53 protein-coding genes and 1 pseudogene (1 of these 54 only partly in view) are annotated in these 56,106 nt (G+C 59.6%); 32 read left to right on the top strand and 22 right to left on the bottom strand.

What is annotated here, in order from left to right; all coding sequences use genetic code 11:
* The 5 genes from HK44_RS19925 to HK44_RS19905 all read left to right on the top strand — a co-directional run.
* Positions 1-431: the 3' end of a glutamine synthetase family protein gene (locus HK44_RS19925; protein WP_019692502.1), read on the top strand. It extends 946 nt beyond the left edge of the window; the window shows 431 of its 1,377 coding nt (coding positions 947-1,377); its start codon lies beyond the left edge, outside the window; its stop codon occupies positions 429-431.
* A 108-nt stretch (positions 432-539) separates the two neighbouring features.
* Positions 540-1,202, top strand: a complete 663-nt coding sequence (locus tag HK44_RS19920) for a class I SAM-dependent methyltransferase (protein ID WP_024265087.1) — start codon at positions 540-542, stop codon at positions 1,200-1,202.
* Positions 1,203-1,314: 112 nt separating this feature from the next.
* On the top strand, positions 1,315-2,448 hold the full coding sequence (rnd, locus tag HK44_RS19915) for a ribonuclease D (RefSeq protein WP_019692500.1): 1,134 nt from the start codon (positions 1,315-1,317) through the stop codon (positions 2,446-2,448).
* Complete coding sequence (locus HK44_RS19910; RefSeq protein WP_019692499.1) at positions 2,445-2,738, top strand: YcgL domain-containing protein; 294 nt, start codon at positions 2,445-2,447, stop codon at positions 2,736-2,738. Before rnd ends, HK44_RS19910 begins: the two co-directional genes overlap by 4 nt.
* A 127-nt stretch (positions 2,739-2,865) precedes the next feature.
* Positions 2,866-3,798, top strand: a complete 933-nt coding sequence (locus tag HK44_RS19905) for a D-2-hydroxyacid dehydrogenase (protein ID WP_019692498.1) — start codon at positions 2,866-2,868, stop codon at positions 3,796-3,798.
* Positions 3,799-3,978: 180 nt separating this feature from the next.
* Here HK44_RS19905 and HK44_RS19900 read toward each other — a convergent pair whose 3' ends face one another.
* Positions 3,979-4,572: a nitroreductase family protein gene (locus HK44_RS19900; protein ID WP_019692497.1), complete on the bottom strand. Its 594-nt coding sequence runs from the start codon at positions 4,570-4,572 to the stop codon at positions 3,979-3,981.
* 282 nt (positions 4,573-4,854) lie between these two features.
* Between HK44_RS19900 and HK44_RS19895 the strand changes: the two genes are divergently transcribed.
* Both HK44_RS19895 and HK44_RS19890 read left to right on the top strand, forming a co-directional pair.
* Positions 4,855-5,304: a YcgN family cysteine cluster protein gene (locus tag HK44_RS19895; protein ID WP_019692496.1), complete on the top strand. Its 450-nt coding sequence runs from the start codon at positions 4,855-4,857 to the stop codon at positions 5,302-5,304.
* A gap of 39 nt (positions 5,305-5,343) precedes the next feature.
* A complete protein-coding gene (locus HK44_RS19890) occupies positions 5,344-6,573 on the top strand; it encodes a hypothetical protein (protein ID WP_019692495.1) in 1,230 nt (409 codons plus the stop codon).
* A 75-nt stretch (positions 6,574-6,648) separates the two neighbouring features.
* On the opposite strand, the gene HK44_RS19885 is transcribed toward HK44_RS19890, so the two are convergent.
* From HK44_RS19885 to HK44_RS19870, 4 genes are all read right to left on the bottom strand, one after another.
* Positions 6,649-7,026: a YgaP family membrane protein gene (locus HK44_RS19885; RefSeq protein WP_019692494.1), complete on the bottom strand. Its 378-nt coding sequence runs from the start codon at positions 7,024-7,026 to the stop codon at positions 6,649-6,651.
* A gap of 77 nt (positions 7,027-7,103) precedes the next feature.
* Complete coding sequence (locus HK44_RS19880; protein WP_019692493.1) at positions 7,104-7,574, bottom strand: RNA methyltransferase; 471 nt, start codon at positions 7,572-7,574, stop codon at positions 7,104-7,106.
* A 208-nt stretch (positions 7,575-7,782) separates the two neighbouring features.
* Positions 7,783-8,157 (bottom strand): YajD family HNH nuclease, encoded by a 375-nt coding sequence (locus HK44_RS19875; protein WP_019692492.1) that lies wholly within the window; start codon positions 8,155-8,157, stop codon positions 7,783-7,785.
* A gap of 49 nt (positions 8,158-8,206) precedes the next feature.
* Entirely contained in the window at positions 8,207-8,893 is a 687-nt protein-coding gene (locus HK44_RS19870; protein ID WP_019692491.1) for a spermidine synthase, read from the bottom strand.
* A gap of 117 nt (positions 8,894-9,010) precedes the next feature.
* Between HK44_RS19870 and HK44_RS19865 the strand changes: the two genes are divergently transcribed.
* Positions 9,011-9,301: a hypothetical protein gene (locus tag HK44_RS19865; RefSeq protein WP_024265086.1), complete on the top strand. Its 291-nt coding sequence runs from the start codon at positions 9,011-9,013 to the stop codon at positions 9,299-9,301.
* On the opposite strand, the gene HK44_RS19860 is transcribed toward HK44_RS19865, so the two are convergent.
* Together HK44_RS19860 and HK44_RS19855 are read right to left on the bottom strand one after the other, a co-directional pair.
* The gene (locus HK44_RS19860; RefSeq protein ID WP_019692489.1) at positions 9,298-9,771 is read right to left on the bottom strand and encodes a cyclic nucleotide-binding domain-containing protein; all 474 of its coding nucleotides are present in this window, start codon (positions 9,769-9,771) and stop codon (positions 9,298-9,300) included. The genes HK44_RS19865 and HK44_RS19860 overlap by 4 nt on opposite strands.
* Before the next feature lie 106 nt (positions 9,772-9,877).
* A complete protein-coding gene (locus tag HK44_RS19855) occupies positions 9,878-11,932 on the bottom strand; it encodes a S9 family peptidase (protein WP_019692488.1) in 2,055 nt (684 codons plus the stop codon).
* 1,155 nt (positions 11,933-13,087) lie between these two features.
* Here HK44_RS19855 and ltrA point away from each other — a divergent pair.
* The 4 genes from ltrA (at position 13,088) to HK44_RS19835 (ending at position 16,743) form a co-directional block, all read left to right on the top strand.
* Positions 13,088-14,785 carry a group II intron reverse transcriptase/maturase gene (gene ltrA, locus HK44_RS19850; RefSeq protein ID WP_019692487.1) on the top strand — a complete coding sequence of 566 codons (1,698 nt, stop codon included), beginning with the start codon at positions 13,088-13,090 and terminating at the stop codon, positions 14,783-14,785.
* Between the two features lie 95 nt (positions 14,786-14,880).
* Positions 14,881-15,378: a hypothetical protein gene (locus tag HK44_RS19845; RefSeq protein ID WP_020723541.1), complete on the top strand. Its 498-nt coding sequence runs from the start codon at positions 14,881-14,883 to the stop codon at positions 15,376-15,378.
* A gap of 32 nt (positions 15,379-15,410) precedes the next feature.
* A complete protein-coding gene (locus HK44_RS19840; protein ID WP_019692485.1) occupies positions 15,411-16,187 on the top strand; it encodes a class II glutamine amidotransferase in 777 nt (258 codons plus the stop codon).
* Between the two features lie 13 nt (positions 16,188-16,200).
* Positions 16,201-16,743 carry a DUF2937 family protein gene (locus tag HK44_RS19835; protein ID WP_019692484.1) on the top strand — a complete coding sequence of 181 codons (543 nt, stop codon included), beginning with the start codon at positions 16,201-16,203 and terminating at the stop codon, positions 16,741-16,743.
* Between the two features lie 44 nt (positions 16,744-16,787).
* On the opposite strand, the gene HK44_RS19830 is transcribed toward HK44_RS19835, so the two are convergent.
* Genes HK44_RS19830 through HK44_RS19820 form a run of 3 tightly spaced genes read right to left on the bottom strand, consistent with a single transcriptional unit; the run spans position 16,788 to position 22,036 of the window.
* Complete coding sequence (locus HK44_RS19830) at positions 16,788-18,899, bottom strand: TonB-dependent receptor (protein WP_019692483.1); 2,112 nt, start codon at positions 18,897-18,899, stop codon at positions 16,788-16,790.
* Between the two features lie 13 nt (positions 18,900-18,912).
* The gene (locus HK44_RS19825; RefSeq protein WP_019692482.1) at positions 18,913-20,124 is read right to left on the bottom strand and encodes an MFS transporter; all 1,212 of its coding nucleotides are present in this window, start codon (positions 20,122-20,124) and stop codon (positions 18,913-18,915) included.
* A complete protein-coding gene (locus tag HK44_RS19820; protein ID WP_019692481.1) occupies positions 20,114-22,036 on the bottom strand; it encodes an IucA/IucC family protein in 1,923 nt (640 codons plus the stop codon). The genes HK44_RS19825 and HK44_RS19820 overlap by 11 nt, the downstream gene beginning before the upstream one ends.
* 276 nt (positions 22,037-22,312) lie before the next feature.
* Between HK44_RS19820 and HK44_RS19815 the strand changes: the two genes are divergently transcribed.
* The 3 genes from HK44_RS19815 to HK44_RS19805 are packed head-to-tail and all read left to right on the top strand — an operon-like array spanning position 22,313 to position 24,680.
* Positions 22,313-23,065, top strand: a complete 753-nt coding sequence (locus HK44_RS19815) for a 5-oxoprolinase subunit PxpA (protein ID WP_019692480.1) — start codon at positions 22,313-22,315, stop codon at positions 23,063-23,065.
* Positions 23,062-23,766 carry a 5-oxoprolinase subunit PxpB gene (pxpB, locus tag HK44_RS19810; protein WP_019692479.1) on the top strand — a complete coding sequence of 235 codons (705 nt, stop codon included), beginning with the start codon at positions 23,062-23,064 and terminating at the stop codon, positions 23,764-23,766. The genes HK44_RS19815 and pxpB overlap by 4 nt, the downstream gene beginning before the upstream one ends.
* A complete protein-coding gene (locus tag HK44_RS19805; protein ID WP_019692478.1) occupies positions 23,763-24,680 on the top strand; it encodes a biotin-dependent carboxyltransferase family protein in 918 nt (305 codons plus the stop codon). Before pxpB ends, HK44_RS19805 begins: the two co-directional genes overlap by 4 nt.
* A gap of 171 nt (positions 24,681-24,851) precedes the next feature.
* Here HK44_RS19805 and HK44_RS19800 read toward each other — a convergent pair whose 3' ends face one another.
* Complete coding sequence (locus HK44_RS19800) at positions 24,852-26,030, bottom strand: vWA domain-containing protein (RefSeq protein WP_019692477.1); 1,179 nt, start codon at positions 26,028-26,030, stop codon at positions 24,852-24,854.
* A gap of 31 nt (positions 26,031-26,061) precedes the next feature.
* Positions 26,062-26,907 carry an AAA family ATPase gene (locus HK44_RS19795; protein WP_024265085.1) on the bottom strand — a complete coding sequence of 282 codons (846 nt, stop codon included), beginning with the start codon at positions 26,905-26,907 and terminating at the stop codon, positions 26,062-26,064.
* A 254-nt stretch (positions 26,908-27,161) separates the two neighbouring features.
* Between HK44_RS19795 and cysK the strand changes: the two genes are divergently transcribed.
* From cysK to HK44_RS19780, 3 genes are all read left to right on the top strand, one after another.
* Complete coding sequence (cysK, locus tag HK44_RS19790) at positions 27,162-28,136, top strand: cysteine synthase A (protein ID WP_019692475.1); 975 nt, start codon at positions 27,162-27,164, stop codon at positions 28,134-28,136.
* A 315-nt stretch (positions 28,137-28,451) separates the two neighbouring features.
* Positions 28,452-29,390 (top strand): aspartyl/asparaginyl beta-hydroxylase domain-containing protein, encoded by a 939-nt coding sequence (locus HK44_RS19785; RefSeq protein ID WP_019692474.1) that lies wholly within the window; start codon positions 28,452-28,454, stop codon positions 29,388-29,390.
* A 287-nt stretch (positions 29,391-29,677) separates the two neighbouring features.
* A complete protein-coding gene (locus HK44_RS19780) occupies positions 29,678-30,058 on the top strand; it encodes a type 1 fimbrial protein (RefSeq protein WP_019692473.1) in 381 nt (126 codons plus the stop codon).
* A gap of 59 nt (positions 30,059-30,117) precedes the next feature.
* On the opposite strand, the gene HK44_RS19775 is transcribed toward HK44_RS19780, so the two are convergent.
* Positions 30,118-31,026, bottom strand: coding sequence for a DMT family transporter (locus tag HK44_RS19775; protein WP_019692472.1), 909 nt, complete (start codon positions 31,024-31,026; stop codon positions 30,118-30,120).
* Between the two features lie 129 nt (positions 31,027-31,155).
* Between HK44_RS19775 and aceK the strand changes: the two genes are divergently transcribed.
* The 6 genes from aceK to HK44_RS19745 all read left to right on the top strand — a co-directional run bounded on the left by aceK (position 31,156) and on the right by HK44_RS19745 (position 40,474).
* A complete protein-coding gene (aceK, locus tag HK44_RS19770; protein WP_019692471.1) occupies positions 31,156-32,877 on the top strand; it encodes a bifunctional isocitrate dehydrogenase kinase/phosphatase in 1,722 nt (573 codons plus the stop codon).
* Positions 32,878-33,067: 190 nt separating this feature from the next.
* Positions 33,068-36,979, top strand: coding sequence for an ATP-dependent RNA helicase HrpA (hrpA, locus tag HK44_RS19765; protein WP_019692470.1), 3,912 nt, complete (start codon positions 33,068-33,070; stop codon positions 36,977-36,979).
* A gap of 231 nt (positions 36,980-37,210) precedes the next feature.
* Entirely contained in the window at positions 37,211-38,332 is a 1,122-nt protein-coding gene (locus HK44_RS19760; RefSeq protein ID WP_019692469.1) for a beta-ketoacyl-ACP synthase III, read from the top strand.
* A 56-nt stretch (positions 38,333-38,388) separates the two neighbouring features.
* Positions 38,389-38,997: an RNA polymerase sigma factor gene (locus HK44_RS19755; protein WP_020723540.1), complete on the top strand. Its 609-nt coding sequence runs from the start codon at positions 38,389-38,391 to the stop codon at positions 38,995-38,997.
* Entirely contained in the window at positions 38,991-39,227 is a 237-nt protein-coding gene (locus HK44_RS19750) for an anti-sigma factor family protein (RefSeq protein ID WP_019692467.1), read from the top strand. Before HK44_RS19755 ends, HK44_RS19750 begins: the two co-directional genes overlap by 7 nt.
* 122 nt (positions 39,228-39,349) lie before the next feature.
* Positions 39,350-40,474, top strand: coding sequence for a GNAT family N-acetyltransferase (locus tag HK44_RS19745; protein ID WP_019692466.1), 1,125 nt, complete (start codon positions 39,350-39,352; stop codon positions 40,472-40,474).
* A 210-nt stretch (positions 40,475-40,684) separates the two neighbouring features.
* Here the strand turns inward: HK44_RS19745 and HK44_RS19740 are convergent, their stop codons facing one another.
* The 4 genes from HK44_RS19740 to HK44_RS19725 form a co-directional block, all read right to left on the bottom strand.
* Complete coding sequence (locus HK44_RS19740; RefSeq protein ID WP_019692465.1) at positions 40,685-42,517, bottom strand: ABC transporter ATP-binding protein; 1,833 nt, start codon at positions 42,515-42,517, stop codon at positions 40,685-40,687.
* Between the two features lie 88 nt (positions 42,518-42,605).
* Positions 42,606-43,169: a peptidylprolyl isomerase A gene (locus tag HK44_RS19735; RefSeq protein ID WP_019692464.1), complete on the bottom strand. Its 564-nt coding sequence runs from the start codon at positions 43,167-43,169 to the stop codon at positions 42,606-42,608.
* Between the two features lie 3 nt (positions 43,170-43,172).
* Complete coding sequence (locus tag HK44_RS19730; RefSeq protein WP_019692463.1) at positions 43,173-43,976, bottom strand: alpha/beta fold hydrolase; 804 nt, start codon at positions 43,974-43,976, stop codon at positions 43,173-43,175.
* Positions 43,977-43,990: 14 nt separating this feature from the next.
* Positions 43,991-44,914, bottom strand: a complete 924-nt coding sequence (locus HK44_RS19725; protein ID WP_019692462.1) for a LysR family transcriptional regulator — start codon at positions 44,912-44,914, stop codon at positions 43,991-43,993.
* Between the two features lie 49 nt (positions 44,915-44,963).
* Between HK44_RS19725 and HK44_RS19720 the strand changes: the two genes are divergently transcribed.
* From HK44_RS19720 to HK44_RS19710, 3 genes are all read left to right on the top strand, one after another.
* A complete protein-coding gene (locus HK44_RS19720; protein WP_019692461.1) occupies positions 44,964-45,278 on the top strand; it encodes a 3-phosphoglycerate kinase in 315 nt (104 codons plus the stop codon).
* A 149-nt stretch (positions 45,279-45,427) separates the two neighbouring features.
* The gene (locus HK44_RS19715; protein ID WP_019692460.1) at positions 45,428-46,027 is read left to right on the top strand and encodes an FMN-dependent NADH-azoreductase; all 600 of its coding nucleotides are present in this window, start codon (positions 45,428-45,430) and stop codon (positions 46,025-46,027) included.
* A 358-nt stretch (positions 46,028-46,385) separates the two neighbouring features.
* On the top strand, positions 46,386-47,252 hold the full coding sequence (locus tag HK44_RS19710; protein ID WP_019692459.1) for a carboxylate/amino acid/amine transporter: 867 nt from the start codon (positions 46,386-46,388) through the stop codon (positions 47,250-47,252).
* A 40-nt stretch (positions 47,253-47,292) separates the two neighbouring features.
* Here the strand turns inward: HK44_RS19710 and HK44_RS19705 are convergent.
* Positions 47,293-47,466 (bottom strand): annotated as a pseudogene (locus HK44_RS19705) (mechanosensitive ion channel family protein); the annotation flags it as partial.
* Between the two features lie 193 nt (positions 47,467-47,659).
* Here HK44_RS19705 and HK44_RS19700 point away from each other — a divergent pair.
* Positions 47,660-49,006, top strand: coding sequence for a DEAD/DEAH box helicase (locus HK44_RS19700; RefSeq protein ID WP_019692457.1), 1,347 nt, complete (start codon positions 47,660-47,662; stop codon positions 49,004-49,006).
* A 160-nt stretch (positions 49,007-49,166) separates the two neighbouring features.
* Here the strand turns inward: HK44_RS19700 and HK44_RS19695 are convergent, their stop codons facing one another.
* The gene (locus HK44_RS19695; protein WP_019692456.1) at positions 49,167-49,904 is read right to left on the bottom strand and encodes a DUF899 domain-containing protein; all 738 of its coding nucleotides are present in this window, start codon (positions 49,902-49,904) and stop codon (positions 49,167-49,169) included.
* Between the two features lie 192 nt (positions 49,905-50,096).
* Here HK44_RS19695 and HK44_RS19690 point away from each other — a divergent pair, with 192 nt between their 5' ends.
* On the top strand, positions 50,097-50,489 hold the full coding sequence (locus tag HK44_RS19690; RefSeq protein ID WP_019692455.1) for a hypothetical protein: 393 nt from the start codon (positions 50,097-50,099) through the stop codon (positions 50,487-50,489).
* On the opposite strand, the gene HK44_RS19685 is transcribed toward HK44_RS19690, so the two are convergent.
* Positions 50,486-51,355: a DUF6279 family lipoprotein gene (locus tag HK44_RS19685; RefSeq protein ID WP_019692454.1), complete on the bottom strand. Its 870-nt coding sequence runs from the start codon at positions 51,353-51,355 to the stop codon at positions 50,486-50,488. The genes HK44_RS19690 and HK44_RS19685 overlap by 4 nt on opposite strands.
* 176 nt (positions 51,356-51,531) lie before the next feature.
* Positions 51,532-51,720, bottom strand: coding sequence for a hypothetical protein (locus HK44_RS19680; RefSeq protein ID WP_017337097.1), 189 nt, complete (start codon positions 51,718-51,720; stop codon positions 51,532-51,534).
* Positions 51,721-52,072: 352 nt separating this feature from the next.
* On the opposite strand from HK44_RS19680, the gene HK44_RS19675 reads away from it, so the two are divergent.
* Positions 52,073-52,909 (top strand): CvfB family protein, encoded by an 837-nt coding sequence (locus tag HK44_RS19675; RefSeq protein ID WP_019692453.1) that lies wholly within the window; start codon positions 52,073-52,075, stop codon positions 52,907-52,909.
* A gap of 97 nt (positions 52,910-53,006) precedes the next feature.
* Positions 53,007-53,936, top strand: a complete 930-nt coding sequence (locus tag HK44_RS19670) for a DMT family transporter (RefSeq protein WP_019692452.1) — start codon at positions 53,007-53,009, stop codon at positions 53,934-53,936.
* Here the strand turns inward: HK44_RS19670 and HK44_RS19665 are convergent.
* Entirely contained in the window at positions 53,884-55,062 is a 1,179-nt protein-coding gene (locus HK44_RS19665; RefSeq protein ID WP_019692451.1) for an MFS transporter, read from the bottom strand. The two genes, HK44_RS19670 and HK44_RS19665, sit on opposite strands and share 53 nt — an antisense overlap.
* A 103-nt stretch (positions 55,063-55,165) precedes the next feature.
* Here HK44_RS19665 and ptrR point away from each other — a divergent pair, with 103 nt between their 5' ends.
* Positions 55,166-56,092 carry a putrescine utilization regulator PtrR gene (gene ptrR, locus HK44_RS19660; protein WP_019692450.1) on the top strand — a complete coding sequence of 309 codons (927 nt, stop codon included), beginning with the start codon at positions 55,166-55,168 and terminating at the stop codon, positions 56,090-56,092.
* Positions 56,093-56,106: the final 14 nt, after the last annotated feature.

Genomic DNA, 56,106 nt, shown 5'->3' with positions numbered 1-56,106 from the left:
ATTCCTATCGGCGTTTCCAGACCAACAGCTATGCACCGCTGGCCGCGACCTGGGGCGTGGACAACCGCACCGTGAGCCTGCGCGTGCCGGGCGGACCGGCGTTTTCCCGGCACATCGAGCACCGCATCTGTGGCGCTGACGCCAACCCGTACCTGGCGGCTGCGGCGATTCTGGCCGGTATTCATCGTGGGATTCGCGAACAGCGCGACCCCGGCGCCCCGGTCGAAGGCAATGGCTACGCGCAGGCCAGCGAGTTGCTGCCGACCGACTGGCTGACCACACTGCGCGCACTGGAAGGTTCGGCCTGGGCGCGCGAGGCGTTCGGCGGGGAATTCCTCGGGGTTTACCTGGCCGTGAAACGCGCTGAGTACCGTACGTTCATGGGGGAAGTCGGGGAGCAGGACTGGCGCTGGTATTTGCATCAGGCGTAATGCTGAAAGCGGCAGACTAGAGCCTGTATCGTCATTAAACCTTTTTTTCACGCGAAGCTTGATAACCTGTCGCCAGTCAGTTGTTCCCTTTACCAAGAGTCGCCAGTTATGTCTGCGCAACCCCCCTCTTCAGTCGAGCACGAATGTGCTCGACGCTACGATCAGGAGCACGCTCGAGTCTGCCTCCAGCCGCATCCCCGTGGGCTGGTGCAGCGGTTTTTGCAGTGGCGTGGCGAGCGACTGGTGCGGCGCGCACTCAAGGTGGCCGGCGAGCCGGGGCTGATTCTCGATGTGGCCTGCGGGGCAGGGGGCAACTGGCCGGTGCTGGCCGAGCACACCAACCGGGTGATTCTGGCCACTGACCCGTCCCAGGAAATGCTCGACCACGCCCAGACTCATCATCCGGCCGAGCTGCTCAAGCGGGTCAAAACCTTTCAGGGCTCGGCATTCACCATCGGTTTGCCGGAAAACGCCGTGGATTGCATTTTTTGCATGCGGTTGTTTCAGCACATCGAAAACAGTGAACATCGCTTGGCGATACTGCGTGAGTTTCACCGGGTCAGTCGCGACGCGCTGATCGTGTCGGTACAGCGAGACGGTTACTTCAAGCTGCGTGCGCGGTTCGGCGAGGATGCACAAGCGCGTCAGTTGGCGACCAAGGCCGAACTTGAGGCAGAGTTCCGGCAAGCGGGCTTCAAGACGCTCAAATACCTGGACACCCTGCCTGGCAGCGATCTGCCGCGTGTCTACGTGCTGCATAAAGCCGACTAGTTGTCCTATTCTTCTCGAGCCGCGGGAGTTTTGCTCAAGCGCTTGCTCAGTCAGTGCGCGGAAATCGCCGGGGCCGATATATACTGCGCGCCATTCTTCAAGGGAGAGCCGTGTGGCCATCGATATTCACTGGATTCGCGACAACGATAGCCTCGGTCAGTTTTGCGCCCAATGGCAGCAGTTGCCGTTCGTCGCCCTCGATACCGAATTCATGCGGGTCGACACTTTTTACCCGATCGCCGGCCTGTTGCAGATTGGCGATGGCGAGCGGGCTTTCCTGATTGATCCATTGACGATCGACAACTGGCAACCGCTGGCCCAATTGCTGGAAAACCCGGCAGTGGTCAAAGTGCTGCACGCCTGCAGCGAAGACCTCGAAGTCCTGTTGCGCTTGACCGGCAGCCTGCCTGCGCCATTGTTCGATACGCAACTGGCGGCTGCCTACCTGAACCTGGGCTTCTCCATGGGCTACTCGCGGCTGGTGTCGGAAGTGCTCGGCATCGACCTGCCCAAGGGTGAGACCCGTTCTGACTGGCTGCAACGTCCGCTCTCGGAAACCCAGATCAGCTACGCCGCCGAAGATGCCGTGCATCTGGCGGAGGTTTTCGTGCGTCTGCGGCCAAAATTGTCAGACGACAAGTACGCCTGGGTCCTGGAAGATGGCGCCGAACTGGTGGCCAACCTGCGCCGCGAAGTCGACCCTTACGAGGTGTATCGCGAGGCCAAGCTGGCCTGGAAACTGTCCCGCGCGCAACTCGCGGTACTGCGTGAACTCTGCGCCTGGCGCGAACACGAAGCCCGCGCCCGCGATCTGCCACGCAACCGCATCGTGCGCGAGCATTCGTTGTGGCCGCTGGCACGCACCCAGCCGGACAATCTCGGGGCATTGGCGAAAATCGAAGACATGCACCCGCGCACCGTGCGCCAGGACGGTGAGTTTCTGTTGGGCTTGATCAAGCAGGCGGGCAGTGTCCCGCCGGACCAGTGGCCGCCGGCGGTGCCCGAGCCCTTGCCGGTGGAAGCCGCGGCACTGATCAAGCGTCTGCGGGCGCTCGGTCAGGCCGAAGCTGAACGCTTGAACATTGCCCCGGAACTGATGCTGCGCAAGAAAACCCTCGAAGCCTTGCTCAAGAGCGGCTTCCCCGAGGGCCCTTACCAATTGCCTGATTCGCTGCGTGGCTGGCGCCGCGAATTGATGGGCCAGGCCCTGCTCGACTGCCTGGCCACTGTCGGAGAACAGCCTTGAAACGTATTTGCTCTATCTACCGAAGCCTGAAGAAAAACGAGATGTACCTCTACGTGCTCAAAAGCGATGCACTGGAGCGCGTCCCGGAAAACCTGCTGCTGGCGTTCGGCAAACCGCATCACGCCTTCGACCTGGTGTTGACCCCCGAGCGCAAGCTCTCGCGCGAAGACATCACGGTGGTCCTGGAAAATCTCGACAAGCAGGGTTATCACCTGCAAATGCCGCCGGCCGAAGACGAGTACATCGAGCACTTGCCGGAAGAGCTGCTACGACGCAATGATCCGGTTTGACGGATATCTGTAGGGGCTCTGTCCAGAGCCTCTGGAAACAATGGAATTGATTATTTTGGCGAGGGCCGCGGGCGAGGGAGAAACACTCCTTCGGCGGTCTTGTGCACTGTTTTTTAAGGTTTGAACCATGCGCGTTCTGATTGCCGAACACGACCACGCTGTATATGCCCAACTGTTGCGTCAGGCCGCGCCTGAACTGCAAGTACTGACCAGCGGCGACTCCGCTGAATTGGCCAGCCTGGCCGCCGACTGCCCGGTCTGGCTCGGCCAGCCAGACCTGTTGGCGACGCTGTTGCGTCAAGGTCATGAGCCTCAGTGGCTGCAATCGACCTGGGCCGGTATTACACCGTTGCTCGCCGACGGCTTGCCACGCCACTACCGGCTGACCCGTGCGGTCGGGATATTCGGTCAGATGATGGCTGAATATGTGCTGACCTACATGCTTGGCCATGAGCGCGAAGTGCTGGCGCGACTGGTCAGCCAGGTCGAGCGCAAGTGGGACAACCGTCTGGGCCAGAGTCTGGCGGGGCGCAAGGTGCTGATCGTCGGGACCGGCGATATCGGTCAGAGCGTGGCGCAGTTCCTGGTACCTTTTGGCGTCAAGCTGTACGGGATCGCCAGTACGCCACGCGAGCAGGCGCCGTTCATTGAAGTTGCGGGGCTGGAGGATCTGGGGCGCCTGGTCGGTGAAGTCGATTACGTGGTCAACCTGCTGCCGAATACGCCGAACACTCACGATCTGTACAACGCCGCGTTGTTCAAGCAGTTCAAGTCGACCGGTTTGTTCATCAACGTCGGGCGTGGCGTGGCGGTAGTCGATGCGGATCTGGTGGAGGCCCTGAAAGAAGGGCATCTGGCGGGGGCGGTGATCGATGTCTGCCGTCAGGAACCGTTGCCGCAGCGCCATCCATTCTGGACCGCCTGGGGCTTGCTGCTGACCGGCCACAGCTCGGCACCTACCTCACCGCCGATGATGGTGCAGTTGTTTATCGAGAATCTGCGCGCGTTCCAGGCCGGTGAAGCGTTGCGCGGCGAAGTGGATTTCACACGCGGGTATTGAAAACCCACAAACTACTGTGAGAGCGAACTTGTTGTGGCGAGGGAGCTTGCTCCCGCTCGGCCGCGTAGCGGTCGTAAACCGGCGGATGCGTTCTATCGGATAAAGCGCGGTTGCCAGTCTTGGGGTTGCTTCGCAACCCAGCGGGAGCAAGCTCCCTCGCCACAGGTTTTTCAGTGTGGCTTACAGGGTGAAATCACCCTCAGCCGCCAGCTCGCTCAATGGGCGACGCGGGCTTGGGACTTCCCGGGCTTGCAGATAATCGGCGAGCGTCGCCTTGTCACCCAGCTTGCCGATCGCGACTGCCGCGTGCAGCGCGTAGCCTTCAGGAATATTCAGCTCCTTGCGGGTCAGCTCCTGATCGAAACCGGCCATGCCGTGGGTGTGCCAGCCGCTGATAGAGGCTTGCAGGGCCAAATGGCCCCAGGCGGAGCCGGTGTCGAAGGTGTGCCACAGGGCGGCGGTTTCTTCGGTGGCGCCAGGCGCGGTGAAGGTGGTTTTCGAGATCACGATCACCAGGGCCGAGGCGTGTTGCGCCCAACTGCGGTTGAACTCGTTCAGCAGACCGAGGTAACGCTCCCAGTTCGGCGTATCGCGGCGCGCGTAGAGAAAACGCCATGGTTGCGAGTTGTAGGCCGACGGTGCCCAGCGAGCCGCTTCGAAAAAGCTCAGCAGGGTTTCTTCAGGGATACTTTCACCGGTGAAGGCGCGCGGCGACCAACGGTCAGTGAACTGTGGATGAATGGCATATTCGGCAACGCGGGGATTAGCGCTCATGGACGAGTTTCCTGACTACGTTTATGAAGGAAAAGCTGAGTAAAAACCGACGCGCACAGTTGAGCTGGGCAGTGAGGTTTTTCAGACCCGGGGCAATTGCCCTGAATGCAACGCGGTTGAGCGTTAATGGCACCTTGGCATGGGTCGTTGCGACTCGCAAAGCTACTTCGCGGCGTCATAACTGACAAGTTCTGTTCTACCGGCAGTCGCCAGCACTTGGCCCGCAGGGGCTGGGGCACTAGACTGGCGGCCTTTTCACCACCTGATGTTGATGCTTGAGCCATGGCTGCCAAAGTCGAACCTTTCTGGATACGCAAAACCCTCGAACAACTCGATCAAGAGGAGTGGGAGTCGTTGTGCGATGGGTGTGGCCTGTGCTGCCTGCAAAAGCTTGAGGACGAAGAAGACAACAGCGTCTACTACACGCGCATCGCCTGCAAACTGCTGGACCTGAAAACCTGTCAGTGCACCGACTACGTGAACCGTCGCGACTCGGTGCCGGACTGCATCCAGCTCACGCCGGGCAAGGCCGACCAGTTCAAGTGGCTGCCGCCGACCTGCGGTTACCGTTTGGTCAGTGAGGGCAAGGACTTGCCGCTTTGGCATCACCTGGTCTGCGGTGATCGGGATGCCGTGCACCACGAGCGCATTTCCCAGTCCGGGCGCATGCTCGCCGAAGGCAGCGTGGCTGAGGATGACTGGGAAGATCATCTGATTTTTCGGGCGGGTTAAGCACCTGTCGTAGTACGGGCAAGTCACGAAGGAGTGTGTATGGCTGTTGGGTTGAAGCTGCCGTTGGCTTTGTCGTTGCTGGTGCTGAGTTCACCGGTGTGGGCGGCTAAAAAAGTCGATCTGGATTACCACGTACGATTGTTACCGCAAAGCGATCAGGCCGAAGTGCGCTTGACCCTGGCACACGGCTCGGCGGTGCGCAGCCTGGATTTTGATCTGGGCGATGGCAGCCAGTACAGCGACTTCAAGGCCGATGGTCAGTGGCAACTCACGCCGGGCAACGCGGCGCGTGGCGTCTGGCATCCGGCCGCTGACAAGGCCAGCCTGACCTACCGGGTACGCATCAGTCACACCTTCAAGAATTCCAGTTTCGATACCCGCATGACGCCCAATTGGGCGTTGCTGCGTGGCGACGACCTGGTCCCGGCGGCGCGCCTGGATCAGCAGGACGGTGTCGAGCTGGTGTCGCGGCTGGAGTTCGAATTACCGGAAGGCTGGAAAAGCGTCGAGACTTCCTGGCCGCGGGTTGGCAAGAACCGCTTTCGCATCGACAACGTTGCTCGGCGGCTCGACCGGCCTACGGGCTGGATGCTTGCCGGCAACCTGGGCAGTCGTCGCACACGCCTGGGCGAAACCGAAGTCACGGTCGCCTCGCCGCAAGGGCAGGGCATGCACCGGATGGACGTGTTGACGCTGTTGACCTTCGTCTGGCCGCAAGTGCAAGCGCTGTACCCGCGTCATCCCGGCAAGCTGCTGATTGTGGGGGCCGCCGACCCGATGTGGCGCGGCAGCCTGGCCGGGCACGAATCGATTTATCTGCACAGTCATTTGCCGTTGGTCAGCGAAAGCGGCAGCAGCCCGTTGATCCGTGAGTTGGCCCAGGTATTGGGGCGAATCAAGGACAGTGATCGCAGTGACTGGATCAGCGAAGGCTTTGCCGAGTACTACGCGATTGAACTGCTGCGCCGTGCCGGCGGCATGAGCGATGATCGTTATCAGACGCTGGAAGACAAAATGGCCAAGCTCAGCCATCACGTCAGCACTCTGCGTGGCGATCAGCTCAGCGCGGCGCAGCTCGCCAAAGCGGTGTTGCTGCTACAGGAGCTGGACCGCGAAATTCGCCTGAAAACCCGTAACAAGCGTTCACTGGACGACATGTTGCGCGGCGCCATGGACCTCGGACGGGTCAGCACCAAAGAGTTTGTGGTGTTGGCCCAGAGCATTATCGGGGAGCCGTCGAAAGTGCTGGATACCGAGTTGCTTCGCTAAAACCGCCATCGTCGGATCGCCGCCCGGAGCGAGCCTGCTCGCGATGAGGCCTTCGGCCTCGACGCATTACTCGGATCAAACCCCGGCCTTGGGCGACTTCAGCGAATCATTGCCGGTCACCGTTGCGGTACGGGTAGCTGCATCGGCATTGGCTTTCAGGGTTTTGAGCTCTGCACCGGCCCGTTCGATTTTCGAACGAACGTTGTTCATGTCCTGACGACTTTTTTCGAAGAAGCTTTTTGCCGAACTGTGACCGGTGATACCTCGGGCCAGGGCTACACCGCCGAGCGCCACCTCAATCAGCCCGAACACGCCACCACGGCGCAGGCCTTTGCCGACCATCACTACACCGCCGGCCGTGCTCGCGATGCGTTCCCAGCCCTGGACGTTTTGCGTTGGCTGCGTCTGGAACGGCGTGGAGTCGATACGTTCTACGCGCTTGATGTCGTTCATGATCTGTCTCCTCAGGGGCAATCGCTATGCAGCTGACTGTGCAGTCGGCTGTCTTGTTCCATCCCGCGCTCAGCGTATCAGCGAAATTTTGGACCGGAACGGGTGTTATTGCCCTTGGCCATGCGGTCGTAAAGCACCACGTTGACGGTGGCGGCCAGATTCATGCAGCCGGTGGTCGGGATGTAGACCACGTCTTCGCACCACTCGCGAATCTCTTTATCGAGCGAACCGTCTTCCGGGCCGAAGATGTACAGCGCACGGTCCGGGTGGGTGTATTCGGGCAACGAACGGGCGCCATCGACCAGCTCGACCGCCACCGGGACGCAGCCCAGCGGGAGGATTTTTTTCAGGTCGTCGATGCCGATCAGCGGAATGTCGTGGTGGATTTTCTTGGTGTCGGTGACAAAGTCACGGGCGCGTTCATAACGCTTGCCGGTGTAGAACACCGACGCCACGCCGTAACAGCCGGCGGCGCGCATCACCGAACCGACGTTCTCCGGTGATTTGGGGTTATACAAACCAATGCAGCTGTACCGTTTGTTTGCCACGAGCGGGGTGCCCTTCGAGAAAAACCGCGATTATACGGGGATTGCTCGATGGCGGTCAGATTGTAGATTGGTGGTGTCGGGTCTATTGCTATCGCGAGCAGGCTCGCTCCCACAGGGGATCTTCTGTGAACACACTATTTGTGATCACCCAAAACCAATGTGGGAGCGAGCCTGCTCGCGAAGGGGGCGGCCGAGACGCTGAAGATCTTCAGTCGTCTTTTTTCATCAGCCCGGCTAACGCGGCAAACGGGTTGTGCGTTGCCTTGGCAATTTTCGGTGTGCTCAGCGAGCCGTCGTCGAAATACTGCTGGTCGGTGTAGCGCGAGTGTTCGTTGTCGTGGCAGTAAAGGCACAGCAGCTCCCAGTTGGAGCCGTCCTGCGGGTTGTTGTCGTGATTGTGGTCGCGGTGGTGCACGGTCAGCTCGCTCAGGCGCTTGCCGGAGAACTCGCGGGCGCAGCGTCCGCAGACGTGCGGGTACATCTTCAGGGCCTTGTCGCGGTAACCCATTTCACGGTCGCGCTGGGCGTCGGCGAGGATGCGGTCCAGTTTGGCCGTGTTGGAGGGAGGCGTTGACGAACTCATGGGTTCACCTTTGTAAAAAGACTAATGACGGTAATAACGAGAGTTTAGCTCAGCCCTTGAGCTTCTCGGCAATCCAGATCGTGTGTCGGGTGCCTTTGTTGCCGTGGGCGAAGACTTGCACTTCTTCGGCCTTGAAGCCGGCCTTTTTCAATTTGTCGGAAAACTGCCGGTCAGCGCTGGCCGACCACACCGCGAGCACGCCTTTGGGGCGCAGGGCCTTGGCGCAGGCGCTCAGGCCGCCGGCCGAGTACAACCAACTGTTGGCTTTCTGGGTCAGGCCTTCGGGGCCGTTGTCGACGTCGAGCATGATGGCGTCGAAACCTTGCGGTTCAGCCTGCAGGACCTTGGCCACGTCTTCCATGCGGATCACCGTGCGCGGGTCGAGCAGCGGTCGTCCGGACTTCTCGCCCAGCGGCCCGCGGTTCCACTCGACCACCCCCGGCACCAGTTCGGCAACCACCACTTCAGCGGTTTTGCCCAGGTGCTTGAGCGCCGAAGCGAGGGTGAACCCCATGCCGAGGCCGCCGATCAGCACCCGTGAATTCGGCCGGCCGGCGACCTTGCGGCAAGGAATCTCGGCCAGGGCGTCTTCGGAACCGTGCATGCGGGTGTTCATCAATTGTCCGCCGTCACCGCCCTGGATCTTGATGACGAAATCTTCGCCGTACTCGAACAGGCACAGGGCACCGCCGTTTTCGGGGATCGGGGTGGTGTCGAGTAGAACGAAACGTTTCATGGGGCTCTCTTTAAGGAGGGAAACTGGCATCAGGGAGGAGAAACCGGCATTGAGAAGGGCAATCTTGCGCGGTTGGGAGTAGCCTTAAGGCAACAAGCAAGGGCAACGGAGCCATTGATGAAGCGCACCATTCTAACGGTCATTGTGTTGGCCGCGCTCTCGATAAGTGCAGCGCAGGCGCAAGAGTTGCAAGCGGTCCCTGTGACACCGTCGGCGGCCCCGGGCTCACCCGGCACCGCAACCCCCACGCCATACCCGCAGATTACCCCGACCATTGTGCCCAAGGTCGGCAGCAGTAGCGGTGGTGAACCCTTGTTGCCACCGATCGAAATGCCCAATCCGCCCAAGGACCAGACCTTGCCAGGGCTTGAGCAGACCCAGCAGAAAGCCAAGTCTCCCGGCGGTTAAATCTGTTGCGAGAGCAATTGACCGTCGGCCATGCGCAGGCGTTTGGACAGCGACACGGCAATGGCGCGGATGATTTTTGCGGCGATTTTCGGTGCGTCGTTGAGCATTTTTTCCAGTGAGTCCTTGCCCAGGTTGAGCAGTTGGCAATTGCTCGCCGCCACGCAACTGGCCGAACGCCGTTCGCCGTCGAGGACGGCCATTTCACCGAATGCCCGGCCGCTGCGCAGCGTTGCGATCGTCACCGGCTTGCCGTCGCTATTGGTTTTCTGCACGGCCACCTGCCCCGAGTGAATGATGCACATGAAGCTGCCGGCATCACCTTCGTGGAAGATCTCTTGGCCCTCGGCGATGGTGCTGATGCTGAAGTAGCCGGCAGCCGCCGTGAAGTCGGCCAGTTGCAGCTGATCGAACAGGCCACAGTCCATCAGCCAGTCGCGAATTTCTTTGTTCAACAGGGTCGATTCTGACATGTCATCACAGTCTTTTTTTGTGTCTGTTGCGAGGGGATAACCATTTATTTCCTGTGGGAGCAAGCTCGCCCCCACATTTTAAGACCCATACGCCTTACAGAGTTCCTCAGGCGATACCCAATACCTTGAAAACAAATGCGTATTCGAGGGCTACGTCACGTAATCCCTGATAACGCCCGCTCATCCCGCCATGGCCGGCACCCAGCTCAGTCTTGAGCAGCAGCAGATTATTGTCGGATTTGGTCGCCCGCAACTTGGCCACCCACTTGGCCGCTTCCCAATATTGCACGCGGCTGTCGTTGTAGCCGGCGATCACCAGGGTTGCCGGATAAGCGTGAGCGCTGACGTTCTCGTACGGCGCGTACGCCTTGATCCGATCATAAACTGCCGGCTCTTCAGGATTGCCCCATTCGTCGTATTCGGTGACGGTCAGCGGCAGGTCCGGGTCGAGCATGGTGTTGAGCACGTCGACGAACGGCACCTCGGCAATCGCCGCCGCGAACAGTTCCGGCCGTTGGTTGAGCACCGCGCCGATCAGCAATCCGCCGGCACTGCCGCCGCTGATGGCCAGTTGTTTGGTGGTGGTGAAGCCGTTGGCGATCAGGTGCTCGGCGCAGGCGATGAAGTCATTGAAGGTGTTCTGCTTGTGTTCCTGCTTGCCGGCGCGATACCAGGCTTCGCCCAGTTCACCGCCGCCACGCACGTGGGCGATGGCGAAGGCCATGCCGCGATCGAGCAGGCTCAGGCGCGCATGGGAGAACCACGGGTCGAGGCTTTCGCCGTAGGCGCCATAGCCGTAAAGGTAAAGTGGCGTCGGCTTGCCGAGCATTTCACGTTTGACCACCAGGCTGATCGGCACCTGTGTGCCATCGGGCGCGGTCGCCCACAGGCGCTGACTGACGTAGGCGTCGGCGTCGAAGGGGCCAAGCACCTGGGTTTCCTTGAGCACTTTCTGTTCGCCGCCGGCAAGCTCAAGCTGACGAATCTGCGCTGGGCGATTCAGCGCCTCGTAGCGCAGACGGATCTTGTCGCTGGCGAATTCCAGGCTGTTTTGCACATGCAGGCTGTAGGCCGCGTCCGGCAGTTGCACGCGGTAAGCGGGCAGGCCTTGCGGGTGAACCTCGATGATCGGCAAACCGCCTTCGCGCAGGCTCAGGGTCATGGCCGAAGCATTCAGGCTCATGCCGTCAAGCATCACTGTGTCACTGTGAGGGATCAGGTTTTGCCAGTCGCTTTCGGTTGGCACAACCCCGGTGTCGGCAGCCTGATACAGCGCAAAGTTGATGCCGTCGCGGTTGCTGCGAATCAGCCAGGTCCATTGGTCGTCGAGCTTGCCGTGGTCAACGTCGTACTCGTGATCTTCAACCCGTGGTGCCAGGCAGGTGAAGGCCTGCTGTGGCTGCGACGCATCGAGCGCCCAGACTTCGCTGGTGGTTTTACTGCCCAGCGACAGCAGCAACTGGCGTTCGGAGCTTGAGCGGTAGCAGTGCAGGAAAAACCGCCCGTCCGGCTCAAAGAAGACTTCTTCGGCGGCGGTACCGTCAAGACGATAACGAAACAGCTTGTGCGGGCGATGGGTGTCATCCAGCTCGGCGAAAAACAGCGTCAGGCTGTCGTTGGCCCAGGTCATGCTGCCGTCGCAATTCTCGAACGCCAGTTCACTGACCTTGCCGTTGGACAGTTCCTTGACGAACAGCGTGTAAATCTCTTCACCGCTGGTATCGAGGCTGTAGGCCAGGCGCTGGTGGTCCGGGCTGATGCTGAAGGCACCCAGCGAGAAAAAACCGCCATTGGCCAGCTCATTGGGGTCGAGCAGCAGCTGTTCCTGGCTTTCGTCAACCAGCAGGCTGTCGTCGGCCGGGCGCGGGCAGCGGTAATGCCGGGCATATTCGTCACCGGCGACGGTGCGGGTGTAATACAGGTAGGGCCCCCATGGGGAGGGCAGCGACAGGTCGGTTTCGAGAATCCGGCTTTTTATTTCGTTGAACAGCGTTTCTCGCAGCTCGGTCTGGTCGGCCAGTTGTGCTTCCTGGTAGCTGTTTTCAGCCTTGAGGTAGTCGAGCACCTGTGCGCTGTCGCGCTCCTGCAGCCAGGCGTACGGGTCATCGCCGTCGGCCTTGTGGGCAATCGGGGCGCTGCTAACGTGGGCGGATAGGGGCATGAAGGACTCTCGGGCGTAATGTAAAAATGGCTTCACAGACAGCGGGGCAGCCTGATCGGTGAAAAGCCGTTATCATAAGCGCCTCTGTGCGACACGCGTAGCGTGTCTCCAAGACTTCGAGGTGTAGAGTCATCTTGAAGGGCTTCCGAAAGGAAGCCAAGAGCTTGGGTACCCAACCCCAAGAAACAAAACCCTCCCAGAAGTCCAATGCCTTCAAGGACTTGCCGCAGCGGCGGTGGCAAACTCAAGGTCGATTAGCGCTCGGTGGCTCGACCGCAGTACCAGATTTTCCGGTGCTGGAGTGCCTACTACACATCAGCCCTTTTCAGGGCTAAACCCATGCGGGAGAGAATCCCCGCTGGGGTTCCCTCCTGCTTTTGAAACAGGAGGTAACAATTCTTTGGGCATGCTGCCTCGGCAGTCCCTGCTCACATCAAACCGGAGACATGAGCGAAAGCTCTGTCTGTCATTGTCCATCTACCTTGCTCGCAAGGTGGCAGCGGACTCGTTGTGCGACCAACGATAGCCTAGGCAGACATGCGTCACTGGTAACGGTGAGGTGTGAAGCTCTTCTCACAATGTAGTCCCCGTCTGGGTGTGCTTTTGCCGCGAGGTAAAGCATAGATACTCGGAGCAGTACCGGGTTGAGACGCTAGGCTGGTTGGCATGGGTAACGTAAGTGAACTGCTGATAAACGCCGTAATTATGAACAAGCCAAAACTGCTGTCAGGCTTGAGCCAAAAGGCACGTGGTCGGATACCTCTGTAGAGGCTTGAGGTACGTCGTCATAGGACCATCGGTGAAAAGGCAGGCCCTAAACCAATCGTGTGACAGGCAGGGAACGTGGTAAGCCCGTATGGCCGCCTTCGGGCAGGTGAACCGCAAGGGGATCTGTTGGCTGTGTGGGTATGGGATCGCAGAGAAAGCGAAAGCCGGGCTGTAATGGCTCGGATAGGGGTTGGGACATTACCCCACGGGAAACCGGGCAGACTTCTGCGTGGTCTTTCGTCGCATGAACTCTGACTGAACCTGTCTCAATGATCTTAGAGACCCAGCAGTATTGGGCCTCCTACTAATCCAACCCTGACGGGAGCGTCCATTCCCGTCAGGGGATGCGTACGTCTTCTGCTCGGGGAAACTTGAGAGGAAGGCAGCATGATAGAGCACAGCCAAATGGCCGTGCCTGCGCTTTCTGGCACTCCGCAACAATGGCATGACATCGATTGGTGTCGTGTTCAGCGGAATGTTCGGGCAATGCAGGTGCGGATTGCGAAGGCTTGTCGGGAAGGCAAATGGCGCAGGGTGAAAGCCCTGCAACGGATGCTGACCCGCTCTCGATCGGCCAGATACTTGGCCGTACGGCGAGTCACTGAAAACCAGGGTAAGCGCACGGCGGGAGTCGACCGCGTGCTCTGGGATACACCCGACGCAAAATGGAAAGCGGCAAATGGGTTGAAGCGTCACGGATATAAGCCACGACCTTTACGGCGTGTGTTCATTCCGAAGTCGAATGGGAAGGAACGCCCTTTGGGTATCCCAACCATGACTGACAGGGCTATGCAGGCGCTGTATTTGCTGGCTCTGGCCCCCATTGCAGAAACCAAGGGCGATCCGAATAGCTACGGCTTCAGGATCGAACGCTCCACGGCGGATGCGATGGGTCAGTTGTTTGTTTGCCTGTCCAAGAAGGTCTCGGCCCAATGGATACTGGAGGCGGACATACAAGGCTGCTTTGATCACATTAATCATGACTGGATGCTCGCCAACGTCCCTATGGACAAAGCGATTCTTCGGAAATGGTTGAAGGCTGGCGTGATTCATAAAGGCCAGCTACAGGCAACGGATGCTGGTACGCCACAAGGCGGGATTATCTCGCCTACCTTGGCAAATATGGCGCTCGATGGTTTGGAAACACAGCTCAAGCAGTATCTGGGCGTGACAAGGGCCAGAAAGCTGAAGATCAACGTGGTGCGGTATGCGGATGATTTTGTGATTACTGGAAACTCGAAAGAGGTACTGGAAAGCGAAATCAGACCTTGGGTGGAGCAATTCCTGGCAGTACGCGGGTTGCAGTTATCCCCTGAGAAAACACATATCGTCCATACCGATCAAGGCTTCGACTTTCTGGGTTGGAATTTCCGTAAGTACGACGGGAAGCTTCTGATCAAACCGAGTAAGAAGAACGTCAAGGCGTTCTATCACAAGGTGAAGGAGGTCATCGACGCCAACAAGATGGTGAAGCAGGAGTATTTGATTCGATTGCTCAATCCCATCTTGAAAGGCTGGGCGCTGTATCACCAGCCTGTAGTAGCCAAGCAGGCCTACAGCCGCATGGATAATTTGTTGTTTCATGCTCTATGGCGTTGGGCAAAGCGGCGGCACCCGAACAAGTCACTGCAATGGATCGGGAAGAAGTATTTCCGAATTCAAGGAAGCAGAAGTTGGGTGTTTGCCACCACGATGTTGGAGGAAAACGGGACGAAAAAGGAGGTCGCTCTGTATTCGCTTGCGAGTACACCGATCGAACGACACAGGAAGGTTAGTGGGGAGTACAACCCCTTCGACCCTTCCATGGAAGAAATGGGCGAGAAGCTGCGGACGGCACAGATGCTGAAAAAGCTGAAGTATCGCAAACAGATTCTCAGTCTCTATCAAAGCCAGAAAGGACTGTGTCTGATGTGCAAACAACCGATTACGAAGGAAACGGGATGGCATGACCATCACATTATCCACCGCACTCATGGCGGTAGAGACACCCTGGATAACCGGGTACTATTGCATCCTATTTGTCACCAACAGCTTCACAGCCGTGGATTGACAGTGAACAAACCGGCTCCGCAAGGGGCTTTCTAAAGACTTGAGCCGTATGCGTTGAAAGGCGCACGTACGGTTCTTAGGGGGAGGCAGGCCAGTAATGGCCTGTCTCTACCCGACTTGCCTGCCTTGCCATGGACACCATGACCGAGAACGACTATCTGATCGCTTGGGGCCTTTACGCCTTTGCCGCTTTGGGCTGCCTGTTGGTGTGGATGCGGCTGACCCGCTGGATGTGGCGCTGGTTGCGCGAGCCACTGCGTCTGCTCGTGGTCGTGCTGTTGTTCAGCCCGACCATTATCGACCCGGTGAAGGAAAAATTCGCCCCGGCCATCGCCATTACTGCCCTGGACCTGCTGTTCAAGGTTGGTAACAACATCTGGCGCGCGATCTCCGACCTGGTCATGTACAGCATGATCGTCTTCGGCATTTACCTGATCTTCGCGTTGATCCGCTTTCCCATCGAGCGCGCGTCCAATGCTCGCAAGGAACGGGAGGCCGCCGCGAAAGCCGCTGCCAAGGCTGCCGATCTGGATGATGACCAGCCCTTTGGTGGTGCTGGCGATGATCGTTACGGTCGCCCGCCGGTTCCGAGCAACCCCCAGCGTTCGCGAGTCGAACCCCGTCTTTGACGTTGCCCCGACATTGAAGCGAGAGTCCAGGCATGTGTGAGTTATTGGGCATGAGCGCCAATGTACCGACCGACATCGTGTTCAGCTTCACCGGGCTGATGCAGCGTGGCGGTCGAACCGGCCCGCATCGGGACGGTTGGGGCATCGGGTTCTATGAGGGCCGTGGCCTGCGCTTGTTTCAGGACCCGGCGGCGAGTTGTGAGTCCGAAGTCGCGCAGTTGGTACAGCGCTATCCGATCAAAAGCGAAGTGGTGATCGGGCATATCCGCCAGGCCAACGTCGGCAAGGTCTGCCTGTCCAACACTCATCCGTTCGTGCGTGAGTTGTGGGGCCGCAACTGGTGTTTCGCGCATAACGGCCAACTCGGCGACTTCCAGCCGACCGCCAGTTTTTACCGGCCGATTGGCGACACCGACAGCGAAGCGGCGTTCTGCGATGTGCTCAACCGCGTGCGTAAAGCCTTCCCGGAACCGGTTGACGTCGAGCAATTGCTACCGAGCCTGGTGGCGGCGTGCGCCGAATACCGTAGCAAAGGTGTGTTCAACTGCCTGTTGAGCGACGGCGACTGGCTGTTCTGTTATTGCTCGAGCAAATTGGCGCACATCACCCGACGCGCACCGTTTGGTCCGGCACGCTTGAAGGATGCAGACGTTATCGTCGACTTCCAGGCCGAAACCACACCCAACGATGTGGTGACGGTCATTGCCACCGAACCCCTGACCGAAAACGAAACCTGGACCCGTTACGAACCGGGCCAATGGAGCCTGTGGCGACGCGGCGAATGCGTCAGTTCGGGCAAGACCGAATAAGGAACACCTTTCTATGTTGCTCAGTTATTTGCGGCTGGTGTTGTTTGCGATCGGCCTGTTGGTGGGTGTGCAGGTGCCGGGTTTCATCAATGATTACGCCAAGCGGGTCGAGGCGCACCTGATCGAAGCGCAGACCGGCTTGCGAGGGTTTCAAGGCACTGCCGAGCAGTTCTTCAAGGGCGATCTGCAAGCATTGGTCGCTCATTACCGTGCCAGTGATGACCCGGTGTTTCGCAGTGATGCCGACAGCCTGAGCACCTTGCTCACTCGCCAGTTGGCGCTGGACAAGCAATTCCAGGCCATGCAAGGCCCGTGGTACATCCGCGTCTTGCAGGTGGTGTTGGCGGCTGACCCGGATATTCGCAAGGAAACCTGGAATGGCTACAGCTACCAGCTGTTGCTGACGCCTGAAGCCATGGGCTGGGGGCTGAGCGGGGCGATGTTGCTGTCGTTCGGTCTGGAATGCCTGTTCCGCCTGATCGACTGGGTGGTGTTGGGCGGCAAGCGCCTGCGCCAGAGCCGACCGATCGAAGAGCGTGATTTGCGCGGTTTGTAACTCCGTCGAGAGTGCAGGAGCCGGCACGCCGGCTCCTGTCTTATTTACCAATCGATCGAGTAGCTCATGCTCAACGTACGGCCTTCGGCGTTGGCGAACGGCGCTTTGGCATTGGCCTGGGCGAACAGGTTGACGTACGTGCGGTCGGTCAGGTTGTACACCCCGCCTTCAAGACGCCCGACCGGTAATCGCACCGAGCCCAGCAGGTCCACCAGCGTATAGCCCTTGATGTCGCGCCCGTTGTTGTCCTTGGCGGCGGCGTCGTAACTGGCCAGGCGCATGCCTTGCAGCCGCAGGGTGTAGTCATCTTCGGTGTAGCCGACGAACAGCGTGGTTTTGGCCGGGGAGATGCGTGTCGCCGGCAGGTCGATCCATTTGCCGTTCTGCTCGGTCTCGCCCTTGGCCCACGCATAAGTGCCCCCCACCGACCAGTGATCGGTCGCGCGGTAGGTCAGGCTGTTTTCGATGCCGTGCACCCGTTCCTTCTGATTGATCAGGCGCAGGACGCGATCATTGGCATCGTAGAACTGGGTTACGTCCGAGGTGTTTTCATACACGGTGACGTCGGCCTGCCACTGGTCCCAGTTACCGCGCCAGCCCAACTCGTAGCTGTCGACCTTGATGGCCTGGGCGTTGAGGCTCTGGATGTCGAAAGTACTGTTCACGTCACGCAAGAAGCGCTGGATATCCGGCAGCGAAAAACCCTGGCTGTAATTGGCGAAGAGGTCCTGGTTCTCGCTCAGGTGATAGACCGCGCCCAGGTTATAGAGCGTGGCGTCATATTTGAGGGTGTCGCCGGGCAGGGTGGCGCGGACGCCGGTCTGGACGATCTGACCGTAGGCGATGCTGTCGGCGACTTCACTTTCGATCCACTCGCGGCGCACACCGCCACGCAAGGTCCAGTCGCCAACGTCCCAGGACATTTGCCCGAACAGCGCCTTGGTGGTGGTTTCGAGATCCGGGCCCATCTCGTAGGTGGTGCCGGTCTTGGTGTAGGTCAGCCCTTTGAGGGTGTATTGGTCACCCCGCTGGCGGGAGCGCTCGTGATCGTAGTCGGCGCCCCAGACCAGATTGCCCGTAGCGCTGCCGATGGCCGGCAACGGCGTGTCGATGGCCGCGCGCAAGCCATAGACATCCTGCACGCTGTTGTTGTCGGCGATCCCGGCCTTGCCCCGCGACAGGTCCGGGAAGAACAGCGCGTCGGCCCGTCGCCAGTAGCTTTCCAGCTGCAGGCCCTGACCATAGAAGTCCTTGTCGGTGTAGTTGAGGTTGACTGCCTGGTTATGGGTGTAGGGCTGGTCGTCGAGTTTCAGCCCTTTGACTGCTACGGCTTGCTGCAGGTTTTTCGGGTCTTTGGTGAAGTCAGTGTCCTGCTGGTCCTTGTAGTCCTGCAGCGACAGGCTGAGTTTTTTGTCGGCATCCAGTTCGTAACCGAAACGACCTTGCAGGTCATAGGTTTCGGTGTCCATGTTGCTGCCCTGAGAGGTGTCCTGAGGGATGCGCTTGCCGTTGCCATCGAACTGATCGTTGCGCTGGGTCAGGTCGGCGGACATGTACCAGTCCAGCGCATCCTTGCGCCCGGTCGCACTCTGGAAAGCTTCGTAGGCGAAGCCTTTGCTGTTGAGGTTGTTGCCGCTGGTCAGGCCCAGTTTGCTGCTGTAGGCAATGTCCTGGCCCTGATTGCGCTTGGTGATGATGTTGATGATGCCGCCCGAAGCGCCGGCACCGTAGATGCTGCTGGCGCCGGAAATCACTTCAATGCGCTCGATGCTGGCCGGCGCGATGCTGTTGAGCTGGCGGAAGTTGTCGCGCGTAGCGTTCTGCGATACGCCGTCGATCAACACCAGCATGTTGCGCCCGCGCAGGGTCTGGCCGAAGTTGCTCATCCCGCCGCTGGACGGCGCAAGGCCGGGCACCAATTGCCCGAGAATGTCGGAGACCCGACGACCCGCGCCGCTTTGCTCGCGGACCTGCTGTTCGTCGATGATCTGGACCGAGCCCGGAATCGAGGCAATGCTCGCTTCGCTGCGAGTCGCGGAGACGACGGTGGCTTGCATGTTCAAGGTGCCGGGTTGCTGCTCGGTCTCCTCGGCCCAGGTTTGGGCGCTGAAGGAGCCAAGCAGCGGAATCAACAGAGAAAGTTTGGTTCGGGTCATGACGTGGTCTTTTTTAGTTTTGATAAGTGTGGGTAGATAAGGGCGTTGGGCCGGGTGTGGAGGTGAATGACCGCACCCAGCGAATCCCGACGGCGGCCAGCGCGTAAGTCAGCGCCACCAGCCAGAAGCTGTGCGCCAGCCCGACCAGCCCCATGCCGATTCCGCCGAGGACGGCACCGAGCAAGGCGCCAGCCTTGGCCGCGCTGTTGCCGAGGCCGAGGGCAAAACCCTGTTGGCTTGAAGCAACGGTGTTGGCGATCAGTGCATAGGCGACCGGAAGCAGGGCGCCTTGCCAGATACCCCAGACCAGCCGGCTGACGAGAAACCCCAGCCATTCGTTGGCCAGTGCCGTGGCCGCCAGCGTCAGGGTGCACAGCCAGGCGACGCCTTCGATGACGCGCAAGGTGTAGGCCGGTTGCCAGCGGTCGAACAGGCGTCCCCACAGCGGGGCGGAAATGGCCAGGGTCGCGGCGCTCGCCGCATAAGTGGCGCCGATCAGCCAGCCCGGTGCGTGCAGAATCTCGGCGACGTACAGCGCGTAGAACGGCTGCGGCATCATCTTCGCGGCCTGAATCAACACGATCACCAGCAGGATTCCACCGAGCCAGCCTTTGGGCAGGGCCACCGGCGCAAGCGGTTTTTTCGTCGAGGCGCGGGACTTGTCGGCCGGCAGGAAAAAACTCCCCAGCGCGCACAGCAGGCAAATCGCCGTCGCGCCATAACAGAGCAGGGCGAATCCCGAGATATCCATCAGCCCGCCGCCCAGCACCGGGCCGATCAACGAGCCGACGGCGGTCGCCGATTGCAGGCGGGCCAGGGTGTGACCGCGCCGGGAACTGTCGCAGCAGGCGAGGGCATAGGCTTGCGCGGCGGCGAGAAACCCGGCCAATGCGCCTTGCATCACGCGAATCCCCACCAGCAGCCACGGGTCGACGGTGATGGCCGCCAACCCTTGGCACAACGCCAATGCCAGCAACGCCCGAACGATCATCGGCTTGTGCCCGGTGCGATCACCCAACCGGCCCCACACGGGAGTCAGGAGCATGGCCGCGAGCATGGGACCTGCATAGACCAGCGCCGATAACAGCGCGGTGTAGCCGGCGCCCTCTGGCCCGAGCAGATGCCGGATCTGCAAGGGCCAGAACGGGCCGCTCATTTCCATGGCACCCATGGAGACAAACTGGATGACGATCAGCAGTCGCAGTGCGCGACTGTCAGCGAGCATGGGCGCTGGATCGCAGTGGGTTGCTCAGGCGCCCGACGATGTCGGCGTGGCTGTCGTGCAAGCGCATGCGCATGAACGATTTGGCCGGCCAGTCCTGTTCCAGCAAGGCCGCGCGCTCGCTGTCCCAGCGTGTCGGCTCGACACGTTCGCGCAAGGCGTCGAAGCACTGTGCAACGTGTGCTGCCAAACACTCCCACAGGAGGTTTTCCGATACGTTCCAGTGACGGGCACAGAGCAATGTCAGCTCGCCGAGGTGGCACATGAACGTGGTGTGCAGGAGTTTGTCGCGGACAAAACCGGACTCGTCGTACAGGGTCATTTTCGGATCGTGCAGCTGGATATCCAGGCCCTTGGCGTGCAGGGTTTTGCGATCGATGCGAATGTCGCCGAAGTCACGCAGTAACAGCCGATTCAACTGCCCGTCAGCGCCCATCACCATGAAGCTGTTTTGCTGGTGCGCTTCGAACGCCACGCCATACATCAGGTAAATGCCCAGCAGGCTCGGTACGGCAATCGACAGGTAGTCATCTAAGAACGCCAGCATGGCCTCGCTGTCGTCACGGCCCTGGGCCAGGCGTACCCAATCGCGCAGCAACGGCTGTTCGAATTCGTTGACGGCGAACAGGCTGCCGACCGGTATCGCCAACTCGCCTTCTTGCAGCAGGGTCAGCGGGTTGTCGCGGTACAGCACGGCGGCATGCCGGGACAGTTCGTCATTGGCCGGTTGTGGCGCGTAATGCAGGCCGATGCGCTCCGGCACGATGTTCAGCAGACGCTGAATCTGCGGCTCCTGATCCAGAATATCCAGCAACAGCTGACTGATGCGCGGCCCCATCCGGGCCGAGCGCGGTGACACGGTGCGCTGCACGCTGGTCAGCCGTAAGGCCACCGGCAATTTGACCATCGGCGCAACGCGACTGGCCTGGGGCACGACGGTGCGAAAGGACATGGTCGGATGGCCAGTGAAGGCCACGATGTCGGTGATGATCAACAGGTTGTCGGCGATTTCGTTGGCGAACGATTTTGGTAGCTCTTCATCGGCTTGCCAGGGGTGCGACGGGAGCGGGAGGTAGTCCGTTACTTCGAGGCCCAACTGCTGCAAATGGCGCTGCAATTGTTCGGCGGCCTGTGGGAAGTGACCTTGCCACCACTCCCAGTAATCGGCGCTGCCGGCGAGCGTTTCGACGTGGGCGTACTGGCGGTGCAGGGCGCACAGCACAATAGGGAAGCTCGCTTCGAACTCCGGCGAGAAAGCGATGACCTGAGTGGCGCTCAAGCCCAGTTTGGTCTTGTAGTTGGGGTGCCACGGATGGCCGAGCGTGCCCCACTGTTCGAGCAGCGACGTCGGGTTCTGGTGACCGGGGCTGGCTTTTAGCCAGGCGAGCAGGTTGTCGTCGTGTTCAGCTCCGATCTGCTCTCTCAGGCGTTCGGTCCATCCATGGTGGAACGCCAGGCACAGGGTGTCGTTGCTGTAGCTGTCATCCAGCTCGCGGGCCAGACGTTCCAGGACCTGCGGGGACGCAGGCGGGTTGAGCAGAGTGCCGAGATGGGCGAGCAGTTCGCTGGGCAGCTGGATTTTGTGAGGCAGTGCGTCGGGGGTGTGCAGGACGATGCTGCCGCGCACGTCCCAACTGTTCATCCTGCCGCCGGACAGGTGGTCGAAGCACAGGTGTGCACCGTCGCCCAGCGGCAGCCAGCAGCGGCGGTTGTCGTCGTATTCGCAGGCGTCGGGGTTGATCAGACCTTCACGAAACAGCGCCTGGATCAGGCGTTGGAAGCAGCGCCGGGCGGCGGGCTCCAGCGCATTGCTCAAATGATCGAGGGTGATGCGGTGGGACTGGAAAGCCTGGGTGCCAAGGGCTTCGCTCCAGTGTGAGAGCAGTTGCTGTTGTTTTTGCGTGTAGGCGCGCATCAAGTCCGACTCCTTCTGGACAGTTGTTTAGCTGAATGCGCGCAGAGAATACCGTCTTAAAATAATAATGCAAATGATAGTAATTACTACTTGTGATGTGGAGAAGCTCCTATTCAGAGGCTGGTCTAGTCTTTGCTCAAGACGATGTAGTGCTCGTCGACCTTCTGCGCATAGCCCTCCACAACCAAGCCATTCGATGCGCGGTAACTGATAATCTGCGGGACAGATAGAAATGTCCCGCAGCCAACACAACAACAGCTTAAAGGAGCGCCCACCGTGAGCCGCCTGCTATTGAACTGCGATATCGGCGAAAGCTTTGGTCACTGGACCATGGGGCTGGATGCCGAAGTGATGCCGTACATCGATTGCGCCAATATTGCTTGCGGGTTCCACGCCGGTGACCCAAGCATCATGCGCAAGACCGTCAGCCTGGCGCTGAGCCATGGCGTGCAGATCGGCGCGCATCCGGCCTATCAGGATCTGCTGGGGTTTGGCCGCCGTTCCATGGCCTACACCGCGCAGGAACTTCAGGATCTGCTGCACTACCAGATCGGCGCGCTGGACGGCATTTGCCGGGCGCAGGGTGCTCGCGTGAGTTACGTCAAACCCCACGGTGCGATGTACAACGACATGATGGCCAACCCGGCGCAACTGCGGGCGGTGATTCAGGCCGTCGCGGCGTATGACCCCCAATTGCCGTTGATGCTGATGGCGACCCGTGACAACCATGCGGCTCAACTGATGGGCGACGAGTACGGCGTGACGCTGTGGTTCGAAGCGTTCGCCGATCGGGCCTATGACAGCGCCGGGCATCTGGTTTCGCGGCAGTTGCCGGGTTCGGTGCATCACGATCCCGAGACAATCATTCAACAGGCGCTGACCATCGCTCGCGGTGACAACCTTGTCGCCAGTGACGGCAGCGCCTTGCATTTGCAGGCCAACACCCTGTGCGTACACGGCGACAACGCCAGTTCGGTGGCGGCTGTGCAGCGGATCCGTGAAGCGTTGAATCAGCAGAGCGCGCCATGAAGCCACGGGTTGAAGTGGTGGCCATCGATTGCCTGATGGTGCGGCTGTTCGATGAAATCGCCGAAGCCAACATGCCGTGGATGCTCGCCGCCAGCGAGCGACTGCGTACAGGGTTCGCCGGGCATTTGATCGATCTGGTGCCGTCCTATACGACCCTGATGGTGCATTACGATCTGCTGGCGTTGAGCCCGGTCCAGGCGCGTGAACTGATCGCCGAAGCGTTGACCGATCTGACCCCCAACGCCCGGACCAGTGGCCAATGTCATGTGTTGCCGGTCTGGTATGACCTCAGTGTCGGACCTGAACTGAGCCTGCTTTCGCAGCGCAGCGGGCTGGCCGTGGAGGAGGTGATTCGCCGCCACAGCGAGCGTGAGTATCAAGTGTTCGCGCTGGGGTTTGCGCCGGGATTTGCCTTTATGGGACTGGTCGAAGAAGTACTGGCCGCGCCCCGTTTGAATACCCCGCGCAAGCGCGTGGCGGCCGGCAGCGTGGGGATTGCCGAGCGGCAGACCGCGGCGTATCCGGTGGTTTCTCCGGGTGGCTGGAACCTGATCGGCCGCACCCCCGCCAAACTGTTCGATCGCGAGCGTGAGGGCTACAGCCTGATGCAACCCGGCGATACCGTGCGTTTTGCCGCGGTCAGTCATGCCGAGTTCGTCAATCTGGGCGGCGACGATACACCGCTGGAGGTGCTGGCATGAGCCGTTTGAGGATCGAAACCAGCACGCCGCTGTGCTTGCTGCAGGATGCCGGCCGGTTCGGTGTGCGGCATCTGGGCGTGACCCAGGGCGGGGCGGCGGATTGGCTGTCGATGTCCTGGGCCAACTGGCTGCTGGGCAATTCGCTGGAGGCCGCGGTGATTGAAGTCACCCTCGGCGGTTTGACCCTGGAGGCGCAAGACGATTGCTGTCTGGCGCTGGCGGGGGCAGACCTCGGTGTGCTGCTCGACGGCCAGCCGCTGGCGCCGTGGCGCAGTTTTCAACTGAAGAAAGGCCAGCGTTTGCAATTCACTCTACCGGTGCTCGGTGCCCGCGCCTATCTGGCAGCGCCCGGCGGTTTCAACGCGCCCCAGGTGTTGGGCAGTTGTGCGACGGTGGTACGTGAAGAGCTCGGTGGTCTGGACGGTTTTGGCCGGCCTTTGGCGCGAGGTGCCGAGTTGGGTTATTCCGGGCCGGCGCAGGCGCTGCGGGAGGTGCCGCGCGAGCAGCGAGCGGACTTTACGCAGAATCAGCCGCTGGATCTGGTGCTCGGTGCGCAACATGGCGAGTTCAGCGGACAAAGCCTGTTCGACGCCTTCAACCGTGTCTGGACCCTCGACAGTCGTGGTGATCGCATGGGCATCCGCTTGCTGGGGACGGCGTTGCAGTACCAGGGCAAACCGATGATTTCCGAAGGCATCCCGCTGGGCGCGGTTCAAGTGCCACCGGACGGGCAGCCGATCGTGTTGCTCAATGATCGGCAGACCATTGGCGGTTATCCACGCTTAGGCGCGTTGACACCGTTGGCGTTGGCGCGACTGGCACAGTGTTTGCCGGGGCAGCAGATCCGCTTGGCGCCGATGGTGCAGGAAACGGCGCATCGGCAGCAGGTTGAGTATTTGCGCAGGTTTCTTTAAGCACAGCCGAGCATTGTGGCGAGGGGGCTTGCCCCCGTTGGGTTGCGAAGCGACCCTAAAACCTGTGGCGTGGTTCTATCGGGTAAACGCATGCAGCCGATTTGCGACTGCTGCGCAGCCGAACGGGGCGCTGCGGCGTTCCGACAAGCCCCCTCGCCACAGAGAACGCAGTTATTTGGAGAGAAACCGCATCCCTTCTTCCAGCCCGCGCAAGGTCAACGGGAACATCTGGTCTTCGATCAGATCGCGCACGATCTTGGTCGAGGAGGTGTAGCCCCATGTGTCTTTCGGGTACGGATTGATCCAGATGAGCTTCTTGTACTTCTCCATGAAGCGCTGCATCCACACGTAACCGGCTTCTTCGTTCCAGTGTTCGACGCTGCCGCCGGCCTGGGTGATTTCATAAGGCGCCATGGCGGCGTCGCCGACGAAAATCACTTTGTAGTCGGCGCCGTACTTGTGCAGCAAGTCCATGGTGGCCGTGCGTTCCGAACCTCGGCGCATGTTGTTCTTCCACACCGATTCATAAATGAAGTTGTGGAAGTAGAAGTACTCAAGGTGCTTGAACTCGGTCTTGCAGGCCGAGAACAGCTCCTCGCAGATCTTCACATGGGCGTCCATCGAACCGCCGATGTCGAACAGCAGCAACAACTTGATGGTGTTGCGGCGTTCCGGGCGCATCTGAATATTCAGCAGCCCCGCGTCACGGGCGGTGTGGTCGATGGTGCCGTCGATGTCCAGCTCGTCCGCCGCACCCTGGCGGGCGAATTTGCGCAGCCGCCGCAGGGCCACCTTGATGTTGCGCGTGCCTAACTCGACCTGATCGTCGAGGTTCTTGTACTCGCGCTGGTCCCAGACCTTGACCGCTTTGCCCTGGCGTTTGCCGGCATCGCCGACCCGGATGCCTTCCGGGTTGAAACCGCCGGAGCCGAACGGGCTGGTGCCACCGGTGCCGATCCACTTGTTGCCGCCGGCATGGCGCTCTTTCTGTTCTTCGAGACGCTTCTTGAACTCTTCGATCAGCTTGTCGAGGCCACCGAGGGACTGGATCTGCGCGCGTTCCTCATCGGTCAGCGAACGTTCGAACTCCTTGCGCAACCAGTCTTCGGGAATCAGTGCCTGAAGGTGATCGTCAAGTTTTTCCAGGCCATTGAAGTAGGCACTGAACGCTCGGTCGAACTTGTCGAAATGCCGTTCGTCCTTCACCAGAATCGCCCGCGACAAGTAATAAAACTCGTCCATGTCGGCGAAGGTCACGCGCTGTTTCAGCGCGTTGATCAGGTCCAGCAGCTCACGCACCGAGACCGGCACCTTGGCTGCACGCATTTCATTGAACAGGTTGAGCAGCATGGCTTTCGCCCTTGATCTTGTAAGAAGAGTATCAGCGGGTGCCGCGACGGCTCATGAACGCCAGACGCTCAAGCAACTGCACGTCCTGTTCGTTCTTCACCAGGGCGCCGGCCAGCGGCGGGATGGCTTTGGTCGGGTCGCGTTCGCGCAGTACCGCTTCGCCGATGTTGTCGGCCATCAGCAATTTGAGCCAGTCGACCAGTTCGGATGTCGATGGCTTCTTCTTCAGGCCTGGGACTTTGCGTACGTCGAAGAACACGTCCAGCGCTTCGCTGACCAGGTCTTTCTTGATGTCCGGGTAGTGCACGTCGACGATTTTTTGCAGGGTGACGCGGTCCGGGAAGGCGATGTAGTGGAAGAAGCAGCGGCGCAGGAAGGCGTCCGGCAGCTCTTTCTCGTTATTGGAGGTAATGATGATGATCGGACGCTGTTTGGCCTTGATGGTCTCGTCGATCTCGTAAACGTAGAACTCCATCTTGTCGAGTTCTTGCAGCAGATCGTTCGGGAACTCGATGTCGGCCTTGTCGATTTCGTCGATCAGCAAAATCACCCGCTCTTCGGACTCGAAGGCCTCCCACAGCTTGCCCTTTTTCAGGTAGTTGCGGATGTCATGGACCTTGTCCACACCCAACTGCGAGTCACGCAGGCGGCTGACCGCGTCGTACTCGTACAGGCCCTGGTGAGCCTTGGTGGTGGACTTGATATGCCAGGTGATCAGCTTGGCACCGAAGGACTCGGCCAGTTGCTCGGCGAGCATGGTCTTGCCGGTGCCGGGTTCGCCCTTGACCAGCAAGGGCCGCTCCAGGGTGATGGCGGCGTTGACCGCCAGCTTCAGGTCATCGGTGGCGACATAGGCGCGGGTGCCTTCGAACTTCATCGGTAATTCCTCGAACGGTAACGCCGACCTGGCCGGGCAGGGCGGGCGAAATAAAAGTATGCCCGACTATAACGCGGCGCCCGGTCGACTGTGAACGCAGACGGCGTATTCAGTCTCTGAATGGGGCGTCAGATGGTGACTTGGTCAGCTCGGCAAGCGGCCAGACATGGGGCCCCGCCCGTTCCGCGACTGGACGCCCAAGGGTGCTAGGCATACCCTTGGAGGCTACTTTAACGCTGCATAAGGACTCAGCCATGAGCCGCATTTTTGCTGATAACGCGCATTCCATCGGCAATACGCCATTGGTTCAGATCAATCGTATTGCGCCTCGCGGCGTGACCATTCTGGCGAAGATTGAGGGGCGCAATCCGGGCTATTCAGTCAAATGCCGGATCGGCGCAAACATGATCTGGGATGCCGAAAGCAGCGGCAAACTCAAGCCGGGCATGACCATTATCGAACCGACCTCGGGCAACACCGGCATCGGCCTGGCGTTCGTCGCGGCTGCTCGCGGCTACAAGCTGGTGCTGACCATGCCGGCGTCGATGAGCATTGAACGACGCAAGGTGCTCAAGGCCCTTGGCGCCGAATTGGTACTGACCGAGCCTGCCAAAGGCATGAAGGGGGCCATCGAAAAGGCAGCTGAAATTCTCGCCAGTGATCCGTCCCGCTACTTCATGCCGCAGCAGTTCGAGAACCCGGCCAACCCGGCGATCCACGAAAAAACCACCGGTCCGGAAATCTGGAACGACACCGATGGCGCCATCGACGTGCTGGTCTCGGGTGTCGGCACCGGTGGGACCATCACCGGCGTCTCGCGGTATATCAAGAACACCAAGGGCAAGCCGATTCAGTCGGTGGCGGTAGAACCGCTGGTCTCGCCAGTGATCACCCAGGCCATGGCCGGTGAGGAAATCAAGCCAAGCCCGCACAAGATCCAGGGCATCGGCGCGGGTTTTGTACCGAAAAACCTCGATCTGTCGATGGTTGACCGGGTCGAGCTGGTCAGCGATGAAGAATCCAAGGCCATGGCCCTGCGTCTGATGCAGGAGGAGGGGATTCTCTCCGGGATTTCCTGCGGCGCGGCCATGGCGGTTGCCGTGCGTCTGGCCGAAACCCCGGAAATGCAGGGCAAGACCATCGTGGTGATCCTGCCGGACTCCGGTGAGCGTTACCTGTCGAGCATGCTGTTCAGCGATTTGTTTACCGAGCAAGAGTTGCAGCAGTAACGTCTGTGTTGACGTTGTGGCGAGGGAGCTTGCTCGCGCTGGAGTGCGAAGCACTCCTTAACACTGCGAGGGTGTTTCGTCAGACTGATCGCGTCAGCTGACGGGAGCAAGCTCCCTCGCCACAGGGGACTTATGTTGACTCAAATCAGTCAAGGTTCAGGTGCCTTATGTTAATAAGTGCTTTATTGCGCAACCTTTAACACTGATTGTTCAGTTATGCGGGTTTTTCCCAAGGCCGGTAGTGTTTATCATTGCCGGCTGCCACGTCGGGTCAATGACGCTGCGCAGAGTGACCTATTTTCAAGGAGTTGCCCCATGACCTTTTCCTTTGCCGCAAAGGCGTCGCTGTTGCTGTTGTTCATCGGCAGCACGCTCTACGTGCATTTGCGCGGCAAGGCGCGTTTGCCGGTCTTGCGTCAGTTCGTCAACCACTCGGCGCTGTTCGCTCCCTATAACGCCCTGATGTACCTGTTCTCTGGAGTGCCGTCCAAACCGTACCTGGACCGCAGCAAGTTCCCGGAACTGGATGTGCTCAAGGAAAACTGGGAAGTCATTCGTGACGAGGCCATGCACCTGTTTGACGAAGGCTACATTCGCGCCGCCGAGAAGAATAACGACGCCGGTTTCGGTTCGTTCTTCAAGAAGGGCTGGAAGCGTTTCTACCTCAAGTGGTACGACAAACCGCTGCCGTCGGCCGAATTGCTGTGCCCGAAAACCGTCGAGCTCGTCAGCCGTATCCCTAATGTGAAAGGCGCGATGTTTGCCCTGTTGCCGGGCGGTAGCCACCTCAACCCGCACCGCGACCCGTTTGCCGGTTCCCTGCGTTATCACTTGGGCTTGTCGACACCGAACTCCGACGACTGCCGCATTTTTGTCGACGGCCAGGTCTACGCCTGGCGCGACGGTGAAGACGTGATGTTCGATGAAACCTACGTGCACTGGGTCAAGAACGAAACCGAAACGACCCGGGTCATTCTGTTCTGCGACATCGAGCGACCGTTGAGCAACCGCTTGATGACGCGTATCAACCGTTATATCAGTGGCCTGCTGGGCCGTGCCACGGCGCCGCAAAACCTCGATGACGAGCGCGTCGGCGGGATCAACAAGGTCTACGCCTGGAGCAAGAACTCGAGCGACAAATTCAGCGCAGTGGTCAAACAATGGAAGCGCCGCAATCCGAAGCTGTACCGCATCCTGCGGCCAGTAATGGCGGTTGTGGTGCTGACGGCGTTGGGTTACTGGTTGTTTGGCTGAAGTTTTTTCAATAAAAAACCACTCCTTGTGAGTAATCCCAGCCATAACGCGATCTGTAGCAGCCTTCGGCAGCTGCTACGGGTCGTACGTCGGTGTGCGCGGTGGTTTCTCGGGCTGATCAGCGGTTTCTGCTGTTCCCTGTGCCCGCCTGAACACAACGACTGAATTTCAGTTCCCAAGGATGTCGTTGGCAACTCCAGCCAAAAAAACATCAGACATCCCTTAAAAAGCTCAAGATTCCAGCCAGACTTGTCGAAGCAGTCCTTGCATCCCTAAGGAGCGTCAACATGAATGGTAAGCGTTTGTCGGTCGGTATCAGCCTGTTCTTCGCGCTGAGCGGTGCATGCCTGGCGGCCACCCCGTCGGGTCAGGGTGTCATCCAGTTCCGCGGCAGCATTGTCGAGCCGGGTTGTAGCTCCCGCGTGGGGGCGAGTTCGACGTTTGAATTCAACGGTTGTCCGACCAGGGTAAGCGGCAACTCGATCAGTGTGCGCAGCATTGAGCCGGTTCGCTCGGTCAGTGCGCTCGATCATTCTCGCGTGGGCGTGAAACTGGTCGCGAACGGGAGCAAGGATGGCCGTTACTACGATCAGCAATACGCCTTGGTCGACGCAGCCGGCAAACCGGTTAACTCAGGCGCTTACCTGATTACGCTGACTTCGCCTTGAGGTGAACTGCACGCAAGCCCTGGCGGCGCATTGTGTGTCGATGCGCCGCGGCCTATCGGTTATTGCTCTACCAGTTCGGGCACCTTCACCGCCGCTGGCTTCAACACCAGCCACAACGCCCCAGCAATCAACATCCCGCCATACAGGTGTGCCATCGACAGCGGTTCATCGAGAAACAACGCGCCCCACAACACGCCGAACGGCGGGATCATGAAGGTCACGGTCATCGATTTGACCGGACCGATGGAGCTGAGCAAACGGAAATACAGGATGTAGGCGAATGCCGTGCAGCCCAGGCCCAAGCCCAGCAGTGACAACCAGACGCTCCAGCCTCCCCAGCTAACGGGCGGCTGAGTGATGACGCTGTAGCCGAACAACGGCAACACGAACAGCGTTGCCCCAAGCATGCTGCCCAATGCCGAGAGACGGCTGTCGAGACCGCCTTGATGGTCGAGCCAGCGTCGCGCCAGGAACCCGGCGAAACCGTAGCAGGTGGTTGCCAGCAGGCAGGCGAGGGCGCCCATCAGCAATTCCATGTCGAAGGCCACTGGACCTGCGCGGGTCAGGATGGCGACGCCAAACAACCCGAGGGCCACCCCGGCAATCTTCGAGAGGGTGAGTTTTTCGCTGAAGAACAGGCCGCCGATCAGCACGCCCATCAGCGGTGTGGTGGCGTTGAAAATCGCCGAGTAACCGGCCGGTAGCACTAGAGCGGCCACTGAGTACAGGGTCGCTGGAAGACCGGAGTTGATCATCCCGAGCAACAGCACGGTTTTGAACTTGCCACGGAAATCCCAACTGATCCGCATTAGCGTCAGAATCACCAGCAACCCGGTGGCGGCGATCGATACGCGGAAAAAAGCAGTGGGGATTGTGCCAATCACTGGGGCGATGATGCGCATGAACAGAAAGCTCGCTCCCCAAATGGCAGCAAGCGACAACATACGCAGAATATCGACGGGGTTCACGGCTCGTTCCTTCCTTTATCAGGGCGCAAGTGTCGCTGTCTCCCGGAGCCAAGGCAATGGTTGCGTTGCGTAACAATTGACCTCTAAGCTCAGCCCCAACGATAAGAACCATCCCGCAGAGGTCTTCACATGCCGCAGCCATGGCCCGCCGCCGATATCGCCCAGATGATCCTCGACGGCTTTGACGATTACCGCGAGCATTTCCGCCAGATCACTGACGGTGCCAGGGCGCGCTTCGAACAGGCGCAGTGGCAGGAAACGCAGATCGCGTCGGCGGCGCGGATCAACCTCTACGAAGCCAAGGTCAGCGAAGTGGTGGGTCGCCTGCATGCCGCCTTCGAGGCAGATGTGCTGATGGATGTCGGCTGCTGGCCGCTGGTTAAAAGCGCCTACATCAACCTGATCGACCTGCGTTTCGACGATGAATTGTCCGAGACCTGGTACAACTCGATTTTCTGCGGGCTGTTCAGTCATGACCTGATCAGCGATGGCTGCATGTTTATCCACACCACCCGGCCCAGCTTGCACCGGGCCCGGGCCGCGCAGACCCGGACCTATAAGCCGCATGGACAGTTGTCCGGCATGCTCGCGAGCATTTTTGCCGATTACCGCTTCAGCGAAGACTACGCCGACCTCGACCGCGACCTGCGCCGGCTCGAAGCGCAACTGCGCGAGAATTTGCCCGATTGGGTCTGCAAGGACCCGGAACTGAGCGTCGAGTTATTTTCCTCGGTGCTCTACCGCAACAAGGGCGCCTACCTGGTTGGACGCATCTACACCACGGACGAGCAATGGCCACTGGTGATTCCGTTTCTGCACCGCGAAGGCCAGGGGATTCGGATTGACGCGTTGATCACCGATGAAGCCGAAGTGTCGATCATCTTTTCGTTCACCCGCTCGTACTTCATGGTCGATGTGCCGGTGCCGGCGGAGTTCATCGGCTTTCTCAAACGCATCCTGCCGGGCAAGCACATCGCCGAGCTATACACCTCGATCGGTTTCTACAAACACGGCAAGTCGGAGTTCTACCGGGCGTTGATTAACCACCTGGCCAACACCGACGACCAGTTCATCATGGCCCCGGGCGTGCGCGGCATGGTCATGAGCGTGTTTACCCTGCCGGGGTTCAACACCGTATTCAAAATCATCAAGGACCGTTTCTCGCCGTCGAAAAACGTCGACCGCGCGACGGTGATCGAGAAGTATCGCCTGGTGAAAAGCGTCGACCGGGTCGGGCGCATGGCTGATACCCAGGAGTTCGCCGACTTCCGTTTTCCGTTGAGCAAATTTGACCCGGCGTGCCTGGCCGAGCTGCTGGAAGTCGCCGCGACGACGGTCCAGGTGGAAGGCGACACGGTGCTGATCCGCCACTGCTGGACCGAGCGGCGCATGACCCCGTTGAACCTCTACCTGGAAAACGCCAACGACGCGCAGGTGCGCGAAGCGCTGGAAGATTACGGCCTGGCGATCAAGCAACTGGCGGCGGCGAACATTTTTCCTGGCGACATGCTGCTGAAAAACTTTGGCGTCACCCGACACGGGCGCGTGGTGTTTTATGACTACGACGAGATCTGTTTTCTCACCGAAGCCAACTTCCGCCACATCCCGCAACCGCGCACGCCGGAAGACGAAATGGCCTCCGAGCCGTGGTATTCGATCGGGCCGCTGGACGTGTTCCCCGAGGAGTTCCCACCGTTCCTGTTCGCCGACTCCGGGCAGCGACGGTTGTTCGATCAACTGCATGGCGAGCTGTACAACGCCGATTACTGGAAAGGCCTGCAAGCGGCGATTCGCGCCGGCAAGGTGATCGATGTGTTCCCGTATCGGCGCAAAGGCCTGGAAAACGAATAACCCTACTGAGTGAACACCTTGTGGCGAGGGAGCTTGCTCCCGCTGGACTGCGCAGCAGTCCCCTTTTGGGGCCGCTTCGCAGCCCAGCGGGAGCAAGCTCCCTCGCCACAAAGCAGGTTGGATTCGTCGCTATGGACTCAAATCTGCGACAATCGCCCCCCTGCGCCACTAGACGACCTTTGCGTACCTGATGACTGACGAATCGCCTTCCATCGACAAACTGCTGAAAAACCTCGACCACGCGATGCTTGCCGACCGCCACCGGCTGCGGCGGCAGTTGCTCGAACTGCGCAAGAAGCCCGACGACGCCAAGCTGGCCTTGTGGGTGACGCGCATGCAAGCGTCCTGTGACCAGGTGGTGGCACGACGTGCCAGCCTGCCGCTGATTCGTTACGACGACAGCCTGCCGATCGCCGCCAAGCGCGACGAAATCAAGGAAGCGCTGCTCAAGCATCAGGTGCTGATCATTGCTGGCGAAACCGGCTCGGGTAAAACCACCCAGTTGCCGAAGATCTGCCTGGAAATCGGTCGCGGCCAGCACGGTCTGATCGGCCACACCCAACCCCGTCGAATTGCTGCGCGCAGCGTAGCGAGCCGGGTGGCCGAAGAGCTGGCAACGCCACTCGGTGCCTTGGTCGGCTACCAGGTGCGGTTCGAGGATCAGAGCGATGCCAACACCCTGATCAAACTGATGACCGACGGCATCCTGCTGGCGGAAACCCAGAACGACCGCTACCTCGAACGCTATGACACGATCATCGTCGACGAAGCCCACGAACGCAGCCTGAACATCGACTTCCTGCTCGGTTACCTGAAAACCCTGCTGCCGCGCCGCCCGGACCTGAAAGTCATCATCACCTCGGCGACCATCGATCTTGAGCGCTTTTCCAAGCATTTCGACGATGCGCCGATTGTCGAAGTCTCGGGTCGTACTTTCCCGGTGGACACCTGGTATCGGCCGTTGACGCTGGAGCAGGACGAAGAGGGCAACCGGGTTGAAGACGACCTGACCGTGGATCAGGCGATCCTCGCCACCCTCGATGAAATTGCCGCATACGAACGCAGCGAGCGCCGCAGTCCCGGCGACGTGCTGGTGTTCCTGCCCGGCGAGCGTGAGATTCGTGACGCGGCGGACATGCTGCGCAAGGCCCAGCTCAAGCACACCGAAATTCTGCCGCTGTACGCACGGCTGTCGCCGGCCGAGCAGCAGCGGATTTTCCAGTCCCATCCGGGCCGTCGCGTCGTGCTGGCGACCAACGTTGCAGAAACCTCGCTGACCGTGCCGGGCATTCGTTACGTGATCGACAGCGGTACAGCGCGCATCAGCCGCTACAGCTACCGCGCCAAGGTCCAGCGCTTGCCGATCGAGGCGATTTCCCAGGCCAGCGCCAACCAGCGTAAAGGCCGTTGCGGACGGGTCGAGCCGGGCATTTGCATCCGTCTGTACAGCGAAGAAGACTTCATCGGACGGCCGGAATTTACCGACCCGGAAATTCTCCGTACCAACCTGGCGGCGGTGATTTTGCAGATGCTCCATCTGCGCCTCGGTGAAATCACCGATTTCCCGTTTATCGAACCGCCGGATGGCAAGGCCATCAGCGACGGTTTCAACCTGCTGCAAGAACTCTCGGCAGTCGACCGCAACAGTCAACTGACGCCGCTCGGCCGGCAACTGGCGCGGCTGCCGGTGGACCCTCGGATGGGCCGGATGTTGCTCGAAGCGGCGAAACTCGGCAGCTTGCAGGAAGTGCTGATCGTCGCCAGCGCCATGTCGATTCAGGACCCGCGTGAGCGTCCACCGGAGCGCCAGCAGGCCGCCGATCAGGCCCACGCACAATGGAAAGACGTGGACTCGGATTTCGCCGGGCTGGTCAATCTGTGGCGTGGTTTTGAGGAGCAACGCCAGGCCCTGACCGCCAGCCCGCTGCGCAATTGGTGCCGCAAGAATTTCCTGAATTACCTGCGCCTGCGCGAGTGGCGCGACTCTCATCGCCAATTGAGCCTGATCTGCCGTGACATGCAGCTGAGCCTGAATAAAGAGCCGGCGGACTACCCGAAACTGCACAAAGCGGTGTTGTCCGGGTTGCTCAGCCAGATCGGCCAGAAAACCGAAGACGGCGATTACCTCGGCGCACGTCAACGGCGCTTCTGGATTCATCCGTCGTCGGGGCTGGGCAAGAAACGTCCGCAATGGCTGATGACTGCCGAACTGGTGGAAACCACCAAGCTCTATGCACGCATGGTGGCGAAGATCGAGCCGGACTGGATCGAGCCGCTGGCCGGGCACCTGATCAAGAAAAACCACTTCGAACCGCATTGGGAGAAGAAGCGCGGACAGGTCGTGGCCTACGAGCAAATCACCCTGTTCGGGTTGATCGTGGTCGGTCGCCGGCCGGTGCATTACGGGCCGATCGATCCTGTCACCTCGCGTGAACTGTTTATCCGCGAAGCGCTGGTGCGGGGCGAGATTCAGTCGAAAGCCAAGTGTCTGTCTGCCAATGAGCAATTGTTGGAACAGCTCGACGAACTGGAGGCCAAGGCCCGTCGTCGCGACATTCTGGCGGATGAGGAAACCCTGTTTGCCTTCTACGACGCGCGCTTGCCGGCAGAGATCCATCAAACGGCGACCTTTGACAGCTGGTATCGGATCAACAGCCAGAAAGACCCGCAATTGCTGATCATGCGTGAAGAAGACGTGCTGGCTCGCGAAGCCAGCGAAGTCACCGCCGCGCATTACCCGGACACCCTGCGCCTGGGCGATCTGACCTTGCCGTTGAGCTACCACTTCGAGCCTAACCATCCCCGCGATGGCGTGACCTTGCGCGTACCGGCACCGCTGTTGCCGGCGCTGCCGCCGGAACGCCTGGAATGGCTGGTGCCTGGCGTGATCGAAGCCAAGTGCATCGCCCTGGTGCGCAACCTGCCCAAGGCGTTGCGCAAGAATTTCGTGCCGGTGCCGGACTTTGTCAAAGCGGCGTTGCAGCGCATCACCTTCGCCGACGGTTCACTGCCGCAGGCATTGGGTCGTGAACTGTTGCGCATGACCGGTGCGCGGGTCAGTGATGAGGCCTGGGTGGAAGCGTCGCAGCAGGTTGAAAGTCATCTGCGGATGAACCTGGAAATCGTCGATGGCCAGGGCAAGTTCCTCGGCGAAGGCCGTGATCTGGCCGAGCTGACCGCACGTTTCGCAGAGGCCAGTCAGGCTGCTTTGGCTGTACCGCAGACGGCAAAAAGCCAACAGCCGGTGGAGGCCAAGGTCTTCGCTGCAGTGGCCGAGAAAACCCAACAGAAGATCGCCGGGCTGTCGATGACGGTCTACCCGGCGCTGGTGGAAGAGGCGGGCACCGTTAAGGAAGGGCGTTTTTCGACCCCGGCCGAGGCCGAGTTCCAGCATCGTCGGGCGTTGCAGCGGTTGCTCATGCAGCAACTGGCCGAGCCGGCGAAGTTCTTGCGCGGCAAGCTGCCGGGGCTCACCGAGCTGGGCCTGATGTACCGCGAGCTGGGGCGTATCGACAGTCTGGTGGAAGACATCCTGCTGGCGAGCCTCGACAGCTGCATTCTCGACGGCGAAGCGAGTTTGCCGCGTGACGGCGCTGGTTTGGCCTCGCTGGCCGAGCGCAAGCGCGGTGCGTGGACCGAGCACGCCGAGCGTCTGGCGAAACTGACGCTGGAAACGCTCAAGCTCTGGCACGGTTTGCAGAAACGCTTCAAAGGCAAGATCGACCTGGCGCAAGCGGTGGCCCTGAACGACATCAAGCAGCAGCTCAGTCACCTGGTGTATCCGGGCTTTGTCCGTGAAACCCCGATGCAGTGGCTCAAAGAGCTGCCGCGTTATTTGAAAGCCGTCGAGCAGCGCGTCGAAAAACTCGGCGCTCAGGTGCAGAAGGACCGGGTCTGGAGCGGCGAGTTGTCCGGTCTCTGGAGCCAATACCAGACCCGTGCCAACAAGCATGCGCAGGAAGGCAAGCGCGATCCGCAACTTGAGCTCTATCGCTGGTGGCTGGAGGAATACCGGGTTTCGCTGTTCGCCCAGCAATTGGGGACCAAGGTGCCGATCTCCGACAAGCGTTTGAGCAAGCAATGGGCTCAAGTCGAACCCTGAACACAAGCTTCCACAGGTATGCCTGCCGTTGCTCTCGCAAAAGGGGCCAAACGCCAATGTTTATGGCAAACTTCGCTGTTATAAACGCCGGCCCCGCAGATTTTAGCCTTTGCAGCCAGGGCGGATCGGACTTAAGAGATGCCAGGTTGATGCCCTTCGACGGGATAAACCCTTTATGTGTTGGTACGTCGGTGCCAACACTTTCTGCCTGAACAGATTAGAGAAACGACCATGCATAATGTCGTCATCAGCGGCACCGGCCTGTACACCCCGGCCAACAGCATCTCCAACGAAGAGCTGGTGCAGTCTTTCAATACTTACGTCGCTCAGTTCAATGCTGACAATGCTGACGCCATCGAACGTGGCGAAGTGCAGGCACTGACCGAATCCAGCGTCGCGTTTATCGAAAAAGCCTCGGGGATCAAAAGCCGCTTTGTCATGGACAAGGAAGGTATTCTCGATCCCAAGCGCATGGCACCTCGTTTGCCCGAGCGCTCCAATGACGAATGGTCGGTGCTTTGCCAGATGGCCATTGGCGCTGCCGAGCAGGCCCTGCAACGCGCCGGCAAGACAGCGGCGGACATCGACGGGGTAATCGTTGCCTGTTCCAACCTGCAACGCGCCTATCCGGCCATTGCCATCGAAGTCCAGGAAGCGCTGGGTATCGAAGGTTTCGGTTTTGACATGAACGTGGCCTGTTCCTCGGCGACGTTCGGTATTCAGGCCGCCGCCAACAGCGTACAGCTGGGCCAGGCCCGGGCGATCCTGATGGTCAACCCGGAAGTCTGCACCGGTCACCTGAACTTCCGCGACCGCGACAGCCACTTCATCTTCGGCGATGCCGCGACAGCGGTAATCATTGAACGTGCCGACCTGGCCACGTCCAAGTACCAATTCGATGTTGTCAGCACCAAGTTGCTGACCAAGTTCTCCAACAATATTCGCAACAACTTCGGCTTCCTCAACCGCGCGGCGGAAGAGGGCATCGGTGCCCGTGACAAACTCTTCGTCCAGGAAGGTCGCAAGGTGTTCCGCGATGTCTGCCCGATGGTCGCGGAGCTGATCGCCACCCACTTGGACGAGAACAAGCTGAACATCAGCGACGTGAAGCGTTTCTGGCTGCACCAGGCCAACCTCAGCATGAACCACCTGATCGTCAAGAAGCTGCTGGGCCGTGAAGCCACCGAAGAAGAAGCCCCGGTGATTCTCGACACGTATGCCAACACCAGCTCTGCCGGTTCAGTGATTGCCTTTCACAAGAACCAGGACGATTTGCCAGCCGGTTCGCTGGCGGTACTCAGCTCGTTTGGTGCCGGTTATTCGATTGGTAGCGTGATTCTGCGCAAGCGCTGAGTTGTGAAGGGTAGTGGCAAGCCTGAGTCATGCACACACACAGGAATTCAGCACTGATGACTGACGAAACGCAACTGCTCGAACGCCTGTTGGCGGGCGAGCAGAAGGCTTTCAAGGAGTTGGTCAGCACCTACCAGAGCGCCATGCGCGCGGTGGCTTATGCCATCGTCGGTAACCGGCATACCGACGAAGTGGTGCAGGATGCCTGGTTGTCGGTGGTGCGCAACCTGAACGGGTTCGAGGGGCGTTCCAGCCTCAAGACCTGGCTGTTGACCATCACCGCCAATGCGGCAAAAGGTCGATACAAACAAAACCGTCGGGAAGTCTTGCTCGATGACCTGCCGTCACCCCACGGCACCATCGATGATGATCGTTTCTCCGCCGCCGATGGCCACTGGCTGGTGGCGCCGTTCAGCTGGCATCAGGACACCCCGGAAGCGCTGCTCACCGAAAACGAACTGCGTGAATGCCTGGAGCACACCTTGCTCAGCCTGTCGGAACTGCAAAGCAGCGTGCTGCTGTTGCGTGAGCGCCAGGGCCTGGAGCTGGAGGAGATTTGTAATCTTCTGGAGATCTCGCTCTCCAATGTTCGTGTGCTGCTGCACCGGGCACGGTTGAAAGTGTTTGCAACCGTGGAGCATTTTGAGGAAACCGGCGAATGTTGACCTGTAAGGAACAAGTAGCGCGGTCCAGCGATTATCTCGATGGCCAGTTGAGCTTTCGTGAGCGGCTGATGGTGCGCCATCATTTGATGTTTTGCCCCAATTGCCGGCGATTCATTCGGCAGATGCGGTTGATGCAGGCGACCTTGCGCGCCATGCCCGAAAAACCGCTGCCCGGTGTCGACGAACTCGCCGAACGCCTGGCCGCCGAGCGTCAAAAGGGTAAACAGTAGTTTCAGTTCACACCTCCCTCAGACTTCGTTTTGACCCCGCTTCGGCGGGGTTTTTATTTCGGTAAGCGCCGGGGATGGGTGATACTCGGCGGGTCTGTAGGCAACAACCGCAGGGGAACAGGATGCCGTTACACGTTTTGGACAGTCTGTCCGCCATCGCGCCCCAACAGTGGGACGCGCTGGTGCCCGAGACTCAGCCGTTTCTGCGTCACGCTTTTCTCGGGGCGCTGGAAGACAGCGGCTGCCTGGGGCCGCAGTCCGGCTGGCAGCCGGAGCATCTGCTGCACATCGAAGACGGTCATCTGCTCGCGGCATTGCCGAGTTACCGCAAATGGCATTCCTACGGCGAATACGTGTTCGACCATGCCTGGGCCGATGCGTGCGAGCGCGCCGGGATCGATTACTACCCCAAACTGTTGACGGCTGTGCCGTTCAGCCCGGTCAGCGGGCCACGGTTGTTGGCGGCGAATGTGCAGGATGGTTTCGAACTGCTGAACAGCGTGCCGGGTTATCTGGACATTGAAGGGCTCTCCAGCGCCCATATCAACTTTACCGACGCCTTTACCGATGCGGCATTGGCCGAGCAACCGGGCTGGTTGCAACGCATCGGTTGCCAGTACCACTGGCAGAATCGCGGCTATCGGGATTTTCAGGATTTCCTTGATGCGTTGAGTTCACGCAAGCGCAAGCAGATGCGCAAGGAACGTGAACAAGTGGCGGGGCAGGGCATCGAGTTTGAATGGCTTGAGGGGCATCAACTCGACCAGGCACAGTGGGATTTCGTCTATGCCTGCTACGCCAACACCTATGCGGTGCGTCGGCAGTCGCCGTACCTGACGCGGGAGTTTTTCAGCCTGTTGGCTGAACGCATGCCCGAAGCCATTCGGGTGGTGCTGGCCAAACAAGGATCACGGCCGGTGGCCATGGCCTTCAGTCTGGTCGGTGGCGATTGTTTTTATGGACGTTATTGGGGTTGTCTGGCGGAGTTCGATCGCCTGCACTTCGAGACCTGTTTCTATCAAGGCATGGATTACGCCATTGCGAACGGATTTCAACGTTTCGATGCCGGTGCACAGGGCGAGCACAAACTGATTCGTGGTTTTGAACCGGTGATCACCCATTCCTGGCACTACTTGCGTCACCCGGGATTGAAGTCGGCGGTGAAGGATTTTCTTGAGCGCGAACGTTTGGGTGTCATGGGCTATGCAGAAGAGGCGAAGAGCGCCTTGCCCTACCGACAGGGCTGATGTCAGAGCGCTGTCGCGGATTTTTTGAGCTGACGGAGGCACTTTTTTTTGAGCTGATGGAGGCACTTGTGGCGAGGGAGCTTGCTCCCGCTGGACAGCGAAGCTGTCCCCATGCACGAGACGGCGTTGTGCCAGGTAAACCCGACAACCAGAATCTGCGGCCGCTTCGCGCCCGAGCGGGAGCACGCTCCCTCGCCACAGACGCAATCCTCAATCGATGCCGACAAACCCACCGGTCTGGTGCTGCCACAGCCGCGCATACAACCCGCCATGAGCCAGCAGTTCGGCATGGCTGCCGGTTTCGGCGATGTGGCCTTTTTCCAGCACCACCAGGCGATCCATCCGCGCGATGGTCGAGAGTCGGTGAGCGATGGCAATCACAGTCTTGCCCTGCATCAGGGTTTCCAGGCTTTCCTGAATCGCCGCTTCGACTTCCGAGTCCAGCGCCGAGGTCGCTTCGTCCATGATCAGGATCGGCGCGTCCTTGAGCAGCACTCGGGCGATAGCGATCCGTTGGCGCTGGCCGCCAGAGAGTTTCACCCCACGTTCACCAACATGAGCATCGAAACCGGTGCGGCCTTCAGCATCCGATAGCAACGGGATGAACTCGTCGGCGCGGGCCTTGCGGACTGCCTCCCAGAGTTCTTCGTCGGTGGCGTCGGGTTTACCGTAAAGCAGATTCTCACGGATCGAACGGTGCAGCAGCGAGGTGTCTTGAGTGATCATGCCGATCCGCTCGCGCAGGCTTTCCTGAGCCACGCTGGCGATGTTCTGCCCATCGACCAGAATCTGCCCGCTCTGCAGGTCGTAGAGGCGCAGCAGCAGATTGACCAGAGTCGATTTACCCGCGCCCGAAGGACCGATCAAGCCGATTTTTTCACCGGGTTTGATGCTCAGGTTGAGGTCGTCGATGATTCCGCTTTTCTTGCCATAGTGAAACGTCACGTGTTCGAAACGCACTTCGCCACGGGCCACTTCCAGGCGCGGTGCCGGTTCGCGGTCGGTGACGCTGATCGGTTGGGCGATGGTTTGCAGGCCGTCCTGGACCATCCCGATGTTTTCGAAAATGCCGTTGACCACCCACATGATCCAGCCCGACATGTTGACGATGCGGATCACCAGGCCGGTGGCCAGGGCAATGGCACCGACCGAGATCAGCGACTGGGTCCACAGCCACAGCGCAAGGCTCGTGGTGCCGACGATCAGCAGGCCGTTCATGCTGGTGATGACCACGTCCATGCTGGTGACGACGCGGCCGGCCAGTTGGGATTTTTCGGTCTGCTCGGCGATGGCTTCGCGGGCGTATTGCTGTTCGAAGTTGGTGTGGGCGAAGAGTTTCAGCGTGGTGATGTTGGTGTAGCCGTCGACGATCCGGCCCATGAGTTTGGAGCGCGCATCGGAGGACACCACCGAACGTTCCTTGACCCGCGGCACGAAGTAGCACAGTGCGCCGATGTAGCAGGCGATCCACGTCAGCAGCGGGATCATCAGGCGCCAGTCGGCTTCGGCGAACAGCACCAGCGAGCTGATCGCGTAGATCAGCACATGCCATAACGCGTCGACGGCTTGCACCGCCGAGTCGCGCAGGGAGTTGCCGGTCTGCATGATCCGTTGGGCGATGCGTCCGGCGAAATCGTTCTGGAAAAAATTCAGGCTCTGTTTGAGCACGTAACTGTGGTTTTGCCAGCGAATCATGCTGGTCATGCCGGGGCTCAGGGTTTGATGCACCAGCAGGTCATGCAGGCCGACGAATATCGGTCGTAGAAAAAGTGCGACCACCGCCATCCAGGCCAGCTCGACGCCGTGGATTTTGAAGAAGTCTGTGTTTGGCGTGCCTTGGGCCAAATCGATGATTCGACTCAGGTAACTGAACAGCGCCACTTCGATCAGCGCGCCGATCAAGCCAACGACCAACAGCGCGGCAAAACTCGGCCAGACCTGACGCAAATAATAGGTATAGAAGGGGAGAACCCGGCTCGGCGGAGCCGCCGTCGGGGCGTCACGGAAAATATCGATCAGTTTTTCGAAACGACGATAGAGCATCAGATAAACGCCCGCGTACGGGCTCTCCTTTTTTCGATGCGAGCGGCACAGTGAACACATCGCTGCCGCTCAGGACGCCTAATGCAGTTTAGTCGATGCGCTTGGCCGACTTGATCAGCACCGGGTCGATGGGCACATTCTGCATGCCTTGCTTGGTGGTGGTTGGCGAGTTGACGATGATGTCGACGACGTCCATGCCTTTCACGACTTTGGCGAATACCGCGTAACCGGCATCGCGGCCCGGGTCGAGGAAGTCGTTGTCCTTGACGTTGATGAAGAACTGGCTGGTGGCCGAATCCGGATCGGAAGTACGCGCCATCGACAGGGTGCCACGCACGTTATGCAGGCCGTTGCTGGCTTCGTTCTTGATCGGTGCCTTGGTGTCTTTTTGCGCCATCTGCGGGGTGAAACCGCCACCCTGGACCATGAACCCCGGAATCACACGGTGGAAAATGGTGTTGGTGTAGAAGCCGCTGTCGACATAGGCGAGAAAGTTCTTGGTGCTGATCGGTGCCTTGACCGGGTCCAGTTCGATTTCGATCTGGCCGTTGGTGGTATCGAGCAAAACGTGCGGAGCCTTGGCAGCGTCTGCAGCCATCAGGTTGGCGGCGAACAGTACTGCGCCTGTGACGAGGGCGATTTTTTTCAGCATGGGTCAGTGATCCTGGGTAGTGGTGTCGACTGCGGTTAGAAATTCAAGCAGGGTTTGGTTGAAACGGTGTGGCTGGTCCAATGGCGTTGCGTGGCGTGAATCTTCGATCACCACCAGCTGTGCATCGGGCAGCAGTTTTACATAGGCTTCTTTCAGCGCTACCGGCGTGTAGTCGCGGTCAGCGCTGACGATCAGGGTTGGACAGGTGACTTTCGCCAGTCGTTCCTGAACCCCCCAACCAACTATGGCATTGAAGCTGGCGAGATAAGCACGTTTGTCGTTTTTTGCCCAGCGTTCGGCCATTTTATGCCGCAACTCTGCCTGTTCGGGTTTGGGAAACAGCTTGCCGCCCAAGGCCGTGCCGATGGTGCGCAGACTGAGGAGGCGCATCAGGCTCCAGCGCTTGAACCACTGCCAGTAATCATCCGCCGTGCGGAGTTTGACCTCAGGGGCACTGTTGACGATGCACAGGCTTTTAAGCCGTGATGGTTGGTCCACCGCCAGCTGAAAACCGATCATCCCACCCATGGACAACCCGACCAGATGCACCGGGCCGAGGTTCAGGTGTTCGATCAGCGCGACCAGGTCGGCGCTGAAGCCGGCAATGCTGTAGCGCTCGCGGGGTTTGTCGGAGCGACCGTGGCCGCGAACATCCGGGACGATCACCCGGTAACGGGTCGAGAGCTCCGGGATCTGTTTTTCCCAGTCCAGCGTGCTCGAGCCCAGCCCGTGTACCAGCAGCAGCGGTGTGCCGTGGCCATATTCCTCGTAGTGCAAGGTACAACCTTCATGTTCGAAATAGGCCATTGTGCAGCTCCTTGTCAGGCTTGTTCCGGGGCAGCGAACGGCGCATCCAGCGGCGCGGTATCGAAGGTGCGCAGCAATTCGATAAGAATCTGCGTCGCCGGCCCCAAGGGCTTGTCCTTGTTTGAATAGAGAAAGAAGGTCGGATGCCGACTGCCACCCTGATCCAACGGTAGCAGCTTGAGCAGGCCTTCCTTGAGTTCGCGTTCAATCATGTGCCGTGGCAGCCAGGCAAACCCCAGGCCACTGCTGACGAAGGTGGCAGCGGTGGCCAGGCTGCCGACGGTCCAGCGCTGTTCGGCACCCAGCCAGCCGACATCACGCGGTTGCTGGCGGCCGGAGTCGCGGATCACCACCTGCAACTGACTTTCGAGGTCGTGGAAGCTCAGTTCACGATTGAGGCGATGCAAGGCATGTTCGGGGTGGGCGACGGCAACGAACTCGACGTCGCTCAACTCCGCGCCCAGGTAACCGGGAATGTTGAAGCCACTGATGGCCAGATCCGCCACGCCTTCGAGCAGCACTTCCTCGACCCCGGACAGTACCTCTTCACGCAGACGCACCCGGCAACCGCGACTTTGCGGCATGAACGCGGTCAAGGCGCGAACCAGTCGGGCGTTCGGGTAAGCAGCGTCGACCACCAGCCGCACTTCCGCCTCCCAGCCTTGCTCCATGTGGTGCGCCAGATCTTCTAGCTGACTGGCCTGTTTGACCAGTTGCCGCGAGCGGCGCAGCAGTACGCCGCCGGCTTCGGTCAACACTGCCTTACGGCCGTCGATGCGCAACAGCGGCACACCAAGCTGGTCCTGCATGCGCGCTACGGTATAGCTGACGGATGACTGCGAACGGTGTAACGCTTCGGCGGCCTGGGCGAAACCACCGTGGTCGACCACGGCTTGCAATGTGCGCCATTGATCAAGGGTCACGCGGGGCGCTTTCATGATGAGCTCCTCTTGTCCTAAGCTGGCAGCTTCCATTGGAGGCTGCCGAATGAAAAAAATCTGTTGTGTGGTGCTGGCGATGCTGCCGCTGACCGCGTTTGCCTACCCCATCGATGTACAAAAACAACTCAACGGCCTGAAAATCGACTACACCACCCATGACACCGCTCGCGACATGGGCGCCATTACGCTGAGCAACTACAGCGGTAAAGCCGCCGAATGCACGGTGGCATTCCGCAATGGCCCGGAATTGCCGCGTACTCGCCGCGTGAGCCTGGAGACCGGCAAAAGCGCCGACCTCTCGGCCAGGTTCAACCGTGAAATCATCAAGCTGTACATCACCCTGACCTGCAAACCCAAATAGGGGCTGTTGCACAGGCGGGGCAGATACGCTCCGCTTATAAACGAATTTATTGATGGTTTATAGCAGTTATTTGTGCTTTTTCATCGATACAACACTGTTTAATCTCCACTCCATCGACTTACAGCATTCACCGATGGAGGCTACATCCCATGTCCCGCGTTCTGATCATCGAAAGCAGTGCCCGCCAGCAAGACTCGGTATCGCGTCAACTGACCCAAACCTTCATCAGTCAATGGAAAGCCGCACACCCGGCCGACCAGATCACCGTTCGTGACCTGGCGACCCATCCGGTTCCACACCTGGATGCCAACCTGCTGGGCGGCTGGATGAAACCTGCCGAGCAACGCAACGAAATCGAACAATCGTCGCTGGAACGCTCCAACCTGTTGACCGACGAATTGCTGGCTGCCGACGTCTTGGTCATGGCCGCACCGATGTACAACTTCGCGATCCCCAGCACGCTCAAAGCCTGGCTCGACCACGTGCTGCGTGCCGGTGTGACTTTCAAGTACACCGAAACCGGCCCACAAGGTCTGCTCAGTGGCAAGCGTGCTTATGTATTGACTGCTCGCGGTGGCATCTACGCCGGTAGCACTTCCGATCACCAGGAACCGTACCTGCGTCAGGTCATGGCGTTCATCGGTATCCACGACGTCACCTTTATTCACGCCGAAGGCATGAACCTTGGCGGTGACTTCCACGAAAAGGGCCTGAACCAGGCCAACGCCAAGCTTGCCCAGGTCGCCTGAGCCGTTAATCGCCAGATAATCACCTGATGATCAAGTGGCGCTTGTACACCCCTTCAAGCCGGTTCGCGCATCGAACCTCCCTTTGCACTTGTTGCTCATGAGTGCTCTAGCCCGATTGAACGCTTTAGCGAGATCGGGCTTTTTTTTTGCCTGCGATTTTGTGGCCGGGTAAAAACCTGTGGGAGCGAGCCTGCTCGCGAAGACGGAGTGTCAGTCGACATCATTGTTGAATGACACACCGCTATCGTCGGAACGCCGCCCGGAGCAAGCTCGCTCCCACAGGATTTGTGTAGTGGCGGAGTGTTCGCGATAACGGGCAAAACCCGTTATCGTCGCCGCCATTCGAAACGAGGCGAGCATGGGCTATTTACTTTTTGTCACGCTGATTCAGGCGTTTTCCTTCAGTTTGATCGGTGAATACCTGGCCGGGCATGTCGACAGCTATTTCGCGGTGCTGGTGCGGGTGTTGCTGGCGGGGCTGGTGTTCATTCCGTTGACCCGCTGGCGTCAGGTGGAGCCGGCGTTCATGCGCGGGATGCTGTTGATCGGCGCGTTGCAGTTCGGTGTGACCTACGTCTGCCTGTACCTGAGCTTCCGGGTGCTGACCGTGCCGGAAGTCCTGCTGTTCACCATTCTCACGCCGTTGCACGTGACCCTGATCGAAGATGCGCTGAACCGCCGCTTCAATCCCTGGGCGCTGGTGGCGGCATTGGTTGCGGTGCTCGGTGCGGCGGTGATCCGTTATGACCGGATCAATCCGGACTTCTTCATGGGTTTTTTGCTGTTGCAACTGGCCAACTTCACCTACGCCGCAGGTCAGGTGCTGTACAGGCATCTGGTGGCGCGCCATCCGAGTGACCTGCCGCATTATCGGCGCTTTGGTTACTTTTACCTCGGCGCGCTGGCCGTGGCCCTGCCGGCGTTTCTGCTGTTCGGCAAACAGAACTTCCTGCCGGAAGCACCCTTGCAGTGGGGCGTGTTGGTGTTCCTCGGACTGGTGTCCACCGCGTTGGGCCTGTACTGGTGGAATAAGGGCGCTTGCCTGGTCAACGGCGGGACACTGGCGGTGATGAACAACCTGCACGTGCCGGTGGGGCTGCTGATCAACTTGCTGATCTGGAATCAGCATGAAGAGTTGGGGCGGTTGTTCCTGGGTGGCTCGGTGATTCTGGCAGCGGTGTGGATCAGCCGGTTGGGTATACAGAGGCGGGTCGCCGCCAACTGAACCCCTGTGGGAGATTCTATGTTGCAGGATAACCCTGCAACGGTCGATTCGGTTGGTATTCGCTCTGGTTTTTCATCAGGGCGAACGCCACTCGTCCGAGCAGCAAGGCGATCCCCAACAACACCATCAGCGCCAGGCCGGAAAGTACGAGCGGGTGCTGGTCGAGAGCGCCCCAGAGGTCTCGGGTATTGAGCCAGAGCTGTTTGAGATCCATGGGTTAAAACGATTCTTCGGCAGGACGAAAGGGCGCGATTAGAGCATTTAAGACGCATCGAGTTAGGTTCAGGGACAAATCCGCTAACAAAAACGCCATTGTTTGCGTCCGTTTGCATAAAGAAACTCGGCCTTCGCGCTCGAAACCGTTACCCTATGCAGCTGATTTTTTGTATTTCTTCGAGGTAGCACCCGTGTTTTCCCAATTCGCCCTGCACGAACGCCTGCTCAAAGCCGTGGCCGAGCTTAAATTTGTCGAGCCAACGCCAGTGCAAGCAGCGGCTATCCCGCTCGCGCTCCAAGGGCGTGACCTGCGGGTGACTGCGCAAACCGGTAGCGGCAAAACCGCTGCATTCGTTTTGCCGATCCTCAACCGTTTGATCGGCCCGGCCAAAGTCCGCGTCAGCATCAAGACCCTGATCCTGCTGCCGACCCGCGAGCTGGCCCAGCAGACCATCAAGGAAGTGGAACGCTTCGCGCAGTTCACCTTCATCAAGTCCGGCCTGATCACCGGCGGCGAAGACTTCAAGGTCCAGGCAGCCATGCTGCGCAAGGTGCCGGATATCCTGATCGGCACTCCGGGCCGGATGATCGAGCAACTGAACGCCGGCAACCTCGACTTGAAAGAAGTTGAAGTGCTGGTGCTCGACGAAGCCGACCGCATGCTCGACATGGGCTTTGCCGAAGACGTACAGCGCCTGGTCGACGAGTGCACCAACCGTCAACAGACCATGCTGTTCTCCGCCACCACCGGTGGTTCGGGCCTGCGCGAGATGATCGCCAAGGTCCTGAACAACCCTGAGCACTTGCAGCTCAATGCCGTCAGCCAGTTGAACGACACCACCCGTCAGCAAATCATCACCGCTGACCACAACCAGCACAAAGAACAGATCGTTAACTGGTTGCTGGCCAACGAGACCTACCAGAAGGCCATCGTCTTTACCAACACCCGGGCCATGGCCGACCGTATCTACGGCCGTCTGGTGGCGCAGGAGTACAAAGCGTTCGTCTTGCACGGTGAGAAAGACCAGAAGGATCGCAAGCTGGCGATCGACCGTCTGAAGCAGGGCGGGGTCAAGATCCTCGTCGCCACCGACGTTGCCGCTCGCGGCCTGGACGTGGAAGGCCTGGACCTGGTGATCAACTTCGACATGCCGCGCAGCGGCGACGAATACGTTCACCGTATCGGTCGTACCGGTCGTGCCGGCAACGATGGCCTGGCCATTTCGCTGATCTGCCACGGCGACTGGAACCTGATGTCGAGCATCGAGCGCTACCTCAAGCAGAGCTTCGAGCGCCGCACTATCAAGGAAGTCAAAGGCACTTACGGTGGGCCGAAAAAGGTCAAGGCCTCGGGTAAAGCCGTTGGCGTGAAGAAGAAAAAGGTCGACGCCAAAGGCGACAAGAAAAAGACCGGCGCCAAGGCTCCGACCAAGCGCAAGATCGCCAACCGCCCGAAGACCGATGCCCTGTCGCTGGTCAGCAAAGACGGCATGGCACCGCTCAAGCGCCGCAAGCCGCAAGCTCCGGCCGCTGAATAACGCGCCGTAGCGATCCCATAAAAAACCCGGACAGTGTCCGGGTTTTTTTATCGGGGCGAAATGCCAGCTCCACGGGTGTCCTTTTATGCTCTTTGTGTGTCGAGCCTTGTCGTGAAGGGCGGTGCATCCTCGCCCCGGTTGGGGCGAGGGGCCGGCAGCATTACTTGCAGCCACAGTGTTTGGCGCTTGGCGCGGTCTCGTAACGATCGTGATGGCGCACCCATTTCATGCCTTGCTCTTCGTTGCGGCCCTTGGGTGTCAGGTCGAGGTAGTTATAGGCGCCGATCAGCAGGTCCAGGCCGCGAGCGTAGGTGGAGTAGGTGTGGAAGATTTCCCCAGCGTCATTGCGATAAAACACGCTCAGTCCTGGCAGTTCACCTTCGGTGCTGGTGCTTTTTTCGTAGTTGTAGGTTGCGGTGCCGTCCGCGAGTTCCTGATCGCTGATGGTCACCTTGTAGTCGGCGTTGAAGTCACTGCCGGCCGATGAGACCCATTTGAACTGCCAGCCCATGCGTTTGCGGAACGCCTGGAACTCCGCCAATGGCGCGTGGGAAACCACCACCAGGGAAATGTCGTGGTGGGCCAGGTGCTGGTTGGCGCCGTCGATGTGGTCGGACAGAAACGAGCAGCCGGGGCAGCCTTCTTCCCAGCCCTTGGCGAACATGAAGTGATAGATGATCAACTGGCTGTTACCACCGAAAAGATCGGCAAGGTTTTGCCGTCCGTCGGGGCCTTCGAACACGTAGTTCTTGTCGACTTTTACCCAGGGCAGTGCGCGACGTTCGGCGCTGAGTTTGTCGCGTTCCCGGGTAAAGGCCTTTTCGTGGATCAGATGCTGTTTACGGGCCGCGAGCCATTTTTCTCGGGACACGACCTCGTGCTGGTGCACGCTGTTCATGACTTTTCCTCCTGCGAGGTTGGCGTGTTGTGGCTTACACAGCCTAGTCGTTTGACCGACGCTGTAATCGACAAGCCGCTGATCGGTTGTTGCCGTCATCCGCCCGCATGACAACCTGGCTGAACGGCTGCCGATGGCGCCGGTCACACCTTATGAGAGGCCTCTCACTGTCGGTCTGGAGGTTGATATCGGATGACGGTTTATAACTGGGATTTGCTTGAGCGATTGCTGCACGAAGTGCAGAACAGCGCCGGCCACAGCTTCACCCCACGGGCCTACGCCGAGCAGCATACGGCGGCGAAGGCGGCAGAGGGGGAGCCCATCGGCAATCTGGATGAGCTGAAAGTGACCGCCACCGCGTATGAAAAGCTCCTGCTGGACCGTGGCTATATCGAGTCCCGCCCCGAGGACGAAGGTGGTAACGGCGAGAACTTTATCCTGACGCCACGCGGTTTGAGTCTGCTGTGCATGATCGACAGCAGCAGTGCGGGCAATGATCATTCACGGCAGGTGCTCGACGAGCAGGTGGATGCATTGGACCCGACGACCTTTGATGAGGTGGCGTCTAAAGCGCAGATCGCTTAAGAGGCTCCTGCGACCTTCAAGCACTTCAATGCGCTGAAATCGCTGCGCATCTTGTCGATTTTTTTCAGCAAGTGCTGACGTTGATCGGCGGTACTGTCGGCCATCAGGTCGACAATCAGGCTGCGTGCCTGGGCTTCGGTGTTGCTGTAAACCTGGCGATAGGCCGGGGTCCATAAGGTCTCGCGATCGACCAGCAGGGTTTCGATGCGTTGCGCAAAGTCGCTGCTGTGGCGTTGTTCCACTGCTGCGCTGAACAGTGCCTGCCAATGAGCGCGATTGGCGATCCATTGCTGATTTTGCTCGCCCAGCGCGTTGGCCCAGGCAACAACGCGCTGCGCCTGAATAGTGTTGAGCGGGCCAAGCCAGTCGCCCAGGCGTTTATCCATCCGCTCGATGCGATGTTTGATCTGTTGTGCCAGCGGTGCTTTGAGGTATTTCTCCTGATGCACGCGCTGGTCTTTGGCGAAGGCCTGGTTCATCTCGTTGACCTGCTGCTCATTCAAGCCTTGCAACAACTCGACCGCCGACGGGGTGATTTCCCGGGCGGTCTGGGCAATGGCTTGTTTGGCTTCAAGGATGCGGGCTTGCAGTGCGGCGTCTGTGACTTGATTGGTTTCGACCATCTGCTGCAAGCGGTCGAGCCAGTCGACGTAGCCGGGTAATTGCGTGGAGCAATGCCAGCTGAGATGTTCCTTGAGACGTTCGCTGAGCCAGCCTTTCTGCTCGCTGTTCATGTCCAGGTAGTCGTTGAGCGTCCAGGGAATGAGGATGTCGAGATTGCGATAGGCCAGGCTCACCCGGTTGCAGGCCGGTAGCGAGAGGCACAGGGTCAGGAACAGGGCGAGGTGTTTCAACCAGCGCGACATGAGCCAATCCTTGCAAGGGCGTAGTTCTGGTATCTGAATGCAGGATGGACCCGGCTGTTCAGCTGATCAAATCGAACGCACGTTTGGTCTTGAAGGGTGTGGCAGGGGAGGAGGGTTCCAGTCCTAGCGCTTCGAAGCTCAAAGCGCTTAGGGACCAGGGTGACGCGAGGGGGGTATTACTTTTTGCCCAGGGTGATCTGTTTGGACGGGCCGAATGTCTGGCCGCTGACGCCTTTGGCAATTTGCTGGATCTCGCCGCCGGACTTGAGGAAAGCAGCAATCTGGTTGTTGATCGATTCGCTGGTTTCAACGGCTGGAGCTGGCTTTGCTTTGCTGTTGGATGCTTTTACACGCATGGCGGCCATTAACCTGTAGAAAATTAACTTGGCCAGGCATCGTACAGGAAATACTTGACAATTGCTTGGTAAATATCTGCCTGAAATAACCGGGGGCAGGTGTCGATTATTCATAAGTTACTGTTCGCAATAATCACCTAAGCTACTGTTTTGAATAAGAACGTAGGCCTGAAAAGTACCGTGTATGGCTTACCGATATCGGCAAAAAGGTGTCCGGACGGTCTGACGAGCGGGCTCTGCTCTGGTGAAAAACCCAGGAAAAATGAGCCTTGCAGCGGATTTTTCTTCGCAAGCCGGCCAGTCACCCAACAGCACCGGCAAAACCGGGTAGAATGGCGCCCAAGCAATGAGGGTATTGGAAATGGCTTTAGTCGGGCGCTACAACAGCTTGCAAGTGGTTAAACACACTAACTTTGGTTTATATCTGGACGGTGGCGCGGATGGCGAAATCCTTCTGCCGAATCGTTATATCCCCAAAGATATTCCCAGCGAAGATGAAGACTGGCTGAACGTTTTTGTTTATCTGGACAGCGATGACAAACTCATCGCAACTACTGAAAAACCGAAAGTTCAGGTCGGTGATTTCGCCAGTCTTAAAGTCGTTGAAGTCAACAGCATCGGTGTGTTTCTCGACTGGGGTCTGCCCAAGGACCTGCTGCTGCCGTATTCCGAAGAAAAGCGTCAGATGACCGCGGGCGAATACTGCGTGGTGCATGTCTACCTCGACAAGCACACCCGCCGTATTACCGCGACCGCGCGTCTGGATCGCTACCTGGACAAAACCCCGGCCAACTACAAGCCTGGCCAGGAAGTTGACTTGCTGGTAGCCGAAGCGACCGATATGGGTTTCAAGGCGATCATCAACAACAAGCATTGGGGTTTGATCCACAAGAACGAAATCTTCAAGTTCATGCGTGCCGGCAAGGAAGAGAAGGGGTTCATCAAGGAGATCCGCGCCGACGGCAAGATCAGCCTGAGCCTGCAGCCCGTGGGCGAAGAAGCCGCCACCAGCCTGAACTCGAAGATTCTCGCCAAGCTGCGCGATAACAACGGCACCTTGCCGGTCAGCGACAAGAGCGACCCGGCGCTGATCAGCAGCCTGTTCGGCGTCAGCAAAGGCAACTTCAAGAAGGCCATCGGCGCGCTCTACAAGAACGGCCAGATCGTCATTCATGCGGATCGCATTGAACTCAGTTGAGCCGAGCTGACCTGACCTGATTGCCCCGGCCAAGTACCGGGGCATTTTGTTTTTAGTGAGTAACTGCCATGTCGTTAACCGTTCGCGAGGTTTCGCGGTGATTGCCACTCGGCGCAGCGCCGATGGTTTTGCCCTGAAGGTGATGCTCGGATTGTGCCTGGTCTGGGGTATCCAGCAGGTCATGATCAAATGGGCGGCGGCGGACATCGCACCTGTGATGCAGGCCGCCGCACGTTCCGGGATTTCCGCATTGCTGGTGGGCTTGCTGATCTGCTGGAAGGGCGGCTGGAACCAGGTTGGCAGCACCTGGCGCGGCGGTTTGCTGGCGGGCAGCCTGTTTGCCACCGAGTTTTTGTTCATCGCCGAAGGTCTGCAACTGACCACGGCGGCGCACATGTCGGTGTTCCTCTATACCGCGCCGATCTTCACTGCGTTAGGCGTGCATTGGCTGCTGCCGAGCGAGCGTTTGCGACGGTTGCAATGGCTGGGGATCCTGCTGGCGTTTATCGGTATTGCCGTGGCATTCGCCGGGGGCGTGTCCTGGGACAATCTGGACCGGCGGATGCTGCTCGGCGATGCGTTCGGCGTTCTGGCCGGGGCCGCCTGGGGCGCGACGACCGTGGTCGTGCGCGCCTCACGGTTGTCGGAAGCGCCGGCGACCTTGACCCTGTTTTATCAACTGATCGTCGGCTTTCTCGGCCTGCTGCTGATTGCCGCACTCAGCGGGCAGGTCACCCACGTCCACCTGACGCAGGTGGCGGTGGCCAGCGTGCTGTTCCAGGGGGTGGTGGTGTCGTTTTTCAGCTACCTGACATGGTTCTGGCTGTTGCGCCGTTACCTGGCGTCGAACCTCGCGGTGTTCTCCTTCATGACGCCTCTGTTCGGTGTCACTTTCGGGGTGTTGCTGCTCGGTGAACCGTTGAGTGTCAATTTCGTCGTCGGTGCCGTGCTGGTGTTGCTCGGCATCACTTTTGTCAGCGCAGAACAGTGGGTGCGCCGTCGTTTGCGCAAAGCGCTGGAGCGTTGAGTGGGCGCAGCAACAAACCACCGGCTACCAGAAGGCCGCTGCCCGCCACCATCAACGCCGGTTGCAAGCCACCACTGAAGTGGATACTCAGCGCTGCCAGCAATGGTCCACTGAGCTGACCCACGGCAAAACACGCGGTCAGCAGGCCGGCATTACGCTGGGTAGCCTGCGGCGCCAGTTCTCGCGAGCGCTGCATCACCAGTTGCATGCAGGCCAGAAACGGCGTGCCACACAGAATCACTCCCAGGGCCAGACCGAGACCGCTGCCCAGCAGGCAAGTGAAGACCCCGGCTGCTTGCAGCCACAACGTTGCGATCAACCAGTGACGCGTGGCGTTGGGGTTATGCCGGCGCAAACTCACCAGCAGCACACCGGTGGCGGACGCCAGACCAAAACACGGCCAGAACAAATCGGCCTGCCATTGACCGTGAAAACGGGCGCTGGCCATCTGCGACAGGAAGGTTGCCGGAATGATGTAGCCCAGGCCGTACAGCGCGTAGATCAAGCCCAGTCGCGCGATTGCCGGATTCTTTGAGGCGCCGGTCGTGGGCGTGGCTGCCACGCTCGCAGTCGGTTGCGGCAGGATTGGCAGAATCACCAACAGCATTGCCAGGCCCACGCCGGCATACACCAGCCACAGGGTCGCAGAGCTTTGTCCCAACAGGTTCGAGCCAAGTGCGAGCAAACCCGTCAGAAAAATCCCCAGGCCCGGTCCGGCGAATACCAGTGCGCCGAGCCGTGGACGTCCGGCGGCCATCGCTAATGGCTGGCTCAACGCGGTGATCATCACCAGCACCCAGGCGCTGGCTACACCAGTACCGAAGCGCAAAACCAGATGCGGCCAGAAGCCCTTGGCCCAGAACGAGGCGAGGGTCAGTAGCACGCACAGCCACAAACCGCCGAGCAAGCGTCGACGGACTTGCTCGGGGCGACGGGCGAACATCGCGTCCACGGCACCGATGAAGTAGCCCAGGTAATTGGCTGCTGCAATCAGACCCGCGGCAGTCAGGTCGATCTGACCTTCGCTGAGCAAATGCGGCAGCTGCGGAGTGAGCGCAAAGCGGCCAATGCCCATGGCCATCATCAAGGCAATGAAGCTGGCGAGTAAGCGTATAAGCGGCGACATGGTCGGGATTCCTGCAACGGAGCAATGACCGTCAGGCTAGGACTGATTGACTTTCTTTAAAAATGAATAATAGTGAGTAACTTGTTCTTATTTGGAGAAAGGTGTGGAATTCAGCCAATTGCGCATCTTCCAGGCGGTGGCCGAGGAAGGTTCCATCACCCGCGCCGCCGAACGCTTGCATCGGGTGCCGTCCAATCTGTCGACCCGGCTCAAGCAGCTTGAAGATCAGCTGGGTGTAGAACTGTTCTTGCGTGAGCGTCAGCGTTTGCAGTTGTCGCCCGCAGGCAAAGTGCTGTTGGACTACACCGCCAAGCTGTTTGCCCTGCATGACGAAGCCCACGCAGCCGTGCAGGGCGGGCAACCGGCCGGCGATTTCGTGCTGGGCACCATGTACAGCACCGCGGCGATTCACCTGCCGGGATTGCTGGCGCGCTATCACCGCACTTATCCGGCGGTGAACCTGCAAGTGCAGTCGGCGCCCAGCGGCGAATTGCTCGAAGGCCTGCTCACCGGACGCCTTGATGCCGCGCTGGTCGATGGCCCGCTGCAGCTGGCCGGGCTCGACGGTGTACCGCTGTGTGACGAAAAACTGGTGCTGATCAGCGAAGCCGATCACCCGCCGGTGCGCAGCGCGCTGGATGTGCAGGGGCGTTCGGTGTTCACCTTTCGCCAGGGCTGTTCCTACCGGATGCGCCTGGAGGCCTGGTTCGCCCATGATCATGCGGCGATGGGCCGGGCGATGGAAATCGAGTCCTATCAGGGGATGCTGGCGTGTGTGATTGCCGGTTCCGGCGTGGCGCTGATGTCCGAGTCGATGCTGGCCAGTCTGCCGGGACGCGAGAGTGTGGCCGTGCATCCATTGGCCGAGCCTTTCGCCAGTGCCACCACCTGGCTGATGTGGCGCAAGGGTATGCTTGGCGCCAATCTCAATGCGTGGATCGAAGTGCAACAAGCGGTGTATGCGGTCTCATCTTTGGCGAACGATTGTGGCGAGGGAGCTTGCTCCCGCTCGGCTGCGCAGCAGTCGTAAGGCGTTTGGCGGGT

The sequence above is a fragment of the Pseudomonas fluorescens HK44 genome, assembly GCF_000217955.3.
Lineage (GTDB): Bacteria > Pseudomonadota > Gammaproteobacteria > Pseudomonadales > Pseudomonadaceae > Aquipseudomonas > Aquipseudomonas fluorescens_AQ.
Note: the sequence above shows the minus strand (reverse complement) of the source record. Positions and strands in the feature narration are given on the sequence as shown.

What these genes read in the sequence shown, in the direction of transcription:
- HK44_RS19795 (WP_024265085.1), bottom strand. Translation starts at nt 26,907, where the DNA reads ATGAAGTTCGAAGGCACCCGCGCCTATGTCGCCACCGATGACCTGAAG.
- HK44_RS19695 (WP_019692456.1), bottom strand. Translation starts at nt 49,904, where the DNA reads ATGAACAGCGTGCACCAGCACGAGGTCGTGTCCCGAGAAAAATGGCTC.
- pxpB (WP_019692479.1), top strand. Translation starts at nt 23,062, where the DNA reads ATGAAGCCACGGGTTGAAGTGGTGGCCATCGATTGCCTGATGGTGCGG.
- aceK (WP_019692471.1), top strand. Translation starts at nt 31,156, where the DNA reads ATGCCGCAGCCATGGCCCGCCGCCGATATCGCCCAGATGATCCTCGAC.
- HK44_RS19730 (WP_019692463.1), bottom strand. Translation starts at nt 43,976, where the DNA reads ATGGCCTATTTCGAACATGAAGGTTGTACCTTGCACTACGAGGAATAT.
- hrpA (WP_019692470.1), top strand. Translation starts at nt 33,068, where the DNA reads ATGACTGACGAATCGCCTTCCATCGACAAACTGCTGAAAAACCTCGAC.
- HK44_RS19845 (WP_020723541.1), top strand. Translation starts at nt 14,881, where the DNA reads ATGGACACCATGACCGAGAACGACTATCTGATCGCTTGGGGCCTTTAC.
- HK44_RS19825 (WP_019692482.1), bottom strand. Translation starts at nt 20,124, where the DNA reads ATGCTCGCTGACAGTCGCGCACTGCGACTGCTGATCGTCATCCAGTTT.
- HK44_RS19685 (WP_019692454.1), bottom strand. Translation starts at nt 51,355, where the DNA reads ATGTCGCGCTGGTTGAAACACCTCGCCCTGTTCCTGACCCTGTGCCTC.
- HK44_RS19720 (WP_019692461.1), top strand. Translation starts at nt 44,964, where the DNA reads ATGAAAAAAATCTGTTGTGTGGTGCTGGCGATGCTGCCGCTGACCGCG.
- HK44_RS19840 (WP_019692485.1), top strand. Translation starts at nt 15,411, where the DNA reads ATGTGTGAGTTATTGGGCATGAGCGCCAATGTACCGACCGACATCGTG.
- HK44_RS19890 (WP_019692495.1), top strand. Translation starts at nt 5,344, where the DNA reads ATGGCTGTTGGGTTGAAGCTGCCGTTGGCTTTGTCGTTGCTGGTGCTG.
- HK44_RS19725 (WP_019692462.1), bottom strand. Translation starts at nt 44,914, where the DNA reads ATGAAAGCGCCCCGCGTGACCCTTGATCAATGGCGCACATTGCAAGCC.
- HK44_RS19785 (WP_019692474.1), top strand. Translation starts at nt 28,452, where the DNA reads ATGACCTTTTCCTTTGCCGCAAAGGCGTCGCTGTTGCTGTTGTTCATC.
- HK44_RS19710 (WP_019692459.1), top strand. Translation starts at nt 46,386, where the DNA reads ATGGGCTATTTACTTTTTGTCACGCTGATTCAGGCGTTTTCCTTCAGT.
- HK44_RS19895 (WP_019692496.1), top strand. Translation starts at nt 4,855, where the DNA reads ATGGCTGCCAAAGTCGAACCTTTCTGGATACGCAAAACCCTCGAACAA.
- HK44_RS19870 (WP_019692491.1), bottom strand. Translation starts at nt 8,893, where the DNA reads ATGAAACGTTTCGTTCTACTCGACACCACCCCGATCCCCGAAAACGGC.
- HK44_RS19715 (WP_019692460.1), top strand. Translation starts at nt 45,428, where the DNA reads ATGTCCCGCGTTCTGATCATCGAAAGCAGTGCCCGCCAGCAAGACTCG.
- HK44_RS19740 (WP_019692465.1), bottom strand. Translation starts at nt 42,517, where the DNA reads ATGCTCTATCGTCGTTTCGAAAAACTGATCGATATTTTCCGTGACGCC.
- HK44_RS19905 (WP_019692498.1), top strand. Translation starts at nt 2,866, where the DNA reads ATGCGCGTTCTGATTGCCGAACACGACCACGCTGTATATGCCCAACTG.
- HK44_RS19860 (WP_019692489.1), bottom strand. Translation starts at nt 9,771, where the DNA reads ATGTCAGAATCGACCCTGTTGAACAAAGAAATTCGCGACTGGCTGATG.
- HK44_RS19780 (WP_019692473.1), top strand. Translation starts at nt 29,678, where the DNA reads ATGAATGGTAAGCGTTTGTCGGTCGGTATCAGCCTGTTCTTCGCGCTG.
- HK44_RS19675 (WP_019692453.1), top strand. Translation starts at nt 52,073, where the DNA reads ATGGCTTTAGTCGGGCGCTACAACAGCTTGCAAGTGGTTAAACACACT.
- HK44_RS19820 (WP_019692481.1), bottom strand. Translation starts at nt 22,036, where the DNA reads ATGCGCGCCTACACGCAAAAACAACAGCAACTGCTCTCACACTGGAGC.
- HK44_RS19885 (WP_019692494.1), bottom strand. Translation starts at nt 7,026, where the DNA reads ATGAACGACATCAAGCGCGTAGAACGTATCGACTCCACGCCGTTCCAG.
- ltrA (WP_019692487.1), top strand. Translation starts at nt 13,088, where the DNA reads ATGATAGAGCACAGCCAAATGGCCGTGCCTGCGCTTTCTGGCACTCCG.
- HK44_RS19830 (WP_019692483.1), bottom strand. Translation starts at nt 18,899, where the DNA reads ATGACCCGAACCAAACTTTCTCTGTTGATTCCGCTGCTTGGCTCCTTC.
- HK44_RS19920 (WP_024265087.1), top strand. Translation starts at nt 540, where the DNA reads ATGTCTGCGCAACCCCCCTCTTCAGTCGAGCACGAATGTGCTCGACGC.
- HK44_RS19690 (WP_019692455.1), top strand. Translation starts at nt 50,097, where the DNA reads ATGACGGTTTATAACTGGGATTTGCTTGAGCGATTGCTGCACGAAGTG.
- HK44_RS19835 (WP_019692484.1), top strand. Translation starts at nt 16,201, where the DNA reads ATGTTGCTCAGTTATTTGCGGCTGGTGTTGTTTGCGATCGGCCTGTTG.
- HK44_RS19800 (WP_019692477.1), bottom strand. Translation starts at nt 26,030, where the DNA reads ATGCTGCTCAACCTGTTCAATGAAATGCGTGCAGCCAAGGTGCCGGTC.
- HK44_RS19865 (WP_024265086.1), top strand. Translation starts at nt 9,011, where the DNA reads ATGAAGCGCACCATTCTAACGGTCATTGTGTTGGCCGCGCTCTCGATA.
- HK44_RS19875 (WP_019692492.1), bottom strand. Translation starts at nt 8,157, where the DNA reads ATGAGTTCGTCAACGCCTCCCTCCAACACGGCCAAACTGGACCGCATC.
- HK44_RS19735 (WP_019692464.1), bottom strand. Translation starts at nt 43,169, where the DNA reads ATGCTGAAAAAAATCGCCCTCGTCACAGGCGCAGTACTGTTCGCCGCC.
- HK44_RS19900 (WP_019692497.1), bottom strand. Translation starts at nt 4,572, where the DNA reads ATGAGCGCTAATCCCCGCGTTGCCGAATATGCCATTCATCCACAGTTC.
- HK44_RS19855 (WP_019692488.1), bottom strand. Translation starts at nt 11,932, where the DNA reads ATGCCCCTATCCGCCCACGTTAGCAGCGCCCCGATTGCCCACAAGGCC.
- HK44_RS19680 (WP_017337097.1), bottom strand. Translation starts at nt 51,720, where the DNA reads ATGGCCGCCATGCGTGTAAAAGCATCCAACAGCAAAGCAAAGCCAGCT.
- cysK (WP_019692475.1), top strand. Translation starts at nt 27,162, where the DNA reads ATGAGCCGCATTTTTGCTGATAACGCGCATTCCATCGGCAATACGCCA.
- HK44_RS19745 (WP_019692466.1), top strand. Translation starts at nt 39,350, where the DNA reads ATGCCGTTACACGTTTTGGACAGTCTGTCCGCCATCGCGCCCCAACAG.
- HK44_RS19805 (WP_019692478.1), top strand. Translation starts at nt 23,763, where the DNA reads ATGAGCCGTTTGAGGATCGAAACCAGCACGCCGCTGTGCTTGCTGCAG.
- HK44_RS19760 (WP_019692469.1), top strand. Translation starts at nt 37,211, where the DNA reads ATGCATAATGTCGTCATCAGCGGCACCGGCCTGTACACCCCGGCCAAC.
- HK44_RS19755 (WP_020723540.1), top strand. Translation starts at nt 38,389, where the DNA reads ATGACTGACGAAACGCAACTGCTCGAACGCCTGTTGGCGGGCGAGCAG.
- HK44_RS19665 (WP_019692451.1), bottom strand. Translation starts at nt 55,062, where the DNA reads ATGTCGCCGCTTATACGCTTACTCGCCAGCTTCATTGCCTTGATGATG.
- HK44_RS19750 (WP_019692467.1), top strand. Translation starts at nt 38,991, where the DNA reads ATGTTGACCTGTAAGGAACAAGTAGCGCGGTCCAGCGATTATCTCGAT.